The sequence below is a fragment of the Candidatus Parcubacteria bacterium genome, from assembly GCA_023131895.1.
In the GTDB taxonomy this organism is placed as follows: domain Bacteria; phylum Patescibacteriota; class Minisyncoccia; order Minisyncoccales; family JAGMDC01; genus JAGLYZ01.
Genome location: JAGLYZ010000004.1, coordinates 57240 through 114910, shown reverse-complemented (window position 1 = coordinate 114910; position 57671 = coordinate 57240). Strand labels below are relative to the sequence as shown.

The window sequence follows — 57671 nt, the reverse complement described above, 5'->3', positions numbered from 1 at the left end:
ATTTTTTAAAGTTTTATTGTCCATACTTTCATATTTTTATTTTATAAGATTATTTATATCTGACCTTTATATTTTTATAATATCATACTTTGATTATTTCAAAAAACCGAAACAACCGCTTGACTTGTCAAAAATAACGCGTATAATGAATTTAGATTTATAAGTCGAAGTATCTTAAAGTAAGTCTTTAATAATTTCAAAAAATTAACAAAGGCCTAAATAGGTGTAGAGGCTTAAGAGTCGGAAAGGTCGTTTTATAATCTTAATCAAAAAAATAATTCGTATGTTTGACAAATCTAACGACAGCCCAAACAGAGATTTCCCTCCTCGAAAAATGTATCAAGGACATTGGAAATGCTCTGAATGCGGCAAAGAAATCACTGAACTTCCGTTTGAACCATCTGGAGACAGGCCACTCTATTGCAGAGAGTGTCATGCTAAAAAAAGAAATCAAAGCTTCGGACGCTAAATTAGCATGAAAAAACCTCCCTCGATAATCGGGGGAGGTTTTTGTTTCAATGTTCACCAACTGAACGCCGCCTGGCCTAAAGGATTGAAGGATTAGAACCTGTTTAGTGTTTTTATAATTTTCTATATCTCGTGCTTCTGCCAAGCCCAATGCGTTCAACCTTCTTGAGACGTAGAAGTTTATCTAAAGCTTGTTTTACAGTAGGCCGCGCAATCTTTGTCTTTTTGATAATTTCGCCAGTAGTGGTTTCGTCTACTTCCTGAAGATATTGCCATACTGCCAACTGTTTTTTAGATAGAAGTTTTTCTATATTTTCTTTAGATAAAAGTTCAACAGCCATCTGTGACTGTTTAAGGAAAATAGACAAAAAGAAATCCAGCCACGGAATAATGTTCTCGTGCTTGGTCTTAAAGGTCTTCTGGCCTTTTCGCAATGCCATGTAATAGTCTGGTTTATTATCTTCAACTAACTTCTCATGAGAAATATAAGGCATATACAAATACCCTTCTTTGAGTAAAAGAAGATTTGTAAGGATGCGAGAAAGCCGACCATTGCCATCTTGAAACGGATGAATTTGCAAAAACTCAACTAGAAAACTACCCACAATAAAAAGCGGATGATATTTCTTCTTGGCAAGAGCTTGTTGGGTCCACTCAACTAATTCCTGCATTTCTTTAGGCGTTAAATAGGCTGGTGTAGTATCAAAAAGCACTCCAATTGACTTGCCAGCCGCATCTATCATTTCAACTTTATTCTCCCCTTTTTTATATTCGCCTCTGTGAAGCTCGTCTTTTTTGACATATTTAAGAAGCTCTTTGTGAAAATGCTTGATAGAATTTTCTGAAAACTTGAGTGATTTCCAGGAGTTAAAAATATTTTCAAGCAACTCAAAACAACCTTTCACTTCTTGCTTGTCACGATCAGTGAACTTTTGAATATCAATGCCGCGCATCAATTTTTCTACATCCTCGTCAGAAAGACGAGCGCCCTCAATACGAGTAGAGGCACCAGTGGAAGTAATTAAAACTGACCGCTTAAGACGGCCCAAAACTTGAGGGCTTAATCGCGCCCCGGCAATCCACTGTCCCTTTAATTCATCAATTTGTGCTATTTTTGACCAAATGTCAGCTGGAATTTGAGCAAGCCGCTGGTCAAATCGCTTGTTTTTTGTCATAAATTAATTGGATATAATAACTATATCCAATTATAGCCAATTACTAAAAAGAAATCAAATGAAAATATTTAAGAAACGCGGCTTAAGCAAATATCACAAGCGCCGCAATTTTCTTTGGAAAACTCCTCCCCAAAATATCCAAGTAAAAATCTTCTTCGGCAATCTCTGGATTCGCAATATTCTACAATCTGATTTATTTTTCCCTGAATATGATTCCGCTCATCAAGATTACTAATCTGTTCAAGAAAATATTCATGCTTCATTTTATCTCCATAAGAATAAAATAAAACGCATTCACTGGGAAGCCCGTCTCTTCCTGCCCGGCCAATCTGTTGATAATATTCCTCAAGCGTCTTGGGAAATGTATAGTGAACAACCAAACGGATATTCGGCTTGTCAATGCCCATACCAAAGGCAATGGTCGCAACCATTATAGAAACCTTGTCTTGGATAAACATTTCCTGGTTGCGTTTTCTAGTATCTTTATTAAGGCCGGCATGATATGGCAGAGCGTTAAACCCTTCTATATTTAGATTGGCCGCAATATTCTCTGTGTCTTTTCTGGAAAAACAATAAATAATTGCTGACTCATTTTTATGTTTCTCAAGGAGTTGTAGAAGCTTAGAAAAAGTGCTACTGCCTTTTTTTCTAAAAACAAAAAAACTTAGGTTTTTTCTGTCAAAACTGGAAACAGCTATTTTTGGCCTGTCCAAAGAAAGCTGTTTTATAATATCTTTCTGCACTTCCGGCGTGGCAGTTGCCGTGAGAGCAATAATAGGAACTCCTGAAAACTGTTTTTTAATAAATTTAAGATTCCGGTAATCCGGACGAAAATCATGGCCCCATTCAGAAATACAATGCGCCTCATCAACAGCAATAAGATCCATCTTCATGGTTTGTAAAAAACTGCGGAAACTTTTCAATGCCAACCGCTCCGGAGCCGCATAAAGAATTTTAATTTTTTTTTCTAATAATTGCTTTTGAATCTGGAAAATTTCTTTGGGAGAAAGCGATGAATTAATGTATTCTGCCGCAATACCATTGGACTTCAAAGCATCAACCTGATCCTTCATCAAGGAAATAAGTGGAGAAATTACCAATGTCAATCCCTTGAATTTCAAAGCCGGAAATTGATAGCAAAGAGATTTCCCTCCTCCGGTTGGCAGAATTATAAAGGAATCTTTCCGCTTTAAAACATTGTTTATAATTTCTTCCTGAAAAGGCCTGAATTTCTCGTGACCAAAATATCTCTTTAATAATTTTTTCATTATATTCCATCATACCAAAAAACCGCCTTCTTGGCGATTTTTTTTAGCTCTAAATCTTTATCACTTCGCGCTGTCTAATATCTCTTCAAGTTTTTTCATTTGTTCACCGTACAAAGCCCAATTGCCGCTGCGTTGAGCCTGCATAGCGCGGTTAAAATAATCTTTTGCCTGCTGGATTAAATCCAAACCCGCAGAAGGTTTTACTGGAGCGAATTTAACTGCTTCCTGGTCAGCAGAGATTGCGCCGCCAAACACGTCGGCTAAGGCAAAATCCAAGGTCTCTTCCATAGCAATGCGGTTTTCGTGAGCAACAATTACTCTTTTTAATTCTGGTATCTTGCCGCCTTCAGCCCGCAGGTAAATCGGCTGAACGTAAATAAGCGATTCTTCAATTGGGATAACAAGCAGATTGCCTTTGATAACTTCAGAACCCCTCTGGTCCCAAAGGGAAATTTGGCGTGAAATATCCGCGTCCTGGTTAATACGGTTGGTAATCTGCCTTGGACCAAAGACCAGTTTTTGCTTGGGAAAACGGTAGACCACCAATTGGCCGTAAAATTCCCCGTCATTGCGCGCTACCATCCATGCCGAGAGATTGTCTTTACCGCGCGGGGTAAAAGGAATCATTAAGATGAACTCTTCCTGCTCTTCGCCCGGCAGTTTCATAATCATATGTCTCATCATTGGGTCAGCCTGCGTTCCGCCTGTAATAATCGGAATCTGCCACTGATCTTCTTTGTTATAAAAAATCTGCGCCTCATCCATATGATAAATCGTGTAAAGTCCGGTCTGATAGGCGAATAAATCCTCTGGATATCTGATGTGAGTTCTCAAATCATCACTAAGTTCGTCAAGCGGCAAAAATGAATCTTTAAAAATCTTGGCATAGGTTTTAATAACTGGATCGTCTTTGTCCGCAATATAAAACGTCATTTTGCCGTCATAAGCGTCAATCACCACTTTAACTGAATTTCTGATATAATTGATGTTTTTTCCGGGAAAAGAACTAAACACGTCTTTGACCAATTCAGCGTACGGATAACGATCCGAAGTGACGTAAGCGTCATAAATCCATTTGAGTTCGCCTTCTTTGGTAACGACCATATAAGGATCGTGGTCCAGGCTCAAGAAAGGCAGAACCCGCCTAACTCTTTCTTCTATATTACGGTAATACATTATTCTTGAATCTTCAGTGATATCGTTGGATAAAAGAATTTTCAGAGACCCGAATTTTAGGGCAAACAGCGCTTTGCGGAAAATTGATTCAATTTTTACGCCGCCTGCTCCCTCATATTCTGTAAAGACATTTTCCTCGCCCGAGGGATAATTAAACTCTTTTGCTTTGGTGTTGACTACGACCCAGTCGTTGGTCAGCTCTCCATAATATATTTCCGGTCGGCTCACTGAAAGCGATTCTATGTCAGAAGAAGGCGGCAAATCTTTCAAAAACAGCACGGGCAAACCCGCTGGGGTCACCTCATTAACCGGGCTTAAAGTAAGTCCAAAACCGTGAGTAAAAGTAAGGCGCTCATTAATAAAAGTACGTTGAGGCAGGCTTGTGGAATTAAGCTCCCTAGGAGAGAGCAAAACTTGGCGAAAATCGCCATTTAACTGATAGCGGTCATTGTCAATGGAAACAAAATCATAGTAGGTACGGATTTCTTGAAGCTGGCCAAAAGTATCAAGCAAGGGTTCGCGGTCCCAAAGCCTTACATTTTTAATAGTGGAACGATTGTTGTTAATATCATCTATGGTAAGCAAGGCTTCGCCTGTTAAATCGCGCTCTGTTACCGTATCCAGGATAAAAGCTTTTTGCGTGGCCTCAATATTGTGTTTAATGTAAGGAGTTTCTTTAACCAGCTCGTTTGGCAAAACCACAAATCTCTGCAGAATTACTGGATACACCAAGCCGCCCAAAATTAAAGTTATGGCATAAATACTGACAGCTAAAACAATAAAGCGGTTGCCCTGTTTAAAAATATTGAGCACAACCAGTACAGCAGCGGCTGCGGCAACAAAAATGAGTATTTTCAAAAACGGCAAAACAGCATGGATGTCAGTAAAGCTGGCGCCTGTAAACGGTCCTGTAAAGCTATAAAGCAAAGAGGGTATTTTGACAGCATAAATTTTAAAACTTGTTAAAATAAACAAAAGAGCAACTAGGATTGATAAATGAATCTTGGCAGTTTTCTCTATTAATAAAAATCCTCTAAAGGTAATGGCGCCACGTAAAGCGTAAAGAACAGCAGCGCTGATTAAAGACATAATAATAATCCAAAACCCCAGCCCGAGTAAAAACTGAATAAACGGCAGATCAAAAAAATAAAAAGAAATATCGCGGCCAAATATTGGGTCAAACGTATTAAAAGGCACTGCGTTAAAATACTTAAGCACTGTTTCCCATTTGCCTGCCCCGACCAGGCCGGTCAAAAATCCGAATAACAGCGAAATCGGCAAAATAAATTTATTAACATATTTCTCTAAATTTAATTCTCTAATCTGACCGACTCCGCCCTGTATGCCTCCTTGATGCGAATGGATAACGAATGGCCTTGACACAACAAGCCGCTTAACTAACCAAAGATTACCGTAGATAATAAAAAAGCTCAAAATGCCTATTCCTAATCCAAGAAAGATTTTGGTTCCGAGAATGGTGGTAAAAATATTGCTAAAACCAATTTCCTCAAACCAGTACCAGTCAGTCATCAGCCGAAAAATGCTGGGCACTATAAAAATAGCCAGCAATATTAAGCCGTAAATAATATAAGAAATAATATGTTTTGAAATCATAATTGCGAGTGAGGGAGAAATACAAAAATTTTATTTTTGTATTTCAACCGAACGAAGGAATTATGTCTGAAAGTCATAATTTATATACTTGCTCTACTATAATAATATGCCGCATTGCCGCATTTGTCAAAATATTGGGGAAAAGGGTGAAAAGGGGGAAAAGGTGTCAGGGGGGAAAAGGTGTCAGGAACCTTTTTTATCAGGAACCTTTTTTATGTCCATTTTTATTATCCAGACTCTTTTCTTTTAATAAATAAAAGTGGGAATACTATATCACTCAAACAACAAGGTATTAAGACTGCAATAAATAAAAATGCAAATATAATTATAATCAATATAAAATTAACTGTTACTCCTAAAGCCATAATAATGTGAAAAAGCGACGCCCATGTGCTTAATAAAACATGGCCAGCATGAGGAAATTTAGTTTTTGGCTCGAAATAAGCAATTGCAATTCCTAAAAAAGCAAGAGGATTTACCAACCACCATTTCTCAATAAAACCTAAATGAATACCCCTATTTGGAAGGTTAAGAAAAACTTCTCCTAAATAAGGAATTAGTGAATCACTTAGAGTTGCTATTCCAATTGAACCAACATAACCAATCAAAATTAAAGAAATTGGGTTAGCTTTTTTATTATGAATTTTATATATGGCTGTTGTTACAATAGCACTTAGAAGAACATGGATTGGATGAAGAACATAAAAAATATTATATGAAAGCTCAGAAGGAATTTTATAAAAAAACAGCATAATAATTATTCCGGTTACTGCTCCAAAAATTGTGAATGGTATATGATCTTTTAATTCTTTAATTATGTATTTAATCATTTTTCATTTCTTACATTTTTTTATCTCCATATTTTTAATAAACAAAAGGGATTATTTTTCTAAACATTTTTATCGTGTTTGTGCTACTATATTCTTTAAATTAGTAAAACTTCCAATAACACAATTAAAGCACCGAAAAGAAGAGAAATTAAAATTACGATCCACCAATCTATTTTTTTATTTAAAAATGATAAAATTTTCTCTTTCATATTATCTAATTTTACCACAACAAAAGCCCGAGGCAACCGCCTCGGGCTAAAAAGCGAGCTCCGCTCCCAAGGTAGGATAATTTTTAGATTATATAATATAGAAAGATTTATTACTTGCGTATCTTTACTCGTTCCCTTTCGGTAGTTCTTGGTTTTTTTTCAGCCTGTTTTCTTGAAATAAATTTACCAGTTATTGAACTTCTATATATTATCCTTGTTTTTATTTTACTTTTTCCCATAATTTAAAGAGTTTTCAGGGTTTGACCTTTTTATTTATTATATTTTAACACATTAAAAACCTAGGGCAACAACTCTCGGGCGAAAAATTATAGGCGGCTCGGTCTCCCAAACTTCTCACTAGCCTGCTCCGTGGGACGGACGATGTTAGAACCTGTTTAACAAGATAAATCTGAAATACTTATGACTGTTTACTTTTTAAATTCTTAATTATATCAATTGAAGCAAGCAAGATTCCAGCTCCCATAAATGAATAACTTATTAAACGGCCCTGCTCTGTTGCTATAGAAATAATTCCGAAGACCACTAACAACATTGCAAACATTGCGAGCTTAGAAAGTCGCTTTGGTCTCTTGCTTTTCCCTGTATAAATTGCAAGTATCGCAATGATGGCTAATACAACAATCGATATTATAATGTAAAGTTCTGGCATAATTTTATTATAATTTTCTATTCTTAATTAACTCTCTTTTAATCTTTATCTGTATTCTTATCCTACCAAAAAACCGCATATTTGGCGATGTTCTACTTGGCAAGGTTTAGCCTCGACTAATTTATCTTTTCTTCTTTTTCTTTATATCTCTTTTTTTTAACTTTCTATCACGCCGTTTTTTGTTTGCCCACCCTATACCCATTTTTTTTCTTATCTTTTATTTTTTATTATAGTCGCGACCTTTTTAACTTAATTTGCTCCGAGGGACGGACTTTGTTAGAATCTGTTTAGTGAATAAATTATAATAATCTCTTTTCTTTAAATCTCTCTATGTCTTGTACTAATAAAAGAATAGATAAATCAGCAAATTTCTGCATACCTAAAGAAGGAGCATGAGAAAATCCAACATATTCCAGCTTCTTATCTTTATATTTTATATATTTCAGGGCAGGTATTAAATCTGTATCAGAACTGATTAATATAGCTGTATCATAAATATCATCCGCAGCGCCTATTACCAAATCTATTGCAATCTTTACATCTGTACCCTTTTCTCTTATTTTCCCCTTATCATAAATAACTCTGCCTCTTTTTATTGTAAAACCATCATTTTCAATCTTAGCTAAAAACTTTTGTTGACCTTTTACAATTTGTTTACTTTTCTCTGTGTTATCTAAATTTTTGGCAATACCCACATAATACCTTTTAGAAATACACTCTCTATCTTTAACAAGAAAATCAACAAATTTGTTAAAATCAAACTTTACACCTTTTGGAAAATTAATTTCTTTATCTTTCAGGTATTTATAAAAATTATTACCATCAATATAAATAGCAACTCTTTCTCTTTTATTGAATTGATTCATATAGTTTTATTATAAATCACTCCACAATAAAAAACTACCCTTGCCCGAAAGCAGGAGTAGTGATCATAGTAATTACATATTAACTCTATATTATTTTTTTGTCAATACCTAAACTGTGGAAAACTGTTCTAATTGGCTCCCCTTATTAGACGCATTTAGCCTCGCTCGTAAGCTACGGCTGAGAGAACGGTGGACTGGAGAAAAATTAGGGAAGAATTAGAAACTTTTAAGTTTGTAGCAGAACAAACAATAAATCTATTTGTAAAAATTTAAATAAAAAAAATAGTGGTTATTGGTTTATATACCTCACCACTTTTTCTATTTTATTTTGACGAAAGTTCCCGAAATTTTGTTCGTGCTTGTTTTATCACACTGGCCAGCTTAGCTCGCATCTTATCTTTGGTTTCGTTATCGCCAATCCAATGTTCCTCCGTCCTGAGCTCCCATTTTTGAAAGTCAGAGAGAATATCTTCAAACTCCACACTTGTAGGATTGTCACGGAGTTTGAACTCATTAGCGTTTGCGATAATTAAGCACTTCTGAAGCTCTAAAAGTGTTCTGGTAGACGAAATATGTACGCTTGTAGCTGTTAACGTCTTGAAAAAGAATTGCGTGTCTTCACCGACTACATCAGGCTCCTCCTTCTTTTGGATTGGAGAAGGCCAAGGTGCAAACGACCGCTCATACTTCCTTTGTTGTTCTTCAAGCGAAATACCGCCCCTGTTTTCAACTTCATCCAGACATCTCTGCCTTTTTGTCATTTTCTTCTTTTTTCCTCCTAAAACTAATAATAGTGTATCATACTATCTAAAAAAGTCAACACTAGAAACAAAAAACCGCTTCTATTGAAAGGCAGATTGGCGATTTTTTACGAGCTCGCTCTGGCGAACGATTTTAAAACTTTAGATTGTGGGAGTTGGACGTGCGACGTCCAACAGACAGTGGGATAAGAAAACAGGGCTGAAAGCCCTGTTTTCGCTACTCTGCTCGCCCTGGCGAACGATTTTAGAACTTTAAAATGGGAGGAAGCGTTCAAATATCCGGAAGTTACCTTATCACAGATGAAACAATTATTGTGCTCCAAATTGTAGTTTAAGCTTAACGCGTGGCTACGTCTCTTACCTGTTGGATATCTACTTTGAGCTGCGCAATGTCTGGCGATGCGTGCTGTATCATTTCATTAGACTGATTGTGCGGTTCAATATACCTACTGAACTCTTCGTGAAGTTGTTTTGCCTTATTCAATTTATCGCGACTCAAACTTGTCCGTGCAGGCGTGGCATTATGCATCTTAATTTGCTCACACCAACGCGTTATTACACCGCCGAAGATTCTTTCTTCAACAGCTTTTTCAATTGCCCTACGCAGTTTCCCGTAAGCGTTTCTAATACCATCTGCCTGTGCCTCGCCTGTAATAATTTCGAGCTCACCGATTTTCGCTTCTATTTCCTGCATATAAGCTTCGAACTTCACGGAGCCAGGATAATAGTTCTCGGCTACAATCCCTACTCGGCTTGTTTCTGAATAAAGATTGTGAAAGGAAGCCTTAAGCGGATCGATATTACCGTCGTTATTCTCAACCTGATCGTGAAGGTAGCTTGCAAACATAAGATCGTGGGTGAAAACGATAATTTGCCGTGCATCCGATTCGTGAACAATTCTTTTTGCAATCCGCTCTTTCCTGTCGTGGTCAAAACTAGTAGCGGGGTCATCAAAAATGACTGGCGCTTGCTCATTCCGTATCGAAAGTTCCGCGAAGAAATCAGCAAGAGCAACTGCTTTTTGTTCACCTTCGCTCAAAAACTGGTCGATTCCACCTAAACCTTCCAAACTTTTCTCACGCATTTGTGACACATATTCGCCACGAAATTCAAGATTCACTTCTGGTGCATCAAGTGAGGATACTTCATTTTGAAAATGTTCTTTGAAGAAATCGGAAACCAACTCACGCCAAGCTCTTTTACCTAAATCGGTGATTGGTTTAGTATTAAGTTTATTTGCCTGTAAGAAAGTTGCTCTTGCTGTCCACCATTCAATCTTTATATACTTTTCAAGTTGCGGTCGTCGCTTTGAAAACTTATGAATGTCTTGTAATTCGGCTATTTCACGTTCAAGTTCCTGGGATTTACGGAATAGATTTCGCTGTATTTCTTCGAGAATTTTTATGTCGGTTTCAACATTCACCCGTGCTTTGCGAATACTGGCAATAATACCAGAAGTTTTTATTGGTTGGAATTTCCACGGCTTCTTATTTTTCAAAGAAATTGCAAGTTTTTGTGCTAGGTTATCGGCAGAACTCAATGCGACGAATGCAGAAGCAATAGTTTTTTTCTGTAAAAATTTTTCAAACTCTTTTTGCCCGTATGGAAAATCATCAACAAAAGAGGAATCTTCCAAGTCACCCAAAACCTCATCTAATTCCGCTTCAATATCCTCAATGTTGGCAATTTCTTCTTCTTGAAAAAGTTTACGGTAAAGCTGAATAAGTTTTTGTGTCCCCTTGGATAATTTTTGCTGGCAATATATACAGTGGTCATTACCATCTGGATATTTTTCGTGTTCGGCGATAGTTATATAATCTTCACCAGCATCAATGAATCTTTCCCACTCGTCCGATTCCATTTCTGATATATCATAATCTTCAAGGGTCTTACCTTTTTTGGCTGTCATCTTTTTTTTAAACTGGTTGAATTTTTTAACCAAACCAAAATAAGTTTTGATAGTTTTTGTTGATAAGTCTGATTGTACTTGTACGAGTACATCTTCAAGTGTTTTGAGTTTCTGATACCGTGTATGCAGTAATTCAAACTGTTGATCAAGGTTTTGTAATCTTCTTCTATCTTTTATTTTCTCCTCAAGATTCTTCCGTGTATTTTGGTTCCACATAGGAATCTTATTTAAGTCTTCCAGTTTTGTGCTTGATGTTATCCCCGCAACAAACTTTCCAATAGAAGTTTCCTCGTCAAAAATATCATCAACCAGAGGTTTATCGTTCTCAAATTCTTGAACGTCGATCGCCAATCGTTCTTGTAGTTCCTGGAAGGAACTGGAAAGTGTTTGAAACAGTTCAAAATTATAAGGCTGGTAAGAAAAATTAAGACTCTTGTTCAAATAAAGTGGGATACACTTGCCATCGAAAACTGCCATCTGATCAAAAGGTGCAATTTTACCTTCGCCATTCCATTGATATAATTTATCTATTATACCATTTGTATATTTTATCTTTGCCTCGCAACAGTTTTGACTTTTTGTGCTGTGGATATTTTGCCAAACCGCCTCTTGTGTTCTGGAACCAGCAATTCTTTTGAGTATGCGTACAAACCCAGACTTGCCACTAGCGTTCTTACCATATATCACTGTCAATTTATGATGAAAAGGAATCATTGCGTTACGCTCAAGAGCATTCACACCACTTTCGTGTTCCAAACTTTGAAGGCTAAAACCTTTCATCGTTGTCTCTCGAGTAATCACGGGCTGCGGAGAAAAATCAGCATCTTCAGACTTCTTTTCTTTTAATTTATTCTCAATTAAGAACTGCTCGTATATGTTGTCTAAAAATGCTTTATCTGGAATTGTACGCAACAAAATAACTTTTCCAATAAGAAGTTTAAGCCACTCTTCGTTACATTGATTTGCAAACTCTTGCAAATAGTCATCAGCTTTTAATTTTTTCGTTGCGGTAGTTGGCATAGTGTTTATTCTCCCCAGATTTCGGAGATTTTATCTTTAATTTTTTGTTAATTTATCATATTTTTTAAAATTTCCTCATTGCAAATAAAATCATTATGATAACTAAAATAATGACAAGCACAAGATTTACTAACTGATAAATACCCGTTAACCATAAATTCATTTTTTTGAACTTTTCGGGTAGTTTTTCGTATGATTTTTGAATCCTTCCTCTAAAATCCTTTACGGCGTGTCGTAATACAATTCCGACTACTGAATATAGAAAAAATATAAAAAATAGTTCAAAATGCTTTTGCCAGATCAAAGTGATTATCAAAAATACAGGACTAACAAAAATGAATATCACATAAGGCGGTTTTTCAATAAGACTCCTTAAGCCAATCGGTCGTTGATTTTAATAATTCTCCCGATATTTTTTGTTTTGGGTCGACCATACTATTTATTTTCCAGTAAAAAATTACTGATTTTCTCTATTTCTTTTTCGGGATTTTTAATTATTTCTTTCTCCCAAACTCTCAAAATCTTCCATCCTGCTCTTTTTAATAATAACCCGTTTCTTCTATCGTTTTTCACATTTTTTTCTATTTTTGGCAACCAGTACTTCTTTGGCAATCTTTTCCTTTGCTTCAAGAGATTTCGTCCGTGCCAAAAATCTCCGTCAATGAATACAGCCTTCTTTTTTCTTGGTAAGGCTATATCCGGCTTTCCTTTCGCCTTCTTATAATGTTTTTGAAAATAAACTCCTCTCTTGCGAAGCTCGCAAAAAACTAGCCTTTCAACTTTTGTATTTTCGGAACGAATTTTCGACATTATTTCACTTCTTTTTTTTCTTGTGAAAACATCCATAATTTATTTTTATACCCTGTGGATAACTACCGCTTTGATTTTCGGTTTTTATTCGGTTATAATTAAATTGTAGCGCAAATAAATTTTAATGCAATATGCAAACACTAACAAAAAAGCAAAAACAAGTTTTTGAGTTCATTAATGCTTATAGGCAGGAAAACGGAATTTCCCCCACTATTGAAGAAATGAGGAAAAAATTGAAACTTAAGGCCGTATCGACAGTGCACGAACATATAAATACGCTAAAAGAAAAGGGCTATCTCTCAAAAAATGAAAATTCTGCCAGAGGGATTGTTCTAAAAAAAGCAATAAGGATAATTATTGATATTCCCATTATGGGCAGAATAGCTGCTGGACAACCCATAGAAGCTATCGAGGATTTTCAGGAAACTGTTCCAGTGCTGAATCCGGCTATCAAGAATTCAAAGAATTATTATGCCCTCCGCGTTATCGGAGACAGCATGATCAATGAGGGCATCTTTGACGGCGATATTGTGATAATTAAAAAACAATCTATTGCGGAAAACGGACAAACAGTTGTGGCGATTATTGATGACAATGAAGCAACTCTCAAAAAACTTTATAGAGAGAAAAATAGATTCCGGCTTGAGTCAAGAAATACCAGTATGCTTCCGCTTTTTAGAAAGGAGGTCGAAGTAAGAGGCGTAGTTGTCCAAGTGATAAGTAATATTTCCAGCAAGCCTGAAGGAAAAATTTTAAAAAAGACTAATCACAGATTTAGAACTATAGATCTTTTCGCGGGCATCGGAGGAATACGCATCGGCTTTGAAAAAGCCGGATTTAATACTGTTTTTGCAAATGATTTTGACAAACAGTGCAAGTTTACTTACGATTTGAACTTTTCAAAATCAAAACTCATAGTTGAAGACATAAAAAATATCGGTATAGATGATTTGCCAAGGTTTGACTTCTTGCTCGGCGGCTTCCCCTGCCAAGCGTTTTCTATTGCCGGATATAGGCAGGGATTTAATGATAAAAAGGGACGCGGAAATTTATTCTTTGATATTGCGCGAATTATTGACGTTCGCAAGCCAGAGGGTTTTCTTCTTGAAAATGTAAAAAATCTAAAAAGCCACGACGGAGGAAAAACTTTTAGAATAATCGAAGAAACCTTAAAGAGTTTTGGCTATTATATAAAGTCTAGGGTTTTAAACAGCATGAATTACGGAGATATTCCGCAGAATCGAGAACGAATCTATATTGTGGGTTTCAAAAATAAAGATTATGCCGATAAGTTTTCTTTTCCAGATCCAGTAAGGTTAACGAAAAAAATCACTGATTTGTTAGAGAAAAACGTCCCGGAAAAATATTACTATAATGGAAAACCTTTATATAAAAAGTTGGAAAAATTTGTGAAAGAAGAGGAAAAGGTATATCAATGGCGCAGGCAATATGTTCGTGAAAATAAGAGCGGTGTCTGCCCGACCCTCACGGCAAATATGGGCATGGGAGGGCACAATGTGCCTATTATCAAAGACAAGAAAGGTATTAGGAAGTTAACCCCTTTAGAATGCGCTCGGGTCCAAGGCTTCCCAGAAAACTATAAACTGCCCCAAATTTCAGATTCTGCCCTATATAAGCAATTTGGAAATTCGGTAAGCGTTCCAGTTATCGAAGCTGTAGCAAAACAAATAATGAAAGCAATGGAAAATTAAAAGTTACCAAACTTTTACGTCGGTTGCCATGGGCTTCAATTTTTTTGGTTTAATGATCCCTTTTGTAATGCTGAAGCGTGGCCTTCGATCTTGGGCTTGTTGCTGTTTAAATGTTTGATTCTTATTGACCTTCATATTGTAAATCAACTTCGACGGTATTTTATAAATATTGAAGGTTCCATCCAATTTGCCTTCGTTATAAAAATCCAAAAAATATAAATCATCCCAAGTAGATTTCGGACCGAAAGAAGTAAGGTCAGATTCAACGCTAGAAGCCTTTACTTGCTCTGCCTTGTTCGTACCTAAGTTAAAAGTGTCAAACGAAGCAGGAGAACTTCCCTGTAAAGAGATAAATCTCTTTGATCCCGAATAGATGCAAAAAGCGACTTCTGAAAGACCTTCTGGAAAGTTCGGCTCTCTCGACTTATAATCCCGCAAGCCCAGCTTCAGCTTTTTCCACATATCAAAAAGCTTTTTCCATTTTTGGCCATCCGCCTTTGTAAAACTCATTAGTTCTATTATACAATTTTTCCTGAAAACTTTCGTTTTGTATTTTTTAATTTTCATAAGTCTTTACTTAATGAAAAAATCTAAAGGTTTTTTATAGATCCTCGCAAATTCTTTCAACGCGACAATATCAATCCGCCTCTGTCCGGATTCAATTTTAGAAACATGCGATTGCGTCTTTCCAAGCAGTTTGGCGACTTGCACCTGATCTAAATCAGCCTCTTGGCGGGCTTTTTTCAGTTGTTCAACAATATATTTATGGGTTTTTGAGTAAATCGCTTTAGACATATTACTATCTACATATTATATTCCATTGCGTTATATTCCAAATTGTCATATAATATAAAAGAAAATTCCTATGCCTTGCCCGCGCATGGTAAGGGCAAGGCAATGATAATACATTTAAAATTTTTTCGGCGCGTCGCAAAACAAAAACCCAGCTCATTGCTGGGCAACTCGGTCACTCAAACCGAGCTCAAGTTTGCTCTGCGGGCACGACTCGAACGTGCAACCTAAGGCTTAACAGGCCCTCGCGCTACCATTGCGCCACCGCAGAATGTGTTTATGTTTTGAGTTTACCTAAAAATGAATAACTTTTCAAGTTTTAATAGCCTTTTAGCTTTTTTAGTTTTTCGTGTTCGCGAATTTTCTCAAGCGCTCGGGCTTCAATCTGGCGGATTCTTTCCCGAGTGACATCAAAAACCTCGCCTACTTCTTCAAGAGTATGCGTAACACCATCTCTTAAGCCAAATCTTAAAGATAAAATTTCCTGCTCTCTTGGGGTTAAATCTGTTAAAATTTCTTTTAGACGTTCTTGAAGAAGCTTCCGAGCTGCTTCCAAAGAAGGAGACGTAGTTTTTTCATCTTCAACAAATTCAGCCAGGATGCTGTTGTCCTCATCGTCTCCTATTGGTGTTTCTAAAGAAACTGTTTCCTGGGAAATCCTCATTATGTGATGAATCTTGGAAACTTCAACACCCATTTCCGCTGCCACTTCTTCTGGAAGCGGCTCTCTTCCTAAATCTTGCAAAAGCCGGCGCCTAATCTTTGTAAATTTGGAAAGCGTTTCTATCATATGCACTGGTATCCTAATCGTTCTTGCCTGGTCAGCTAAAGCCCTGGTGATCGCCTGCCTTATCCACCAAGTAGCGTAAGTTGAAAATTTATAACCTCTGCGCCAGTCAAATTTCTCAACTGCCTTGAACAAGCCCAGATTGCCTTCCTGAATTAAATCAAGCAAAGTTAAGTTAGGGCTCCTGCCAACATATCTTTTAGCAATAGAAACTACTAAACGGAGATTAGCTTTAGCTAATTTCTTTCTTGCTTCATCATTATCCTGTTCAATCTGACGAGCTAATTCTTTTTCTTCAGCCGCATTTAAAAAAGCTACTTTTCCTATTTCTTTTAAATACATCTGAATTGGATCAATAGGCGCTTGTAATACTTTTTTAGTTTTCTTTTTTTCTTCCGGACTAATCGGCTCTAAAAATTCTCTTACTTCCTTTACTTCAATTCCTTTATCGTCTAATGTTTGATAAAGTTCCTCTAAACCGTTTATATCATTTTCTATATTTGGAAAAGAATGCAAGATTTCAGAATAAGTAATAAATCCGCGAGAACTCCCTTGCTTAATCAACTCATTAATTTTTTCCGGAGTAATAATTTTGCGTTTTCTGACTATTTTCTTTACTTGCTTTACTTTCTTTATTTTCTTTGCCTTCTTTACTTTAATTAATATAGGCTTTTTCTTTTTCGCTTTGACCAGCTTCGGCTTTTTATCTAACTTAGTTTTCTTTTTAGTTTTTTTTGTTATCTCTTTTTTAATTTTTTTTGGCTGTTTAATCATTTTAGTTCTTATTATTTAATACTTGGGAAAGCTTATGAAACTGGTTTGTTAAAGACTTTACTTTTTCGAAATCCTTTTCCTGCTCTGCTTTTTTTATGGCTTTGGAGAGCTCATCTAGCTTTTTCTTTGACTCTAACAAAGAAATTTCCATTAAACAAGCATTAATTTCTTCTTTTGGTTCAACTTGTTCATCTCCTATTTCTGATTTGAAACAAAGATAATTCAAAAAATCTTTAAGTTCCGGAGAAACATCCTGCTCTTTAACAAAATCCGGCTTGGCCTTAAATCTCTTTAGAATTCCTTTTGTTTGGCTTGAAAAAAAAGAAGTATAATCTCCTTTGCAAACAAGAGAAAGATGCTCTGGCGATTTTAGAATCAAAGAGAGAATTCTTTCTTCTAAAAGCTGCTTTTTTGTTTTCAAAACAGGATTCTCTTTTTTTATTTCTCCTGAAAAATAATCCGGCCTTTCTTCTTTCTCCTTTTTTAATTCAACATGGATATCATCCTCTTTAATTTCTATACTTTTGGCTAATTGCTGAATCCAATGCGCTTGTTCAATTTTATTGGGAATTTTCTTAATTTTGGGCAAAAGAATCTTGGAAATTTCCTTCTTGCCTTCAGCTGTTTTAGAATCATGCCTGCTGAAAGTAGTGTCAAAATAGAATTCCATTATGGACTTTGTTTTGTTTGTTAATTCCTTCCATTTTTCCGGATTTCCAGAAACAATATCAGCCGGGTCTTTCCCTTCTGGCATTACTATTACTTTTATATTAAATCCTTGTCCCTGGGCTAAATCAATGCCCCTTTTAGTAGCTGAATCACCAGCAATATCCATGTCAAAAGCAGTAACTATGTTTTCAGAATATCTTTTTAAAATAGCTATTTGAAAAGGAGTCAGAGCTGTTCCAGAAGTAGCCACCACTCCTTCTACGCCTGCCTGATGGGACATAATCACATCTGTTTGCCCCTCAACTAAAATACATTTATCTTCTTTTCTGACAGCCATTTTTGCTTTATCTAATCCATAAAGAATCCGACTTTTATCATATAACAGAGTATTGGGGGTATTAACATATTTGGCAACTTCTTTTGAGCCACCGAATATTCTTCCTGTAAAGCCAACTGGTTGGGAACTTAGGTCAAAAATAGGAAACATTATTCTGCTCCTGAACCGATCATACGTTTTAGTATTATCTCCTTCTTTTGTGACAGCTAATCCTACTTTTAATATTTCTTCTCTTTTATAGCCGCGAGAGACCAAAAAATCAGAAAGCCCCTGCCAAACATCAGGCGCATAACCAATTCGCCATTTTTTTATTGATTCCTCTGAAATCCCTCTATTTAAAAGATATTTCTTTGCCTCATGGCCTGTTTTTGACTCTATCTGCTTGCTGAAAAAACTGGCTGCCAGCTCGCATATTTCATAAAGCCGCTGCCTCTCTGTTCTTGCTTTTGGACTTATTTTTTTTAATTCCACGCCTGCTCTTTTGGCTAAAATTTCAAGCGCTTCTGGAAATTCTACCCCTTCTATTTTCATTATGAATTTGAAAATATCTCCGCCTTCAGAACAGGACCCAAAACAATGCCACATTTGTCTTGAAGGAGAAACAAAAAAAGAAGGCCTTTTTTCCGAATGAAAAGGACAAATAGCTCGGTAGTTAATCCCGGTTTTTTGAAGCTTGATATAACTGCCGATTATTTCAACAATATCCAAACGATTTTTAATTTCTTCTATTGGAAAATTGAACATTTTTTATTCTTCTTTTCTTTGCCAGACAGAAACTTGCGGAAAAGGGATTTCAATGCCTTCCTTGTCAAAAGCAATCTTGATTCTTCTTCTTAATTCCCTGCCAATCTCCCACTGTTTCAAAGGCATTGTTTCACCTAAAACCTTTATAATAATGGCTGAATCAGCAAACTCGTCTATGCCAACCACCTCTGGATCTTTAATAATAGAATCCTTCCACTTTGTGTCTTCAGCAATCTCTTTACAAACCATGTTTAAAACCTGGGAAACATGATCAATATCCTCTTTATAAGCTACTCCAATTTTAAGATGAACTCTGGAAAATTCTTGTGATTTATTGGAAGCCACTTTAATTTCTCCGTTAGGAACATGGTGAACCACGCCGTCAATATCCCTAAGAACTGTTTTTCTCAAAGTAATATCCTCTACTTTTCCGCCAATACCCGCGATTTGTATTACATCTCCTACCCTATACTGATTTTCAAGCATAATAAAAAGACCTGCTAAAAAATCTCTAATAACATACTGCGCGCCAAAACCTACAGCCACGCCAATAATTCCAGCACCAAGGAATATTCCGCTGATATCTATGCCTAATTCAGGCAGGATCATTAAAACAGCTATTGCCCAAACCAGGACCTTAAAAGTGCTGTTAAAAATTTTAATCAAAGTATCTTCTCTTTTCTTTTCTGCGCCAGGATCTTTAGACACTTGTTCAGGTTTAATTAACTTTCTAATTGCCTTTTCAATAAAAATACTGCCAAAGCGGATAATAATAGAAGCAATAATCAGGATTATAACAATCTTTAAGCCATGAGAAAAAAACCAAGGAACTATATTATGAATAATGCTTTGAAAATCTATATTTTGAATATCCATAAATCTTTAGCGATTATATCCTGTGTATTACAGGATATATTCGCGGTTAATTGTTGTTTCTGTAATGGTATTGTAATTTATCCGGGTCTGCTCCTTTGAGAATTTTATCAACCATTTCTATTTCTTCCAAAAGACCCTCAACCAAATCATAATTTTTTGCTTCTTCATAATTTACCCATTTGTAATCAATATTCTCCTCATTCAATTTTACATCTCCAGATTTATAATCACAATAATAGCTCAAAATTATAACTGGCACAAGATTAGGCAAAATAACAGCCATATCTAAAAGATATTTTAGTATTCCAACTTCCAAATTTACCTCCTCTTTTATTTCTCTTCTTAAAGATTTCTCTATTGCGAAATACCAGTGGTCATGAGTTGTTTTAGGAGTGTTTATATAATCATCTACTTCTAACCCTCCGCCCGGTACCGCCCACTTACCCGGAAAAGCTTTCTTATCTAAACTCCGTTGCGCAATTAAATATTTGCCATCTTTGTGAATAATAGCTGTAGAAGTAATCCGATGTAATTCTCTGTTTTTAATTTCCATGCGGTAGGTGCAGGACTCGAACCTGCAAGGGTATAAATACCCGCCAGTTTTCAAAACTGGTGCCTTAGCCAATTCGGCGCAACCTACCAAATTGTAATTAGTGTGTGTAATTTATGCGGAGGGGCAGGGATTCGAACCCTGGCGGGCAAAAGCCCACGTGTTCTCCAAACACGCTCCTTAAACCACTCGGACACCCCTCCATAACTTAATCCCATAGTTTATAAATTGAATGGTTTCCAACAGAATGAAACCAAATGATATCAGCATCTACAAATTCAAAAATAATTCGGTATTTTTGATTTACAGAAAAAGACAAAAAACCCTTAAGCTCGCCTTTTAGTTTGTGGGTTTTAAGTCTTTGATTAAAAGGATTCTTTCGAAAAATTTTTTCTTTTTCTTCAGCTATTTTTTTAACATCTATGGGCAGTTTTTTGTACTCTCGAACAAACTTGCTGGAATAGTAAATTTTCATATCAAAACAAGGATTATCGTAAATCCTTTAATGATTTTAAAACTTTTCCTCTGCCAGAAGCAAGCTCTTTTCTGCTTTCTGCTAATTCCTGCAAAATTCTGCCCTCTATCCACATTCTTATCAAATCTCGAAAAAACTCACTTTTAGTAGCATACTTTTTTTGTTTTATTATATCTTCAACTGCCTGATTCATATCTTTTGGCAATGAGATATTAATTATACTTCTCATAACTTTGTAATAAATTGTATTACAATTTAATGATAGCATGCCTGAAAACGACGTCAAGACATTTTTTACAATCCTTGTTTTTTGCCTTTTACTTTGGCAATTATTTCCTCTCTTAACTGTTCGGCTCTTTCTCTTTCAATGCCAGGCAGGTTTCCTTCTGCCCAAGCGCCGTATCTGCCCTGCGCGCCTCCAAAACCAGCTGTTTGAATTCGTAAATCGCTTAAACCAAAAATGCGAGCCATTACTCCTCTATGAATATCAATATTTTGGACTCTTTCATAAGGAATGGAAACATATCTTTTCCAGATTACTCCATGCTCCATTTTAAACGTGTCTTCAGTAATATCGTAAAGCCAGAAACGATAAGTGAGCTTTGCCCAAGCATAGCAGAAAAGAACATAGAACATAAAAACAGCAACAGGAAAAAGAAAAACTTTACCGGATAGTATTCCCCCTGCCAATATCAATGGAATCCACATCCAGAAAAAAATAATAGCAATAAACAATCCTGCAAACAAAAATCGAACAAAGAATATCCAAACTACTTTAGGATTTAATTTTTCCATAATTCTTAATTTTATAATTTTAATTATCAAACGACCTTTATTTTATTTTCATTCCGCGGAGGTTTGCTATCCGTTCCTCCATAGGCGGATGGGTCATAAATAATTTAGTAAACCAGCTTTTTCTTTGCTCTCCCTTAAAAGGATTTGAGATAAAGAGATGAGCAGTAGAATTATTAGCTGTTCGCATAGGGTTTGAGTCAGCAGAAATCTTTTCCAAAGCACGCGCCAAACCTTCTGGATAACGGGTGAGCAAAGCGCCGCTGGCATCAGCCAAAAATTCCCTTTTTCTGGAAATTGACAGCCGTATTAAAGAAGCGGCAATAGGCGCTAAAATCGCTGCTAAAATTCCTAGGACTAATAGGATTGCGCCGCTAGAACCTTGGGAATCGCGCCGTCCGCCGCCCCAAAAAGTAATGCGCAAGAACATATTTGAAAGCATTGCAACAACACCAACTAAAACCACAATCACTGTTTGTAAAAGCATATCCTTATTTCCAATATGGGAAAGTTCATGCGCAATCACGCCTTCTAATTCTGCTCTTTCCAATTTTTCTAAAAGTCCTGCAGTTACTGCGACAACAGCATGTTCAGCATCCCTGCCAGTGGCAAAAGCATTTGGCTGGGATTCCTGAATTATAAAAATTTTAGGCAATGGAAGGCCGGCAGTAATGCAAAGATTTTCTACAAGGCGAAAAAGTTCAGGATTATCTCTTTTTTCAATCGGCTTGGCACGGCACATTCTTAAAACAAGCTTATCAGAATACCAATAGGACCCAAAACTCATTAAGACGCTTAAAGCAACAGCGATTATTAAAATGATGCTGGTATCCAGCAAAAAGCTAAAAAACCAGCCAACAGCTATGATAAAAATGAAAAATCCTGTCATTAACAGCCAAGTTTTCCGAGTATTTGATTCGGCTTGAGTATATAATGTTGGCATTAGAAATTCACTTTCACTGGTTCGCGAGCAGCAGCTTCCTCTATCTCAAAGAAATCCATTTTGATAAAACCGAACTTTTTAGCGATAAGATTAACAGGAAAACTTTGAATCTTAATATTCAAATCGCGGACATTGGTGTTGTAAAATCTTCTAGACGCCTGAATTTTGTCTTCAGTGTCGCGCAGTTCTCTTTGTAATTCCACAAAATTTTCTGAAGCGCGCAATTGCGGATAGTTTTCAGCCACAGCAAAAAGTGATTTCAGGGTATCGCTAAGCATATTTTCCGCTTGGCCTTTTTCTTTTATGCCAGTAGCGCCCATTGCTTGAGTTCTGGCTTCTGTAACCTTTTGAAAAAGTTCCCTTTCATGCGTTGCATATCCCTTAACTGTTTCAACTAAATTAGGAATTAAATTATATCTTCTTTTTAACTGAACATCAATGTCTGACCATGCCTCTTTTGACCTAGTTCTCAACTTAATCAAACCATTATAAGTGATAATCAGCCAAAGAGTAATTCCGACAGCGACTATTAAAATAATTATTTGAATAGTAGTCATTGTATTAAATTTTAGGTGTTAATTACGACCTTTCTTAGCTAATTATATTAAAATTTAACCCTTTTGTCAAAAAAAATCGCTCTGCGAGTTATCTTGCTAATAACATTACTAAAAACATAACACATATACAACGGCCGTGGTATATGTGTTATAACCCAAAAACTCGGCGATGCCGAGTTTTTTGAGTTTTTTTTGTAATTTGGGTTTTGTTTGGAATTTTAGAATTTGTTTAGAAATTATCTGGCCATGCCAAATTTGGCAAAGCCAGAGGATTTGTTTAGAAATTAGAAATTAGAAATTCCTGATTGAGGATTAATAATACTCAATCAGGTTATCTAGTATCCCATTCCAGGCATTCCTCCCATTCCGCCGGGCATAGTCGGACAAACACCTTCTTTTTTCTCTTCTGGTTTTTCAGCCACTACGCATTCAGTGGTTAAAAACATTGAAGCGGCAGAAGTCGCGTTCTGAAGAGCAGAACGAACAACCTTAGTTGGATCAACAATTCCTGTTTGCAGTAAATCTTCATATTTCATTGTTTGAGCATTGAATCCAAAACCGCCTTCTTTTTTTCTTACTTCTTCAGCCACCACAGAACCGTCTAAACCAGCATTTTGGGCAATCATTTTAATCGGCTCTTTTAATGCCCGCATTAAAATATCAACTCCTGTTTTTTCATCGCCTTGAATATCTGAATTCTTTAAAACTGCAGATGCCCTTAAAAGAGCTACTCCTCCACCAGGCACAATGCCTGCTTCAACTGCTGCCCGAGTAGCGGCTAAAGCGTCTTCTGCCTTATGCTGTCTGGCTTTTTGTTCAACTTCGGTAGCAGCACCGACTTTAATAACAGCCACGCCGCCAGAAAGCTTTGCCAAACGTTCTTCCAGCTTTTCTTTGTCAAAATCAGAACCAATATTTTTAAGTTCGTTTCTAATCTGATTAACCCTGGCATCAATTTCCTCTTTCTTGCCTCTGCCTTCAATAATAGTAGTATTCTCTTTACTGGCAACCACTTTCCTCGCCTGACCAAGCATATTAATGTCTGTTTTATCAAGTTTTAAGCCAATCTCTTCGGAAATCACACGTCCGCCAGTAACCACGGCAAGATCTTCAAGTATTTCTTTTCTCCTGTCTCCAAAGCCAGGCGCTTTCACAGCTAAAGTATTGAAAACGCCTCTTAATTTATTAACTACCAGAGTGGCCAATGCCTCGCCTTCAATTTCATCAGCAATAATCACTAATTCTTTTTTGCCTGCCTGGGCCAATTTCTCTAAAATTGGAACAATATCCTGCATAGCAGAAATCTTTCGGTCAGTAATCAGAATATATGGATCTTCATAGCTCGCCTCCATTCTTTCAGTATCAGTAATCATATAAGGAGAAACATATCCAGTATCAAATTGAAGTCCCTTAACAATTTCTTTTTGCAAACCAAAGGTTTTTGATTCCTCTACAGTAATAACACCGTCCTTGCCAACTTGCTCCACCACTTCAGCAATCAGGTTGCCCATTTCAGGATCTTCAGCAGAAATAGCAGCTACTTGCGCTATTTCCTGGCGATTAGTAATCGGCTTTGCCATCTTTTTTAATTCTTCTATTACTGCCTTAGTCCCCTTCTCAATTCCTCTTCTGACCGCCAATGGGTTGGCTCCAGCTGAAACATTTTTCAGGCCTTCAGAAACAACTGCTTGCGCAAGCAAAACAGCAGTAGTTGTTCCGTCACCAGCAACATCATTGGTTTTTTCTGCCACTTCCTTTACAATCTCTGCGCCTAAATTTTCAACTTTATCCTCTAATTCAATCTCTTTGGCAATAGTAACTCCGTCATTAGTAATAGTAGGAGCGCCAAAACCTTTATCTAAAACAACATTACGTCCTTTAGGTCCTAATGTTACTTTTACGGCATTGGCTAACTTGTCCACTCCGTTCTTTAACTTTTTGCGAGCATCCTCGCTGTAAAAAATTTGTTTACTCATATTTTTTTTTGCTAAGAAAACCAATTTTTTAAATTCTGATGTGCAGGAATAAGAATAAGGTGGCGAGGATTTTCTGCTTTCCGAAACGCGTCGGAGCCCTTTAGGGTAAAGCACGAGGAAAGAAGGAAATCCGAGCAAACCGTGAGAGTTTAAAAAATCTGGTTTTCGAAGCTATAAATTTATTCTAAAATTGCAAGTATGTCTTCTTCTTTAGCGATTAAATATTCTTTGTCATCTATTTTTATTTCATTTGGTCCGTATTTTGTAAACAAAACCCTGTCTCCTGGCTTAATCCCTGTTATGGGAACTATATTGCCAGAATTGTTTTTTTTGCCAGGACCAACAGCAATAACCTTTCCTTGTTCAGGACTTTCTTTATCTGCTGTTTCTGGAAGCAAAATACCGGCCTTGGTTTTTTCTTCCTTTTTCATCGGCTCAATAAGAATATGATCGGTTAATGGCTGGATAGTCATAAAATCATTTTAACATAATAACATTTAAGCATACTAACATGCTAACATATTAACAAAAGATAAAATCAGAAATGTTAAGATGTTTGAATGTTAAAATGTTAAGATGTTGTAATCACTTCTCTATCTTAAACAAAACAAAATTTTTGTCAACATTGCCAGAAAATAATTATTGTGATATTCTAATATAATATGGAAGGCAATAAATTAGAAAAAATAAAAAATTCCTCTTTGTTTGTTTTAATTTTCGCTTTTTTAGTAGCTTTTTCAGGCATTGCAATTCTAAGCTGGCAGTACCATAAAATATCAGAAAAAGAAATTCCTTCTCTTAAAGAAACAATAGAACAAGGCTCGGCAGAAAATTTAGTGGACCAGTTTATGCAGTATAGAATTGAAAAAAATGAAAATCAAGCCATGGTTTATCTTACAGAAAATGCAGTTGAGCAAAAAAACCAGGGAAAATTCCTGCTTATAAATAATTTCAAAAGTTTTGAAATATTAAAAACTGAAAAAATAAGCGACAAAGCCTACAGGTCTTCTGTAAAAATTCAAGAAGAAAACGAGGGCTATGAAATAGTTGAAATAATCACTATAACTAAAATTCTAACATTAGACAAATATTACATAGATTCAATAGAAATAGCCGGATAAATCCCGCACCTTTTCTTTGAAAAAGGTGCGGGATAAACTGATGATTAGTTCTAAACTGAAAAAAAACTGCATATCTATTATTTTTTTAGCCCTTTTAATCGGGCTTTTTGCTTTTTTAATTTTTATAATGCCTGGCAATGAAATTTTTGTAGAGACTAAAAGTAATCAGACTATTCTCAGCGCTGATACGCTTCAAGGACTCAAGCAAAAAGAAATAAAACTAAAACAATTAAAAGATTTTGGTTTTGAAAAAAGGCAGGAATTTATTTCTAAAAAAACAGATTTTTTAGAAATTAATCTTTCAGAAATGAAAGCTCAAATTTATAAAAATGGCGCATTAGAAAAAGAACTTCCTATTTTAGCCAAAGGAGATCCTGAATTTTGGGGAGGAGTTCCTTCGGGTCTTTATAAAGTGATTTCCGGACACAAAACTGCTTTTTCCAATATTGCTCATGTTTATATGCCATGGAGCATTAATTTTTACGGTAAATACTATATTCACGGAGAACCGTATTATTCCAATGGCCAATCAACTGAATTCAATTATACTGGCGGTTGTGTTAGATTCTCTAATGAAGATGCAGAATACATTTATAATGCTGCAGAGATAGAAATGCCTGTTTTAATAATTGACAAGCTAACGAAGGTCGGGCCTTCGTTAGCCAACGAAGGCCCGACCTTCGTTATTTCTGAAATATCTGCTGAATCTTATTTAATTGCCGACCTTGATAATTATTATATTTTGGCTGAAAAAAATCCTGAAAAAATAATGCCCATAGCTTCTTTAACTAAACTAATGACTGCCATAGCTGCTATTGAGAATAATGATTTAAGAAAATCAATCTGGGTTACAAAAGAAATGTTAAAAGCATATGGCTCTACGCCAGGATTAGAAGCTGGAAAAAAATACAATTTAGTTGAACTCCTTCATCCTCTTTTAACTCAATCATCTAATGACGCTGCTGAAATTTTAACCCGCTTTTCAGGAAGAGAAAAAACAATAAGATTAATGAATGAAAAAACAAAAATGATTGGCATGAAAAATACTTTTTACGACGACCCGAGCGGCTTAAGCGAAAAAAACGTTTCTACTGCACAAGATCTTTTCTATTTGAGCCAATATATTTTCAATACCAGGCCTCCTCTTTTGAAAATCAGCAAAGGAGAAACAATAGAGGATTTTGGAACAGTTCATTTTGAAGATTTGCATAACAAAAATATTTTTCCGGAAAGCAAGGACTTTTTAGGCGGCAAAACCGGATTTATTATAGAATCAAAATATACCGGCATATTTATATTTGAATTGCCATTGCCAGACAACACTTCGCACAATATTATAATTGTTCTTTTAAAATCCGACGACCTCAAAGATGATGTCCAAAAAATCCTAACCTGGTGGTTTGAAAAGAATTATCTTGAATAGCTACAAGGCTTTACTTTTATATTATTTTCTGATATTATAATTACAGTGTTTAAAGAACTCGTTCTGAAAATTATTGCCGGGATAATAGGAATTTGGCTGGCTGCGCAATTTGTTTCTGGCGTAGAAATTATAGATTCCTGGCAAATTTTTATTTTGGCTGGTTTAATCTTAGGTCTGATAAATTATTTTATTAAACCAATTTTAAATCTTATTGCTCTGCCTTTGCGGATACTCACCCTTGGATTATTTAGCTTGGTAATTAATATGGGTATTATCTGGGTAATAGATGTTTTGTTTGTAGAAATTGATATTCAAGGCATTGCGCCGCTTTTCTGGACAACGCTTATTGTCTGGACAATAAATATTATAATTCCTAAATTCTTTCCTAAAAAGAAAGTGATCATAGAATAATAAACATGCAAGAATTAATTTCTTATATACAAATCGCTGTTGCTGTCCTCTTGATTGTCCTTATCCTTTTCCAGCAAAGAGGCACTGCTCTTGGCTCTGCTTTTGGAGGCGGAGGCGGAGGAGGAGGCGAAGGCGGAGGATTCTACGCTACTAGACGAGGAATACAGCAAAAAATATTTTGGGCTACTATCATTTTAGGAATAGTTTTTATCGGGTTATCTCTTTTAACCCTTGGTCTTCAATAATAATGCATTTTCCAAAGCTCTCTAATCAAAAATGGCCTTCATTGGGCCAATGGAAACAATTGTTTAAAATCTTAAACAAAAAAGAGAAAAAATGGTTTCTTGTTTTTTTTGTTTTGTTCCTTTTCTCTTCTTTATTCCTTGCAACAAATTCGTATTACAAAAATACTGAAATCGTTCCTAAAAATGGAGGAACTTATATTGAAGGAATTGTCGGACAGCCAAGATATATTAATCCTATTTATGCTACTTCAAATGATGTGGACAGGGATTTAACAGAATTGTTGTTTTCTGGATTAATGAAATACAATAATAAAGGTGAAATTATTCCAGATTTTGCCAAAGATTACAAATCAGAAGACGAAGGCAGGACATATATTTTTTACTTAAAAGAAAACATTGTTTGGTCAGATGGAGAAAAATTTTCTGCTGATGATATTGTCTTTACTATCAAAACAATTCAAAACTCTGATTACAAAAGCGATCTCCGGACTAACTGGTTGGGCGTAGAAGTAGAAAAAATATCAGATAATGCCATTAAATTTAAACTTAACAAGCCATACAGCGGCTTTTTAGAACGGTTAACTTTAAAAATTCTGCCTGCGCATATCTGGCAGGATATTTCTCCTGAAAATTTCTCACAAACTTATTACAATCTTCATCCAATAAGCTGCGGTCCTTATGAACTAAAAAAGCTGGATCAAAAAGAAATAGACCCGTATAAAAAGCTAAGTATTGTAAAGTCATTAACATTGGAAAGAGATCCTGATTATTTTGATAACAAACCTTATATTTCTAAAATTATTTTTTATTTCTTTGAGAACGAAGAAGCGCTTATCAAAGCTGCCAAACAGAATAAAATCAAAGGATTTTCTTTAGCTTCTTTTGAAAATAAAAATCTTTTTGAGGGCTCTTTTTCTGAATACAACTTTGTTCTGCCAAGATATTTTGCTGTGTTCTTCAATCCTAATGAATCAGACATATTAGATGATAAAGATATAAGAAAAGCGCTGAATTACGGAACTAATAAGCAAGAAATCATTGAAAAAGCTTTATTGGGACAAGGACAGGTAATATCATCGCCTATTCTCTCTGAAATTTTTAATTATGAATTACCTGCTGAAATATACGAGTATGATTTGGAAAAAGCAAAGGAAATATTAGATAAAAACAGCTTTAAAGAAACAGAAAGCGGATTAAGAGAAAAAACTGTTAAAAAAGAACTGGCTTTCACATTTAAAAGCAGATTAACAACTGGCTCAAAAGGAAAAGAAGTAGAAGAGCTCCAGAAATGCCTGGCTGATCCCGATATTGTAGGACCGGAAATATATCCAGAAGGAAAAATAACTGGTTATTTCGGTTCAAAAACAAAAGCGGCAGTAATCAGATTTCAAGAAAAATATAAAGAAGAAATCCTTGATCCTTGGGGATATGCTAAAGGGACTGGAACAGTCGGGAAAACAACAAGAGACAAGCTTAATGAGCTTTGTTTTGGAGACCCTTATAAAAATATACAATTAAAATTTTCCTTATCAATAGTTGAAAACCCTGTTTTTAAAAAAGTGGCTGAATTATTAAAAGAACAGTGGAGAGAAATCGGAGTAGAGCTTGAAATTCAAAGCCATTCTATTTCTGATATTCAAAATAATTTTATAAAACCAAGAAAATATGATTCCTTGCTCTTTGGAGAAGTATTGGCTATTATTCCTGACCCTTATCCTTTCTGGCATTCTTTGCAAAAAATACATCCTGGATTAAATTTAGCTATGTATGAAAACAAAAAAACAGACAAGTTATTAGAAGATGCGAGACAAACTCAAGATTTTGAATTAAGAAAAGAAAAGTTAGAAAAATTTCAGGAAATTTTAATCAGCGACGCTCCATGCGTTTTCTTATACAGCCCGAATTATCTTTATTTTATTTCTAAAGAAATAAAAGGGGTTGAGCAAGGCATAATTGCCGAACCATCAAAAAGATTTAATGAAGTTGAAAACTGGTATATTAAGACAAAAAAAACATGGAAATAAGATATTTAAATGACATGAAAAAAGTTCTTTATGACCAGAAATGGGTAAAAACAGCACCAAATCTTGAGCTTTATTATATGCATCGCGGTATAAAACATAAAGGAGAATTTACCCTGTTAAATACCCAGCCTTTACATAAAAGGCGGGGTGCCGCAAAGCGGCATTTAACAGGGTTAAGATATGATATTACGATTATTCCTGCAAGAATGCTGGGCAAAGAGTTTGTAAGGACTAAAGGCAATATGAACTCAAAAAATTTCCAAGAGTTATATATTGTACTTGATGGAAAAGCAATTTTTTTAATGCAAAAAACAAAAGGAAAGATTATTGAAGACATTGTTGTTGTTGAAGCAAAAAAAGGAGAATGCGTAATTTTTCCGCCAAAATATGCTGCCATAACTATCAACCCATTAAAAAAAGAGTTGAAAATCGCGAATTGGGTTTCTATAAAAAATAAAAATATTTATGATGAATTAGGAAAAATGGGAGGCGCCGGTTATTTTTATACTAAAACCGGCTGGATAAAAAACAAAAACTATAAAAAAGTCCCAAAACTGCGCTTTGAAAAACCTTTAAAGAAAATGCCAAAAAATTTAGATTTTTTGAAAGAAGAATAAAAAAAATCCCTACATAGAAATGTTTATTTTCCTTTGTAGGAATATCAAAAAAATTGGGTTTGTGTATTCAATTTCACTGATTTGTATTATTTAGTTTTTTAATAAAAAATATCACCCCCATGAAACCTCCCATAAAGCCAGAGATAAGACCGGAAATTCCATTGTTAACTCCTGTGGCTAAAAGGTTCACTGGCATGCCAATCACGAAATAATTTATCATTCCGCTCAATGCAGCTCCTATTATCACTCCTATCAACCCAGCTTTTAATGGTTCTTTTATTTCCATTTTTTCTCTACTTTGCCTCCTAAATTTTTTTCTTTCTTAATTTTTCAATTTCAGTATTCAGCACATCCTCAATCTTCGCTAATGGATGAAGTATCTGATATCTTATGATTTCTTGTTTCCACTCAATAAATCCTTTCTCGTAATCTAAATCAGGATCGTGCTCTATCTTCTCTATTAAATCTCTGACGTCCTGATATATTCGCTGAAATGCTTCTTCATATTCCTCTTTTGTAACCTCTCTCCATATCATTTGATACCTCCTATATTCACTTTTACGCCGACAAGATTGTTTCCTTATCGGGAACTAATAATAGTTTAACATTAAAATAAAAAAAGTCAATTGGCGGGCGTGGCGGAACAGAAGACGCGCAACGTTCAGAACGTTGTATCCGAAAGGTTGTAGAGGTGCAAATCCTCTCGCCCGCACTAACAAACTAAATTTTAAGTATGTATAATTCTCAACAACAAAAATATAACAATCTTCGCATTATCCCCTTAGGGGGACTTGGCGAAGTTGGAAGAAATATGATGGTCATGGAATACAATGACCAGATTTTGATTATTGATATGGGTTTTAGAATGCCGGAAGAAGATATGCACGGCATTGATTATATTATTCCCAACATTGGCTATCTCAAGGGCAAAGAAAAAAATATCTTAGGAGTTGTCTTCACTCATGGTCATTATGACCATATTGGCGCTATCCCATATTTTATTGAAAAAATCGGAAATCCGCCAATGTTTGCCTCTGCTTTAACCAAAGGAATTATTTTAAAAAGACAGGATGATTTTCCAAGCCAGCCAAGATTAAATATACAAGAAGTAAAAAACGGTTCAAGAATAAGTCTTGGTGTTTTTAAAATTGAATTTTTTAGAATGAACCATAATATTCCAGACAACTTAGGATTATTTATTCAAACCCCAGTAGGAAATATCTTGCATACTTCTGATTTTAAATTTGATAATGCGCCAGTAAATGAGCTGCCTACTGATTTTAGAAAACTAAAAGAACTCTCTCAAAGAAAAATTTTATTATTAATGTCTGATTCAACTGGATCTGAAGAAGAAAACCATTCTCTTTCAGAGCAAGACATCCAAAGGAACTTAGAAAAAATCTTTATTAAGGTCAAAGGAAGAATTATTGTTGCTACTTTTGCGTCTTTAATCAACAGAATCCAGCAAATAATTACTTTGTCAGAAAAATACAATAGAAAAGTGGTCGTAGAAGGATATTCAATGAAAACTAATGTAGAAATTTGTAAAATATTAGGATATATTAAAGCAAAAAAAGGAACTCTTATATCTGCAAAAGAAATGAAAAACCTGCATGATTCTCAAATAACTTTTCTTTGTACCGGCGCCCAAGGCGAAGAATCCTCAATGTTAACAAGAATAAGCAATAATGACTATCAATTTTTAAGATTTAAAAAAGGAGATTCAGTAATCCTTTCATCTTCGGTTATACCTGGAAATGAGAGAACAGTTCAATTTATTAAAGACAATATTCTAAGGCAAGGAGTAAAGGTCTTTCATTATAAAATGATGGATATTCATGCAGGAGGCCATGCCCAGCAGGAAGAATTAAAAGAAATGATTGAAATTATGAGGCCAAAGTTTTTTATGCCTATCCACGGACAATACTCAATGCTGGTTAATCATGCTCAAATTGCTTATTCTTTGGGTATTCCAGAGAAAAACATAGTTATAGCTGAAAACGGCCAAATAATTAACCTAAGCAGGGAAAAAATTTATATTGAGAAAAAAACTGTTCCGTCAAATTACATAATGGTTGACGGTTTAGGCGTAGGCGACGTAGGTGAAATTGTTTTGAGAGACAGGCGGGTTTTAGCTGAAGACGGAATGTTTGTTATTGTGGCAATAGTTGATAAAAAGACCGGAAAAGTTAAAGGTTCTCCAGATATTATATCAAGAGGCTTTGTTTATTTAAGGGAATCAAAACCATTGCTCGCTGCGACCAGAAAGCAGGTCATAGGCATTATAAACAAAGCTATTGCTTCGGAAAAAACAATCAACTGGACCAACATTAAAGAAGAAGTTAGAAATAAAATCGGTAAATTTTTATTCCACAAAACTCAAAGACGTCCTATGGTTCTCCCTGTCATTATAGAAGTTGACTAATTCGCTCTGGAATGATATGATATGCCTGTTTTATAACTATGAAATTATACGAACTAACTTATTTAATAAAACCGGAAATTGACGAAAAAGAGCTGAACTTGCTGTCTGAAAAAATAAAATCCTTAATTAAAGAAAGAGAGGGGATTTTAGGAAAGGAAAATGAACCAATAAAGAAAAAACTCGGCTATCAAATTAAAAAAAAATCGCTTGCCTATCTCAGAACCTTAGAATTTCAATTAGAGCCTGAGAAACTGTTAGAAATTAAAAAAGAAATTGGATCTCAAAAAGATATTCTCAGGTTTCTCTTTGTTGTTAAAAAAATAGAAAGACACAAACCATTATTAAGAACTATTCCTAAAACGATTACAAAACCTCCTTTAGCTAAAAAAGAAGAAAAGAAAAAGGTTGAGCTAAAGGATATTGAAAAAAAGCTTGAAGAAATTTTAGATGAATAAAAATCATGAATTTGAATAAAGTTTTCCTCGTTGGCAATTTAACATCTGATCCTGAATTAAGAAACACGCCAACTGGACAGTCTGTCTGCAACTTTAGGATAGCTACTAATCGTATTTGGAATGACAAGGCAACCGGGCAGCAGCAGCAAAAAACAGAATACCATAGTATAGTTGCATGGCGCCGACTGGCTGAAATTGCTTCCCAATTTTTAAAAAAAGGAAGCTTAGTTCTTATTGAGGGAAGATTGGAAACAAGAAGCTGGGAGGATCCTGCCGGTAATAAACGTTATAGAACAGAAATTATTGCTGAAAGAATGCAATTAGGGCCAAAGGGTTTTTCTAAATCATCTAACCAAGAAGTTCCTTCAATAGAAGAAGAACAAAAACATTCTCAGCCGCAAGAAACAGAAATTCCAATTATAGAGGAAGACGCTGAACCGCAAGTAGATGAAACAAAGCCTAAAATGGAGCCTCAAAAACCTGACGAAATAGACGTCAAAGAAATACCATTCTAAAACATGGATTGTTATTTTTGTAAAAAAAACAGGAAAGAAATAGATTTTAAGGAGACAGAAATTCTCCGTAGGTTTATTTCTGGTTTGGGCAAAATAAGACCTCGAAAAAAAACAGGGCTTTGCGCCATGCATCAAAGAAAACTATCACGAGCAGTCAAAAGAGCCCGCCATTTGGGATTATTATCTGCTACTGAAAAATAATTGTTATATCGCCACGCAAAAAAAACTGCGGCTTAGCCGCAGTTTTTTTAGTTTATTGGTAAGATAAAATCACGCTAACAGCAATAAGAAAAACTAAAATAATAATTACAGACCCTGATCTTGTAGATATTGTTTTATTTAAGTTCATAGAAATAGAATATAGATTAGAATATAAATAATGTTGCTCCGACCTTTTTATTGATTTTTAATAATTGCTTTTTCTATTTTTGAGGCTACATCTGAATTTTCCTTTAAAAAATTTCTAACTGCTTCTGTGCCTACGCCAAGTTTAGTATTCTCAAAACTATAAGTATTTCCGCTTTTCTTAATAATTTCTTCTTTTAAGCCAGCGTTTATTAAATCTGATGCCCTGGAAATTCCTTCAGCATAATAAATGTCAAATTCAACTGTTTTAAATGGAGCGGCTACTTTATTTTTAACTATTTTCGCTCTAATTCGAGAGCCGACAATTTCATCTTTTTGTTTTATCTGGGCAATTCTTTTTAAGTTTATTCTTACAGAAGAATAAAACTTCAAAGCCAAACCGCCCGGCGTGGTTTCTGGGTTGCCCCAGCTGATACCGATTTTCATTCTGGTCTGGTTTAAGAAAATAACAACAGTTTTTGTTTTGGAAATAATCCCTGACAACTTTCGAAGCGCTTGCGACATCAGACGGGCTTGAAGACCAATCTGAAACTCACCCATTTCACCAGCAATTTCTGTTTTGGGAGTTAAAGCGGCAACTGAATCAATAACAATCACATCAACAGTTCCTGATCTCACTAATGTTTCTACAATTTGAAGCGCCTGCTCTCCAGAATCAGGCTGGGAAATTAAAAGTTCATCAATATTTACACCAATTTTTTTAGCATAATCAGGATCCATAGCATGTTCAGCATCAATAAAAGCGCCTATCCCTCCTTTTTTTTGAGCTTCAGCTAAAATATGCAACGCCAAAGTGGTTTTCCCAGTTGCCTCACCGCCATAAATTTCAATTACTCTTCCTCGCGGAACACCGCCTACACCTAAAGCCATATCTACAGAAATTGAACCAGTAGGGATAACATCTACATCTACTGCCTGCACATCTTTTAATTTCATAATAGCACCCTCGCCAAAGCGCTGTTTAATCTCATCAACTGCTTCAGTTAAATCAGTATTTGGTTTTTTTTCTTCTTTTTTCTTCATATTCTTTTATTCTATATCTTTTCTTCGTTTTCTTCAATAATATAAACTTCTCTTGGTTTTGCTCCGTCTGACGGACCAACTATTCCTCTTTCCTCTAATGTATCTATCAAACGGGCAGCCCGGGCATATCCAAGCCGCAATCTTCTTTGCAGCAGAGAAGCAGACGCTTTTTTTGATTCAATGATGATTCTTTTCGCTTCCTCGTAAAGCGGATCTTCATCATAAAAACTCTCTTCTTTTTCCAATGCTTCTTCTATGGAACTGACTGAATTTGAGATTTCTTTATCTATTTTTTCTTTTTCCTCTGAAATTTCTTTTGACGGAACTTCTGATTTTTTCAGCCAATTAGTTACATTCTTCATCTCTTTTTCTGAAACATAAGCGCATTGGATTCTTTTCGGTTTCGCAACTTCTGCAGAAATAAACAGCATATCTCCCAAACCTAAAAGCTTTTCTGCGCCAGCCATATCTAAAATAGTTCGAGAATCAATCTGAGAAGCAACCTGAAAAGCGATTCTGCTTGTAATATTTGCTTTGATAAGTCCTGTAATTACTTCTACTGAAGGCCTTTGAGTAGCTAGAATTAAATGAATTCCTACTGCGCGAGACATCTGCGCCAAGCGGACAATACCTGCCTCAACCTCTCTGCCGCGAGCAGCCATAACATCAGCTAATTCATCAATAATCAAAACAATATAAGGCAATGGCTCTAATGCTTCTCCATTTATTTTCTGAGTTCCAGCTGCAATCTCATTATAGCCGGCTATATTTTTTGTCTTGGCTTCAGATAGCACGTCAAATCTTCTTTCCATTTCTGTAATCAACCATTTTAAAACATTGATTGTTTTCTGCGGGGTTAGGATCACTGAAGACAGTAAATGCGGCAAACCATTGTAAATAGAAAATTCTACTCTTTTGGGATCAACTAAAATAAATCTTAAACTCTCTGAAGAATTTCTATAAAGCAAGCTTGCAATAATATTATTAAGACAAATGGTTTTCCCACTGCCAGTGCTTCCAGCCACTAAAAGATGCGGCATTTTGCTTAAATCGCCAAAAACAGGATTGCCGGCTACATCTCTTCCTAAAGGAAAAGTAAGTTTAGAAGGAGAATTCTGGAATTCCGGCTGCTCTAATAGGTTTCTTAAGCCAACCCTGGCTCTGCCTTTGTTAGGTATTTCAACTCCTACTAATGACCTGCCAGGAACAGGGGCTTCAATCCTAATAGGATGAGCGGCTAAAGCTAATGATAAATCATTATTCAAAGAAGTAATTTTTGAGAGTTTTACTCCTTCTGCGGGCTTAAAAGTATACTGTGTAACTGTTGGTCCAATATTTACTTCCGCCATTTCTACTGGAATATCAAAATTTTGAAGAGTTCTCTGAATTATAGCTGCATTTATTTTAGTATCTCCAGAAGTAGGAGAGCCCTGATCTTTTGCCAGCAAATCCAATGGCAACGGCTGATAGTCCTCTCCTGAAAAAATAGTAAGCGGTTTTGTTTTTAATTTAAAAATGGACGATGTCTCCTCTTTTTCTTTCTCTATCGCAGATTCAAGTTTAATTTCTTTTTTCTTTAAAATATCGCTAATTATCGGTTTTTCTTTTTCACTCACCGTAGCTTTAGCAAAGGTGGGCGCGAATGAAGGCTTTTCCTTGCCCGCCGGAGCTTTAGCAAAGGCGGGTTCTTCTTTTTTCAACGGCTTTGGGCTAATCTGCCAAAGAATTAAGCCGCCGATAATAATTACTGTTATAAACACAATACTAGCGCCCAAAGTCCCAAATGCCTTGATTAAAGGAAAAGATATTAAATAACCAAGCCATCCGCCCTGCTTTATTTCTTCATCTATGCTTGTAATGCCTAAAATTCCAGATACGCCTAAGACCAAAACAATAATTCCAAAAAATATAGCTAATTTATTCTTTTTTATTTCTGGCTCATATTTCTGGCTAAAGAAAACTACTCCTCCTAAAATAAAAAGCAAAGGCAGAATAAAAAGCGCCTTTCCAATCAACGAGTCAGAAAAATCCATAAAAATCTGGCCAGCTCTGCCAAATAAGTTAAAAAAAGAAAGAGAAATAATAATTGCGCCTAAAAACATTAAGACGCCATAAATTTTTCTCTTTGTGTCTTCTAACAAATCAAGGTGAAAAAGAGGTTTTCTCTCTTTTTTTCTGGTTATATTTTTTTTATTCTTCTTGTTTTTCTTTTTCTTAGCCACCAATATCATCTAAACATTCAAACATTTTAACATTTAAGCATTCGTTTATATGTTAGTATGTTTATATGTTAGTATGTTTATATGTTTTATTCTATCACAAAAACCCGATTTCTACAAAAAAACAGCCAGATCTATAGCCGTTTTTATCAAGAATAAAATCCATAACAAAGTAGTACTAAACAGTTACTTTTTGAAACCGGTGCCGGCTGGGATGAGTTTGCCGATAATGACATTTTCTTTCAATCCTCTTAATTTATCTTCTTTTCCTTCTAAAGATGCCTTAATCAAAATCCGTGATGTCTCCTGGAAAGAAGCGGCAGACAAGAAACTATCTGTTGTCAAAGATACCTTTGAAATTCCTAATAGGGTTTGCTCTGTCTTAATTAGTTTTTTTCCTTCTTTTTTAAGCCGGGCATTTTCTTCAGTTATCTTTGCCTGCTCTAAAATTTCTCCTTTAAATAAGAAACTGTCTCCCGCGTCCTTAATTTTTACCCTAGAAAACATCTGGCGAACAATTACCTCAATATGCTTATCATGAATAACCGCTCCTTGAGAAGCATAAATGTTTTGGATTTCTTTCACAATATAACGTTGGGTTTCTTCTGTTCCAATTAATTTAAATAATTCTTTTAAATCTAAATTCCCTTCGCAAAACTGCTGGCCCTTTTTAATCTCTTCTCCAGCCTTTACCCAGTATGCTCTTTTTTCAGGAACTTGAAATTCAACAATCTCTTTCTTCTTTGTTTTTACTTTTTCATTTTTACTTTTTACTTTTATTACTCCATCTTTAATTGCTTCTATTGTCCCATCTACTGAAGAGATTATTGCTTTTCCTGACGGAATCCTGCATTCAAAAATTTCTTCTACTCTTGGCAAACCTTGAGTGATATCACCAGCGCTTGCTACTCCGCCTGTATGGAAAGTTCTCAAAGTAAGCTGTGTTCCTGGTTCTCCAATGGCTTGCGCAGCTACAATGCCAACTGCCATACCTAATTGAACCAACTTATTTGAACCAAGCTCCCAACCATAACATTTCCTGCATATTCCTCTTTTAGTATTACAACTCATTGGAGAACGGACTCTCAACTCTTGAATGTCAGCATCAACAATCGCCCTTGCTTGTTCCTGGTTAATAATTTCTCCTGTTTTCACAAGAATTTTGTTTTTACTCTTAACATCTTCCAGGGCTACTTTGCTTACAAGTTTGAAATAGAAATCCTGGCTAGAATCATCAGCGTCTTTTTTATAAACCATAATTCCGGTCTTATCCTTGCAATCTTCCTCTGTAATAATCATTTCATGCGCCACATCAATTAATCTCCTTGTGAGATAACCAGCAGTAGAAGTCCGTAAAGCAGTATCTGTAGTTCCTTTTCTTGCTCCATGGGTAGAAATAAAATACTCTAAAGCATTAAGTCCTTCCTTATAAGAACCCTTTACCGGTAATTCAATAATTTGACCAACTGGATTAATAACCAATCCTATCATGCCAGACATTTGAACCGGCTGTGCCCAGGAACCTCTTGCTCCAGAATCAACAATAGAGAAAACCGAACCTAAAGGAGGCAAGGCATCTGGAACCAACTTTTCTATTTGAGATTTAATTTTCTGCCAAACCTCAATGGTCTTAGATATTTTTTCTTCCTTAGATAACAATCCTTTTTTATAATTTTTATATATTGCCTCAACATCTCTTTCCGCTTGTTCCATTAGCCTTGGCTTTTCTTTTGGAACAACTAAATCATCCATCCCCCAAGTAATACCAGATAAAGTTGAGTACTCAAAACCTAAATCCTTGATTTTATCAAGACAATGCCAAGCAACTTCATTATCGTAATCTTCAATAACTTCATTTACTATTTTTTCCAATTTCTTTGATTTTATTTGCTCATTAACAAAAGAATAACTGTTAGGAAGTGTTATATTAAAAAGAATTCTTCCTACTGATGTTTCAACTATTTTTCCTTCTTTGAATCTCACTTTAATCTTTGCCCTTAAGTCCACTAATCCTGTATCCTTAGCCAAAATTGCTTCATTCTTTGAACCAAATATTTTACCCTCGCCTAAAACGCCTTCTTTTATTCTAGTAATCCAGTAACATCCTAAAACAATATCCTTGCTTGGACTGACAACCGCAGTCCCAGTGGCTGGCTTTAATAAATTAACAGTGGAAAGCATTAACTGTTTTGCTTCTTTTTGAGCTTCATCTGAAAGCGGCAGATGAACAGCCATTTGATCACCGTCAAAATCAGCGTTAAAGGCAGAACAAACTAAAGGATGAACTCTAATTGCATCTCCTTCAATAAGAATTGGCTGAAACGCCTGAACGCCTAAACGGTGCAGAGTAGGCGCCCTGTTTAACAAAACCAACTTGCCCTTAACAACATCCTCTAAAATAGCCCAAATATCATCTATTTCATCTTCAATAAGCCGTGTAGCGCCTCTCACATTGTAAGCCAATTCCTTGTCTAAGATACCTTTGATAACAAATGGTTTAAAAAGCTCTAAAGCCATTTTTTTAGGAAGACCGCATTGATTAAGCTTTAAATCAGCTCCAACTACAATCACTGACCGGCCGGAATAATCCACTCTCTTACCTAAAAGATTCTGCCTAAATCTGCCCTGCTTTCCTTTAAGCATATCAGCTAATGATTTCAAAAGCCGCTGTCCGCCAGTAGTAGCTTGAGTCATTGTTCCTTTTCTCATAGTATTATCTATCAAAGCGTCTACTGCTTCTTGGAGCATTCTTTTTTCGTTCCTAACAATAACTTCCGGCGCGTTAATTTCTAAAAGATATTTTAACCGATTATTTCTATTGATTACTCTTCTGTAAAGGTCGTTTAAATCAGAAGAAGCGTATCTTCCTCCGTCTAATTGAACCATTGGCCTTAAATCAGGAGGCAAGACAGGAATAGTAGTCAGCAACATCCACTCTGGACGGACATCCGCCTCCGCCATTTTTTGGATTATTCTTAACCGCCTTAGAAATTTTCTCCGTATAACTAATGAACTTTCTGTTTTCTCTTTCGGATTATCCGTTTCTTCATTAGAACTGCTTGCTCCTGCTCTATATTCTTTCTCTAATTCTTTCACCATTTTCTTTAAATCAATCTTTTCAAAAATCTTTCTCAATGTTTCCGCGCCAGTGCCAGCCTTAAAAATCTCTCCGTATTTCAAAGAAAAGCTATGATAATCAAGTTCAGAGATAATTTTCAATGGTTTCAACCCTAAAACCTCCTCTCTCGCCTTGTTTCTTGACGCTTTCAATCCCTCTTTGTCAACTTTTAACTTTTCACTTTTCACTTTTAACTTTTGCTGGTATTCCTTGTCAATTTCTTCTAATATTTTCTTTTTGCCCTGCTCGTCAACTTCAGTAATAATATAAGAAGCGAAATAAATTACTTTTTCTAATTGCTGGACAGGAACATCTAAAACTGCCCCTATTCTAGAAGGAACTCCTCTTAAAAACCAAATATGGGAAACCGGGCAAGCTAAGCTTATATGCCCCATTCTCTCTCTTCTAACTGACGATTTTGTCACTTCTACCCCGCATTTATCACAAACCACCCCTTTATAGCGAATTCTTTTATACTTGCCGCAATAACATTCGTAATCTTTTTGCGGACCAAAAATCTTTTCGCAAAAAAGACCGTCTTTCTCAGCTCTTTGTGTCCGGTAATTAATAGTCTCCGGTTTAACTACTTCGCCATGCGACCAGCTCAAAATATCTTCTGGCGAAGCAAGTTTTATTATAATTGATTCAAGATCTGCAACTCTCATAGATAAAATGTTTAATTTTTATTTTCTTCCTGTGGTTTTTCTTTTTGTTCTATGTTAAGCCCTAATGATTTCAATTCTAAAACTAATAGATTAAAAGAAGCAGGAATATTAGGATTTCTAATTTTTTCTCCTTTTAAAATTGCTTCATAAGTAGTCGCCCTGCCAATAACATCATCTGATTTTATAGTCAACATCTCCTGCAGGGTATGCGCAGCGCCAAATCCTTCCAACGCCCAAACTTCCATTTCTCCAAATCTCTGTCCGCCAAACTGGGCCTTTCCCCCTAATGGCTGCTGTGTGATTAAAGAATAAGGACCGATAGAACGCATATGGATTTTATCTTCAACCATATGAATTAACTTCATTAAATATGAATATCCAACAGTAATATTTTCTGGAAAAGCAAGGCCTGTTCTTCCGTCAAACAACTCAACTTTTCCGTCTTCTGAAAGACCAGCGCTATTAAGCTCTCTCTTAATATCCTGTTCATTAGCTCCGCTTAAAGAAGGAGTAGCTGCTACATAACCCAGCTTCTTGGCGGCAAAACCCAAATGGGTTTCAAGAATCTGTCCGATGTTTTTTCTGGAAGCAACGCCCAAAGGGTTTAAAATTACATCAATAGGAGTCCCATCTTTTAAAAAAGGCATTTCTTCTTCCGGCAAAACTTTGGAAATCACTCCTTTGTTTCCATGCCTGCCGGAAAGCTTATCTCCTGCTCCAATCTTTCTAATTTCCGCAACCTCTACCTGAATTCTCCTTATCACTCCGGGCTCCAGCTTATCTCCTTTTTCCCTGTCAAAAATTTTCACTCCAACTACTCTCCCTTTCTTGCCATGCTCCATCCGCAAAGAACTATCTTTCACTTCTTTTGCTTTTTCTCCAAAAATTGCCCTCAGTAATCTTTCTTCCGGCGTTAAATCTGCTTCTCCTTTTGGAGAAATTTTTCCAACCAAAATATCATTAGGCGCTACATCAGCCCCGGTTCTAATAATTCCTTCTTCGTCTAAATCCTTTAATTTCTCCAAGCTGACATTAGGAATATCAGAAGTAGTAATTTCAGGGCCAAGCTTTGTTTCTCTTACATCACAAGTAAAGCTCTCAATATGAATAGAAGTATAACAATCATCTTTTACTAACTTTTCTGAAATAATAATAGCATCCTCATAATTACCTCCTCTCCATGGCATAAAAGCAACTAAAACATTTTGGCCTAATGCTAAATGGCCTCTATCAATAGATCCGCCGTCAGCTAAAACATCCCCTGCTTTTACTGTTTGGCCTTTTTTAACAATTGGTTTCTGATGCAAACAAGTATATTGATTAGTCCTGATAAATGTTCGCAGATTATATTCTTTTTTGGTTCTGTTTTTCTCTTTTACTATTATATGGTCAGAATCTACTTCTGTAACTACTCCTTTTTCATTGGTGACTACTGCCTGGCCGGAATCTTTAGCTATTTTCTCTTCAATACCAGTGGACACCAAAGGCACTTCCGGCTTGACTAAAGGGACTGACTGCCTCTGCATATTAGATCCCATTAAGGCTCGATTGGCATCATTATTTTGTAAAAAGGGAATAAGAGAAGTAGCAATAGAAATAGACTGCTGAGGAGAAACATCAATAAAGTCAATTCTCTCTCTTTGTATTTCGCCTGGAAGCCCGAGAATTCTTGCCTCAACCACTTGAGACGTAATCATAGCATTTTCGCCAATAGGCACTCCGGCATGAGCAATATTAAATTTTTCCTCTTCATAAGCCGTAAGATAATGAAGCTCTGAAGTAACCTTGCCTTTCTTTACTTTATAATAAGGGGTCTCAAGAAAACCATAAGGATTAATTCTAGCATAACTGGCCAAATGACTTACCAATCCAATGTTAGCGCCCTCTGGGGTCTGAATAGGGCAAATCCTTCCATAGTGGGACGGCTGAACATCCCGAACATCAAAACCAGCCCTTTCCCGAGTAAGCCCGCCCGGACCTGTGGCAGTTAAAGTCCGTTTATGTTCAAGTTCAGCTAAAGGATTTTCATTGTCCATAAATTGGGAAAATTGGCTGGAAGAGAAAAATTCTTTTACTACTGCGATAAAAGGCTTTGGATTTATAAGCTGTACAGGCATCATCTCAGAAATTTCCAAGGTTGACATCCTGTCTTTTATAATTCTTTCCATTCTCATCATGCCAACCCTTAAACGGTTTTGAAGCAATTCATTTATGGTTCGCACCCTCCTGTTCCCTAAATGATCAATTTGGTCTGGCTGAGCTTCTGGATCATTATTCAAACGGATAATTTCTCTTATTACTGCGATAATATCCTCAAGATGAAGAACTCTGTCTTCTATTTTAATATCCTGCTTGTTTTTCTCTTTTTTTAATTCTGGCAGACGCTCCAAGGTTTTCCAACGTCCTACCTTTGATAAATCATACCTATCAAAATTGAAAAACATATTTTCAATCAATTCTTTTGCTGAATCAGGGCTTGCTAAATCACCAGGCCTTAATCTTTGATAAACCTCAACTATTGCCTCTGTTTGGTTTTTAGCGCTGTCTTTAGCTAGAGTTTTTTCAATATACTTAATCTTGCCGTTATCAATATCTTTAAACGCCTTTATTATATCTTCATCTTCGCTCAAACCAAACGCTCTTAATAAAGTAGTGGCTGGCACTTTTCTTCTCCTGTCAATCTTGATGCCTATAAGGCCGGATGACTCTGTTTCAAACTCAAGCCAGGCTCCTCTATTAGGAATAATTTTTGCTCCAAAATAGTTTTTACTATTTACTATCTTACTGGTGAAAAAAGCGCCTGGGGACCGAATAAGCTGTGAAATAACTACTCTTTCAACCCCATTAACAATAAAAGTTCCTCTTTCTGACATTAATGGAAAATCAGCTAAAAAGACCTCTTGCTCCTTAGTTTCTTTTGTTTTAAGATTGACCAATCTTGTCTTTACCCTAAGAGAAACTTCATAAGAATCGTTATTCTGCTTTGCCTCTAAGTCATTTTTGTATTTGGATTTTGACAATTTATAATCTGAAAACCAAAGCTCCAATTCTTTGCCAGTATGGTCTTTAATCGGAGAAATCTCGGAAAACAGCTCTTTTAAATCATTATCCCAAAATTGCTGCCAATTTTCTTTTTGGACATTTAAGAGATAAAACAGAGGCAGATTAACTTTTGATTTTCCAAAATTTTTAATTTTTATCTCTTCCATAATAAATTATAAACAAAAATTACCCTAATCTTAGATTTTTAGGGTTGAGAATAATCTTGAAATTTTAAAAAAAAGAAGCAATCAAAGTAAAAAAGTTACTTCTAATAAAATATTATTAAACTGCGAATAATTGTAGTATATTACATCTCTGGAAATTTGTCAACAACATTTTGCAGGGATCCTTGATTTTTAAAACTTTCTATTCTTTGATCAGCAATCTTCAGCCATATGAAAAATAAACTTATAGCTAAAATCATTATCACAATCCAGAAGATAGCTTTCCTTACATATTCTGGTTGATCTTTGATTTTTTTAAAAACAGTCATTATATTTTTAAAAGCACTATTCCCCTTCCTTGTTTTGGCAAATCCTTTTTTTTGATAGACAGCTTAGCTTGCGGTTCAATTGATTTTCCACCCATTATTTTCAAAAAATCATCTATTTTATTATGATAACGCATAGGAATAATAATCTTCGGCTCTATCTGGCTGATAATTTTTGAAGCGGTTTGAACATCTTCACCGACTGAAACCATTAAAATATCAATGTCGCCAATTTTTTCTACTTGTCCGTTTTGCAGCTCTTTTTGCTGAACACATCCTAAATGGCAAAGCCGCATTCCTTCTATTTCAATAACAAAGATGTTTGATTCTATTTCTATTCCTTGGACAAAAACATCTTGGACATCATATTCTCCCGGCTCATTAATTAAAAAATAATCGCTGTTCTTAATCCTGCCTAAATCATAATCCTTGCTTGTAAGCAGCAAAATATCTGCCTCTAATTTAGGCATTGTCAAGCCAGTATCTTTTCCAAAAGGATCAATGACTATTTTCACAGAACTATCCTTATTCTTTTGAGTAATTATTTGGAAACAAGATTGTCCAAACCAAGTTATGTTCATATTTTCAGTTTAGCATAAACAAATTTGAAACTCAATATTAAGCCCATCTCTTGTAAAAAATAAAAAAATAATGTAATATTAAATTTGAAATATGAAAAATACTTTTTTAGCAACTAAAGATGATGAAATAAAACCTCCAAGAACTGGAGAAATTATTGATGGAAAAGTGGTCGGTATTGACCGTTCCAGTATTTTTATTGATTTAGGGCCAACTGGAACAGGAATAATTTTTGGCAAAGAATTCCAAGAAGCTAAAAATATTCTTAAAGATGCAAAAATCGGAGATAATATTTCTGCTAAGATAATTGGGTTAGAAAACGAAGACGGCTATATTGAACTTTCTGTCTCTGAAGCCAGCAGAGAAATAAATTGGAAAAAACTCAGAGACATAAAAGAAAAAGAAGAAATTATAAAAGTAAAAATTACCGGCGCTAATAAAGGAGGGTTATTAACAGATATCTTTGGCATACCTGCCTTTTTACCGGTCTCCCAGCTTTCTTCACAGCACTATCCGCATATAGAAGGAGAAGACAGGTCGCAAATAGTAAGGGAGCTTCAAAAATTTATCAGCCAAGAAATAGAAGTAAAAATAATTAATCTAGACCTAAGCGGAGAAAAATTAGTTCTTTCTGAAAAAGCCGGCGAAATAGAAAGTATTAAGGAATACTTAAAAAATTATAAGGCTGGAGATATCATTGAAGGAGAAATCACTAAAATTACTGATTTTGGAGCATTTATTAAATTCCCAGCCGTTGAAAATAAAACGGAAAAATATTTAGAAGGACTTTGCCATATTTCTGAACTTGACTGGCAAATAGTAAAACATCCTTCAGAAATAGTAAAAACAGGAGAAAAAATAAAAGCGAAAATTGTTAATATTGCTGATAATAAAATTTTTCTTTCTTTGAAAGCCCTAAAAAAAGATCCGTGGCAGGATATTGAAAAAGAATATAAAAAGGGCGATACGATAAAAGGAAAAGTGGCAAAGCTAAATGATTTTGGGGCCTTTGTCCAGATTGAAAAAACAAAAATTCAAGGTCTCTGTCATATCTCTGAATTCGGCACTAATGAAAAAATGGAAGAGAAAATAAAAATAGGAAAAGACTATGAATTTAAAATCCTGTCCCTGGATTCAAAAGAGCATAAAATGACATTAAGTTTAATTAAATAACATGGCAAAAGCTAAAAATATTAAAAATATATCTAAAAATATATTATTTATTTTCCTTATTTTTCTGACTATTTCCGCAATTTTTGCTTTGTTCTCCCAGCCGTTTGAAGAAAAAACAGAAATTTCTTTAACGCAATTAGTAAAAGACATAGGCGATGAAAAAATCGCAGAAATTATTGTTTCTGGAAACGAAATCTCTATCACTTATCTCGATAATGCAAAAGCAGAAACAAGAAAAGAAACTGAAATAGCTCTCAGCGATACTTTACTAAATTACGGATTAAGCGAAGAAAAAATTAATAAAGCAAATATTGCAGTAAAAAAAGAAGGAGGATTCTTATTTTGGCTTGGCCCGATTTCTATTCTTATTTTGCCTTTATTGTTTTTTCTTTTATTTTTTTGGTTGATTTTTCGCCAGGCAAAAACAGGAGCTATGCAGGCATTTGATTTTGGAAAAGCTAAAGCCCGGCTTTTCGGAGCTGAAGGCCATGGCAAAGAAAAAATTACTTTTAAAGATGTAGCTGGCTTAAAAGAAGCAAAGCAGGAACTGCAGGAAATTGTCGGTTTTTTAAAAAATCCAAAGAAATATTTAGATATGGGAGCAAGAATACCCAGAGGAGTCCTGCTTTTAGGTCCGGCTGGCGTAGGCAAAACCCTCTTGGCAAGAGCAGTGGCTGGAGAAGCTAATGTCCCGTTCTTTTCGGTCTCTGGCTCAGAATTTGTTGAAATGTTTGTCGGTGTTGGTTCAGCGCGAGTCAGGGATCTTTTTGCTACAGCTAAAAAAGCAGGTACATCCATTATTTTTATTGATGAACTTGATGCTATTGGCAGAGTAAGAGGAGCTGGAATTGGCGGCGGCCATGACGAAAGAGAACAAACCCTGAACCAAATTCTGGTAGAAATGGACGGATTTGAAAGAGATTCTAAAACTATAGTTCTGTCAGCTACAAATCGCGGGGATGTCCTTGATCCCGCTCTCTTACGGCCGGGTAGATTTGACAGAAAAGTGGTTTTAGATTTACCTGATATCAGTGACCGGGAAGAAATTCTAAAAATTCATTGTCGAGGCAAGCCATTAGCTTTGAATATAAACATGCGAGAAGTGGCAGAAAGAACACCAGGATTTTCTGGCGCTGATTTAGCTAATGTGGTTAATGAAGCAGCTATTTTGGCTGCTCGAAAAAACAAGCATCAGGTTTTCCAAGAAGAATTTTTGGACTCAATTGAAAAAGTTTTGTTAGGCCCGGAAAGAAAATCACATATTTTATCAGCAAAAGAAAAAAAGATGGCTGCTTATCACGAAGCCGGACACGCGCTTGTATCTGCTTTAATCCCTAACACTGAACCAGTGAGAAAGGTTTCTATTGTGGCTCGTGGAATGGCAGCTGGCTATACCCTAAAAGTTCCTGCTGAAGAGAAACGATTGAAAACTAAATCAGAATTCTTGGCTGAAATGGCGGTTTTGCTTGGCGGCTATTGCGCAGAAAAATTAAAATTCAAAGAAATGTCTACCGGCGCGGCAAATGACTTGGAGAGAGCATCAGATTTAGCCAGAAAGCTGGTAAAAGAATACGGAATGTCGCCTCTGGGACCTATTTCTTTTGGCGAAAAAGAAGAGTTGGTCTTTTTAGGAAGAGAAATTTCTGAACAAAGAAATTACTCTGAAAAGATAGCTGCTAAAATTGATAAAGAAATAGCAAAGTTTATTAAAGACGCAGAATCTACCGCAAAGAAGCTTTTAAGCAGAAACAAAAAACTTTTAGAAAAAATTGCTAAAACATTAATCAAAAAAGAAACAATTGAAAGAGAAGAATTTGAAAGTTTGGTCAAAATCAAGAAAGCAAAAACCAAAAAGAAGAAGTAACCGGGCGTATAGCTCAATAAAAAAGATATATTTACTATTTGCTCTTTAATAATATTTTTGTTAAAATGAACTAATGAATTAGTATTGATATTAAATAGTTTAATGGTTCGATTATGGCTAAGTTTAAAGATCATCAAATGGCCTTAACTCTAAGAAAACAAGGAATGAGTTATAGCCAAATCAAAAAGATATTAAAAGTAAGTAAAAGTACTTTGAGTGCTTGGCTTAAAGATTACCCTTTATCTAAAAAAAGAATAAGGGAACTTCGTGACTGGAATGAGCAGAGAATTGAAAAATGCCGAGAAACAAAAAGAAAAAAGAAAGAAGAAAGGTTAAATAAATTTTGTAAAGAACAAAAAAGAATTATTTTTCCCTTTGATAAACGAGAATTATATCTTGCCGGTTTATTTCTTTATTGGGGAGAAGGAGCAAAAGTTGGTATGTGTCGTCTTTCTGTATCAAATACAGATCCCTCAATTATAAAATTTTTTATGGATTGGCTAATAAAAAGTTTAAAGGTACCTAAGGAGAAACTTAAGGTTCATCTTCATTTATATAAAGATATGAATATTGCTAAAGAAATAAAATTTTGGTCAGAAATTTTAAATATTCCCATTTCCCAATTTAATAAACCCTATATCAAAAAAACAGATAAGGCGAGTATAAATCATAAAGGAAGTTTTGGTCATGGTACTTGTAATGTGAAAATTGGGGATGCGAGGCTGACGGAAAAAATACTTATGGGATTGAAATCTATCAGTGATTATTATTTAAGTAAAAATATATAATTAAATTGGGCGTGTAGCTCAGTGGTAGAGCAAACGTCTTATAAGCGTTAGGTTCGCAGGTTCGAGTCCTGCCACGCCCACCAATGGACGATTAGCTCAGTTGGCTAGAGCGTTTCGGTGACATCGAAAAGGCCGCAGGTTCGAGTCCTGCATCGTCCACAGAAAAGATGAAAAAAGAAAAGCTAAAAATTATTTATCAAGATGATGATTTATTAGTGATTGATAAGCCAGCAGGAATAAATTCTGACGATTTTGAAAAGAGAATCCACCGTTTAGATAAAGATACATCTGGAATTTTGTTAATAGCTAAGAACAGCAAAGCTCTTGATTTTTTTCAAAAACAGTTTAAGAATAGAACGGTAATTAAAAAATATCTTGCATTAGTCTCCGGAGGCCCGTCCTCCGTAAAAGGTAAAATCGAAACTTTAATAGGACGGTCTCTAAAAAATAGAAAAAAACAAAAAACATATTTACCAAATGAGCCAGATGCAAAAAGAAAAGGATTAAGAAAAGCAATAACAGAATATAGGATTTTAGAGAGATTTAAGGAGTATTCTTTAATAGAAGCAGAGCCAAAAACTGGCAGAAAACATCAAATCAGATGCCATTTTGCAGCTTTAGGACATCCTATTGCTGGAGATAAATTATACGGTTTTAAAAATCAGCCCTGTCCAAAAGGATTAAAACGACAATTTCTACACGCCCACGAACTAACCATAAAATTACCGAATGGAGAGAGAAAAAAGTTTAGTTCAGAATTGTCAGTGGACTTGAAAAAAGTAATAAAAACGTTAAAATAATTTTATTAGTATGTCAAATATCGTTGAACAATTTAATAAGTCGCAATTAAGAAAGGGCCTGCCAGATATCAGGCCTGGTGATACTGTTCGCATTCATCAGATAATTCCAGCAATATCTGGCGTGAAAAGCAAAAAGACAAAAAGTGCGGAAAAAGACAAAGAAAAAATTCAAGTATTTGAAGGCTTGGTCTTAGCTAGAAAACATGGAAAAGGGATAAATGCTACTATAACTGTAAGAAAAATTATTGCTGGTATTGGAGTAGAAAAAATTCTTCCTATCAATTCACCTCTTATTCAAAAAATAGAGATAACTAAAAGAGGAAAAGTAAGAAGAGCAAAACTATTTTATTTAAGAGAAGCAAAAGGTAGAAAGGCACGTTTAAAAAGAAAAGGCCTTCCTGATGTCACAGCAACTCCAGCTGCTCCCGAAGGGAGCGAGCCTCGCCCAGAAGAATCTGGGCTGGAACCTAAAATTGAACCAGAATCAAAACCGGAACCAGAACAAAAAGTAGAGGGGAAAGAAACAGAAAAAAAACCAGCTGTTGCTGAAACCACAGAAAGCAATGAAGAAAAAATAGAAGAAAAGAAATCCGTTTCTTCTGAAACTCCAACGGACAAAGAAAACAAATAAGCGGACGTGGCGCAATTGGCTAGACGCACAGGACTGAGGCTCCTGGGAGATTTTTCTCCATAAGGGTTCGAGTCCCTTCGTCCGCACCACCGAGAAAAAGTCAGAGCGGCTTCGCCGCGTTCTTTATTAAAAACTACTAAAGAACCTGTAAAAAATATCGGCTCGAACCACATTTTAATAAAAGAAAATTTACATAAGTTTTATTCATTTTAACTTTCAAAAATATGAAAAAAGTAATTCTAATTATTGGTGGAATAATTGTTCTAATCACCATTATCGTCATCGCTGGCGGTGGGGAAAAAAGAGAAACAGAACCAGAGGACATATCTAAATCTTCGCAAGTGGAAAAGTTAGATTGTCATAATATTTACTTTGGAATGGGTGCCGGTGATGAAGAAGGCCCTCCCGGCAACCAAGAAGAACAAAAGAAATTGTGCGGAAACAGATTGAAAGATTTCATTCAAATAATGATCTCAAAAGAGGTGAGAAAAGAAAATATTTGGTACAAGGAATGGCAAAAATATAAAGATTTTGATTTTACTAATTGCAATTGTAAATTTGTTAAGGCCTCCGCTGTAGAAGAAGGACTGAAAATAGAGAAATTTGTTTCACAATGGAACTGGACTTGTTATTTTGATTGTTGCGAGTTAAAAGGAAAGCCAGAAGCCATTATGGATAAGTGTAATGTGGGAAAGGATATTGTTTCAGCATCTGAACGCTCACATTTTCCCTGCGAAGAGACTCCAAATTGTGAATGGAGACCGCTTGGTTGCGAATTGGGACCAACTGCTGGAGAGAAAAAATGTTATTTTGCTTGTTGCCCCAAAAATTTAACATTTTCAGATGAAACTAGATCTATCTATGGTAGATGTTTTATATTAATTGATTGATTTGGTGCGATAACCTCGCCCGCTTTTTTCTTTTTTAGAATTTGCCGCCAAAGAAAAACTTGAAATTGTTAAAGAACGCGGCGAAGCCGCTCTGAATTTTTGGGGGCTTCATCGCCGCCGCAGACGGCCCGCTTCGCCGAGGCATCAGCGAAGCGAGCGAAAAATGTTCTAACTATCTTTAATATAGTGCACTAAAAAAATCGCCATAAGGCGATTTTTTGGTATGGTTGTTTAATTAAATCCGAACTTATTTTGAACGAAACTAACGACATGCTTCGCGCACCATTTCTTTTACCTTTTAAAAGGTAAAAGAAAACCTTTTTGCTATTCTCTCAATTATCAAAACTTTATGATATATAATGTATCAGCATATCTGATGTTTGCCTCCATTCCATATTATCATTTCAATCTATGGAGGCAAATATGGGTCGAGCAACGGCAGGAGCGAGCCAGATATACTTGTGTTATGTAGCGATAGCGGAAGAAAATCAAGTGCAACGACCCCGAAGCGTATTTTTTAAATATAATTAAATATATCTGATAATTTTTTGATCGTTCTTTTTATTCTTCTACTTTGAATAAACTTCTTCATATATTCTGATTCAATCAGCAATGCATCCACACCTACATTTCTTGCTGGTTCATAATCCCAATAATAATGATCACCAACCATTAGAGCTTTGCTTTTTGATATTCCGCGTTCTTTTAATATTTTTACAATAAATTCTCCTTTTGAACCATGATATTCTTTGGTCGCATGAATCTCATCAAAAAGTTCATCTAACTTGAAATGCTTTACCTTATGATTGATTATAGAATCAGCTTCTTTTGGTGGGTGTGGATGTGTTGAAAGTAATACGATAAGAATCCCCACTTTCTTTAGTTTTTTCAAAGTAGAAATCACTGTTGGTATCATAACTAAATATTTGTAATGATCATCTACATTTTTACTCTTCAAGTATATCCAATGTGGCTTTTCTATATACTTAGTTGATTCTGGATACTAGAGTGTGCCATCACCATCAAAAAAAATTATTTCTTTATTCATTTTAATTATATCTAAAAAATATGTCGCCTAACATATGTGCTTATCTGAAGTTTTTTCAAAAAAAAAGAATTTGGGAATTTTTCGCAGGAAAATTCCAGATTTTTGTAAATTTTTTCACAGTTTTGTTTATTTAAATATATTATATTTTTATGCCCTATTGAAGTCGTCTTCAAGACGTTCTATATCATCTTCTCCTAAATAATCTCCTATTTGAATTTCAATAACTTCAAGCACTGATTCTCCAGGATTTTCCAAACGATGTTTTTCTTTTATATCTATAAAGCAATGCTCGCCTTGCTTTAAAATAAATTCTTTTTCTCCAACAACAACCTTAGCTGTCCCCCTGACAACCACCCAATGTTCTTTTCTTTTATTGTGTTTTTGCAAGCTTAATCTTTTACCTGACAGGACCATCAATTTTTTAATTTTATAACCTTTGCCTTGTTTTATGATTTCAAAAGAACCCCAGGGTTTTCTATTGTTTTTATTTTCCATAATTTTTCTTAAAATAAAGTTATTTTTAAAGTGATAATTTCAAACGGCTTAATTTCAAGCTTGATATTGCCTTCGTTGAAAGTAATTTTTTTATTCAATTCTTTCTTCTCCTTTTCCATTAAATTAACTGCCTTCACATCTTTTATTTTTTTAAATATAGTTATTAATGCTTTTGTGTTTTTACCAGATACCTCATAAAACCGAACAATTATATCTTTATCATCTTCTGCTTTTTTCAAAGCGCTTACTATAATATTATCAGGTTTAATTTTTAAAAATGAATTTTTAGGCCTATATCTTTTCTTTCCTTCTGTTTGAAACGAAACTAAACAATTATTAAATTCATAACCATGCTTCCAAGATTTTGCTTTTTTCCAGTCTTGAGAATGAGGATAAATAGAATACTGAAAAGTATAATGTTTTAATTCTCTAGCGTCAGAAACCGGAATTATAGGGCCTGCCCTGCCATCGCAAGAAAGCATATCTATTGACCTTAATAATGTTAAATACATGCTTTTATCTCTTATCTCGCTTTCAGAATTACCTTTATTTATAATAGTTATACCTTTTTTGTTATTACTATAATCAAACCATCTCAAACAAGGGAACAAACCTGATGGATTTTCTGACCAGCCCTTTTTCTTTAAAAAATACTGGTTTGTCTTTCTCTTTACTATACCGAATTGGCTGTCGCAAGTATAATCTGATTTATTTATATCAGTGTCAAGCTTTACTCTTAATCTTATTTTTGGATGATTATTTTCAATCCTGATAGCAAAGTCAATTCTTGGAATGTCTTTATAGACAATTATCTGTTTTTTGAATTTTATAAAAGGATATCTCCAAATTATTGGCTTTAAGCTGTCTATTAATCTGTATGGCCATTTTAAAGAATAATAATCAGTCTCTATATTAATAATTTTTCTTAAACAAGAGCTGTCAACCCAAAGCTTTTTGAGCTTAAAAGCGCCGTATTTCAATCCTTGTCCGCTTTCTGTTTTTAGGGGGAAATCAAAACTTTCTTTATGGGTGTATAAATCCCCTGCTTCATCGTCAATAACTATTTCATTTCCTTGGCATATCTGCTTGCCTTGTTTAAAAACTTTTATAAGTCCGTTTTCTTTAGAAAACTGAAGTTTAAAAAACTTATTTTCAATTGAATCATCTTTCTGTTGTAAAAAAGAATCTTTAATTGTTTTTGGCTTGTTTGTGATAATCTTATATACTTTATACCCTGTTGCCGGAACATCAGCGATAAAGCCTATTTTCACTTTTTTAAAAGATCCATCTTGATGCTTTGATAATTCTATAATTTCAACTTCCTTTTCCTCTTTTCCGCTTCTTACTCCATTTATTTTCAAAACTTTTCCTTGTTTAAAATTTAAAATAACTTCTGCCCAGTTAGAAACATCCCAGGATAAAGAATTAAAAACTGCAATATCACCGTAATCCTCATTATTGGCATCTTTAGCAATAATTGAATCTAGAACATCAGAAATTAAATTAGGAAGTTTCTCATTTAAAAACTCAATATCATCTCTTGCCTCATTGTATCCAGCATCAATTCCTGTCCCAGGAACAACATCGTGAAAAGCTAAAAATAAAACCCTTTTCCAGCAACCATTGATTTCTTCAAAGTAATTATTTCTAAAAAGAGAATTAATTAAATCGAATTTCTCAAAGGCAATTAGTTTATTTTCACATTCTCTTAAATTTATTTTAAGCCATATCCTGCTTGACGAAGTGCTCGGGAAAACACGAGAATGCCTTCCTGAATACATTTCCCCTTTTCTAATTGGTAATTTTTTAATATCTTTATTTAAACTTTTGAAAAATTCTGATGGCAAGGCAATTATCATTTTAGAGTTATGGTCTTTGTTCCAACTCCTCACTGCCCTCATTGTTTTTTCTTGAGGCATTGTCACCCCGCTTCCAGAAGGCATTAATATATTGTTTGTAGCAGATAGTTTTTTAAGCTTTTCATAACTCTTATCAAGATTCACAAGATTCAGACCAGCCCTGTAACCTAATGGCATAAAATGAGAAATAATTCCTGTTCCATCTAATGCCTGCCAGATAAACTCTGACGGCTTGTTTTTGAAAGAACCGCGCCTGAAAGCTAAATATTTATAACCAGACTTTTTGTATATTTGAGGAAGCTGGGCATTCAAGCCAAAACTGTCTGCCTGCCACATTACTTCCACATCTTTATCAAATTCCTTTTTAACAAACTGTTTGCCAACCATTATTTCCCTAATCAATGTCTCTCCTTGGGGAAGCATTGTATCAGCCATTAAATATTCTCCGTCTGCAATTTCAATCTTTCCCTGCTGGACATATTTTCTAATCTCCCTAAAAAACTCTGGATAATGTTTTTTCACTTCTTCTAAAAGATATGTCTGCTCTATCAAAAACCTGTAATCTTTCTTTTTTTTGATTAGCTCAACAACTTTTTTAAGAATAATATCTATATTGATATGGAAATAATCCTCTCTGGTAAAAACCCAAACAGCATCGTAATGAGTATGAGGAACTAAAAAAATTTTATTATTCATATTTCAAAACAAAGTTTTTAATAAATTCAGCCCAGTCCTTAGGGCCATGTTTAACTAAAACAGGCGTATCTACATTTTTTAACATCGGCTTGTCGTTTTCTGAATTTCCAATGCCTATGGTTATCACATTATCAAACTCATCCTTATATAATTTAGTGAGCATTCTTACGGCTTTTCCTTTATCTGCTTTTTTGCCAAAAACCTGAATAAATCTGCCTCCGCTCACAACATTAAATTTCTTTTTTAATTCTTTTAAAGCTTGTTTATCTGCCTCAATTATTGTTTCTCCAAATTCCCTGATCTTTGCCAATTTTGCCAATTTTGCCTTTTTTAAATCAAGCCCTGTTATTTTGGAAATCTCTTCTTCAGTTATATCGTAAAAGGACTTTATCTGATATTTTTTTTGAAGCTTTTTAATCTCTTCTCTTATTTTATCAGACTTATTATCTAAAACAATCTTTGTTTTCTTAAATTTTTTAAAATATGCTTTAGGAATATAAATAGCTGAACCGTTTTCAACAATAAAGGGATGGCTTATTCCCATCTTTTTTTGAAAAAAAATCTGCTCTGCTTTTGTTTTAGCGGAACAAAAAATTATAGGCACTTTTCTTTTTTTCAAACTATTCAAAACCGTGAATGCTGGTTTATATGAATAATTATCATCAAGCAAAGTCCCGTCCAAATCAGTAAAAATTATAAACATATTTTTAAATAAAACTTTTATTGTTAATTACTTTATAATAATATAAGATGAAGACAATGGCAATGGCAATGGATTTATCAACTCCAATTGAACAAATTGCGCGGATTGGTGTGGTTTTTCAAAAAAAACTGAAGAAATTGGGGATTAAAACCGTCCGAGACATTTTATATCATTTTCCTCACCGTTATGAGGATTTTTCTAATATAATTCCTATCTCAAAAGTAAAGGCAAACGAAAACTGCTGCATCTTGGGCGAAATATTAGAAATAAAAGACAGTAGAACATGGAAAAGAAAAATGATTTTAACCAAAGCTGTTGTTCAAGACAAAACAGGAGCCATAAAAGTAGTTTGGTTCAACCAGCCATATTTAACAAAAACTTTAAAACCAAAAGACAATGTTTGTTTAGCTGGCAAAATAACAATTGGAGACGATGGGCTGCATCTTTCTAATCCTGCATATGAAAAAATCACAAATTACAAAACCCAAACGAATTTAATACATACTGGAAGAATTGTGCCTGTTTATCCGGAAACAGAAGGACTTTCTTCAAGATGGCTTCGCTATATTATAAAACCTCTTTTGATGAGCTTCAAAAACAGAATTCCAGAAATTATACCAAAAGAAATTATCCAGAAAGAAAAACTTTTATCAATAGAAAAAGCTATCTGGCAGATTCACTTTCCTGATTCAATAACATTGGCAGAAAAAGCTCAAAAGAGATTCTCATTTGAAGAATTATTCCTAATTGAATTAGCTGTCTTACGGGCAAGAATGAAATTAAACAAAGAAAAAGCTATTGCTATTCCAATGGATATTGAATTAGTGAAGAAATTTGTAAAAACTTTTTCTTTTAAACTAACTGATGCCCAAAAAAAATCTACTTGGCAGATTTTAAAAGATTTGGAAAAACCTCGGCCGATGAATCGACTTTTAGAAGGAGATGTTGGTTCTGGAAAAACAATCGTTGCTTTAATAGCTGGATTAGAAATTATCAAAGCCGGTTATCAAGTTGCTTTCATGGCTCCAACTGAAATTTTAGCCAAGCAGCATTTTAAAGAAGTGAGTTCACGATTTAAAGATTTCAATATCAATATAGGACTTTTAACAGGAAAAGAAGATAAGTTTATTTCCAAAAAACTAAAAGAAGAAACAATAGAAATTTCCCGCAATAAGCTTTTAGAAAAAACATCTATGGGTGAGATAAATATTCTTATTGGCACTCAT

General features: G+C 35.1%; 53 protein-coding genes, 7 tRNA genes and 1 pseudogene (2 of these 61 cut by a window edge). 23 read left to right on the top strand and 38 right to left on the bottom strand.

Features of this window, described 5'->3' with window-relative positions:
• Positions 1-24 carry the start of a hypothetical protein gene (locus KAT95_03680; GenBank protein ID MCK4520923.1) on the bottom strand. The gene continues 198 nt to the left of window position 1, outside the view, so 24 of the gene's 222 nt are visible here — the first part of the coding sequence; the start codon lies at positions 22-24; its stop codon lies off the left edge, out of view.
• Between the two features lie 259 nt (positions 25-283).
• On the opposite strand from KAT95_03680, the gene KAT95_03675 reads away from it, so the two are divergent.
• Positions 284-469, top strand: coding sequence for a hypothetical protein (locus KAT95_03675; protein ID MCK4520922.1), 186 nt, complete (start codon positions 284-286; stop codon positions 467-469).
• A gap of 112 nt (positions 470-581) precedes the next feature.
• On the opposite strand, the gene KAT95_03670 is transcribed toward KAT95_03675, so the two are convergent.
• The 9 genes from KAT95_03670 to KAT95_03630 all read right to left on the bottom strand — a co-directional run bounded on the left by KAT95_03670 (position 582) and on the right by KAT95_03630 (position 12815).
• Entirely contained in the window at positions 582-1643 is a 1062-nt protein-coding gene (locus tag KAT95_03670) for a Fic family protein (protein MCK4520921.1), read from the bottom strand.
• A gap of 68 nt (positions 1644-1711) precedes the next feature.
• A complete protein-coding gene (locus tag KAT95_03665) occupies positions 1712-2911 on the bottom strand; it encodes an ATP-dependent DNA helicase RecQ (GenBank protein ID MCK4520920.1) in 1200 nt (399 codons plus the stop codon).
• 60 nt (positions 2912-2971) lie between these two features.
• Entirely contained in the window at positions 2972-5701 is a 2730-nt protein-coding gene (locus KAT95_03660; GenBank protein MCK4520919.1) for a UPF0182 family protein, read from the bottom strand.
• A gap of 227 nt (positions 5702-5928) precedes the next feature.
• Positions 5929-6531, bottom strand: coding sequence for a hypothetical protein (locus tag KAT95_03655; GenBank protein MCK4520918.1), 603 nt, complete (start codon positions 6529-6531; stop codon positions 5929-5931).
• A gap of 627 nt (positions 6532-7158) precedes the next feature.
• Complete coding sequence (locus KAT95_03650; protein MCK4520917.1) at positions 7159-7410, bottom strand: hypothetical protein; 252 nt, start codon at positions 7408-7410, stop codon at positions 7159-7161.
• Positions 7411-7709: 299 nt separating this feature from the next.
• On the bottom strand, positions 7710-8276 hold the full coding sequence (locus KAT95_03645; GenBank protein MCK4520916.1) for an NYN domain-containing protein: 567 nt from the start codon (positions 8274-8276) through the stop codon (positions 7710-7712).
• A 323-nt stretch (positions 8277-8599) separates the two neighbouring features.
• Complete coding sequence (locus tag KAT95_03640; protein ID MCK4520915.1) at positions 8600-9037, bottom strand: hypothetical protein; 438 nt, start codon at positions 9035-9037, stop codon at positions 8600-8602.
• A gap of 337 nt (positions 9038-9374) precedes the next feature.
• On the bottom strand, positions 9375-11966 hold the full coding sequence (locus tag KAT95_03635; protein ID MCK4520914.1) for a hypothetical protein: 2592 nt from the start codon (positions 11964-11966) through the stop codon (positions 9375-9377).
• A gap of 435 nt (positions 11967-12401) precedes the next feature.
• Entirely contained in the window at positions 12402-12815 is a 414-nt protein-coding gene (locus tag KAT95_03630) for a very short patch repair endonuclease (GenBank protein ID MCK4520913.1), read from the bottom strand.
• Positions 12816-13438: 623 nt separating this feature from the next.
• Here KAT95_03630 and KAT95_03625 point away from each other — a divergent pair.
• Positions 13439-14488 carry a DNA cytosine methyltransferase gene (locus KAT95_03625; protein MCK4520912.1) on the top strand — a complete coding sequence of 350 codons (1050 nt, stop codon included), beginning with the start codon at positions 13439-13441 and terminating at the stop codon, positions 14486-14488.
• 3 nt (positions 14489-14491) lie between these two features.
• On the opposite strand, the gene KAT95_03620 is transcribed toward KAT95_03625, so the two are convergent.
• The 16 genes from KAT95_03620 to KAT95_03545 form a co-directional block, all read right to left on the bottom strand.
• On the bottom strand, positions 14492-15055 hold the full coding sequence (locus KAT95_03620) for a Bsp6I family type II restriction endonuclease (GenBank protein ID MCK4520911.1): 564 nt from the start codon (positions 15053-15055) through the stop codon (positions 14492-14494).
• 6 nt (positions 15056-15061) lie between these two features.
• Positions 15062-15283 carry a helix-turn-helix transcriptional regulator gene (locus KAT95_03615; GenBank protein ID MCK4520910.1) on the bottom strand — a complete coding sequence of 74 codons (222 nt, stop codon included), beginning with the start codon at positions 15281-15283 and terminating at the stop codon, positions 15062-15064.
• A 196-nt stretch (positions 15284-15479) separates the two neighbouring features.
• Positions 15480-15551: transfer RNA gene (locus tag KAT95_03610), tRNA-Asn, on the bottom strand.
• Between the two features lie 48 nt (positions 15552-15599).
• On the bottom strand, positions 15600-16841 hold the full coding sequence (locus KAT95_03605) for a sigma-70 family RNA polymerase sigma factor (protein MCK4520909.1): 1242 nt from the start codon (positions 16839-16841) through the stop codon (positions 15600-15602).
• A 1-nt stretch (position 16842) separates the two neighbouring features.
• On the bottom strand, positions 16843-18591 hold the full coding sequence (locus tag KAT95_03600; protein ID MCK4520908.1) for a DNA primase: 1749 nt from the start codon (positions 18589-18591) through the stop codon (positions 16843-16845).
• A gap of 3 nt (positions 18592-18594) precedes the next feature.
• Complete coding sequence (locus KAT95_03595) at positions 18595-19467, bottom strand: mechanosensitive ion channel family protein (protein MCK4520907.1); 873 nt, start codon at positions 19465-19467, stop codon at positions 18595-18597.
• Positions 19468-19513: 46 nt separating this feature from the next.
• Complete coding sequence (locus KAT95_03590) at positions 19514-20020, bottom strand: NUDIX domain-containing protein (protein ID MCK4520906.1); 507 nt, start codon at positions 20018-20020, stop codon at positions 19514-19516.
• Between the two features lies 1 nt (position 20021).
• A tRNA-Ser gene (locus tag KAT95_03585) sits at positions 20022-20108 on the bottom strand.
• 28 nt (positions 20109-20136) lie between these two features.
• Positions 20137-20220, bottom strand: a tRNA-Ser gene (locus tag KAT95_03580).
• A gap of 5 nt (positions 20221-20225) precedes the next feature.
• Positions 20226-20492: a type II toxin-antitoxin system mRNA interferase toxin, RelE/StbE family gene (locus KAT95_03575; protein MCK4520905.1), complete on the bottom strand. Its 267-nt coding sequence runs from the start codon at positions 20490-20492 to the stop codon at positions 20226-20228.
• Positions 20493-20505: 13 nt separating this feature from the next.
• Positions 20506-20721: a hypothetical protein gene (locus KAT95_03570; GenBank protein MCK4520904.1), complete on the bottom strand. Its 216-nt coding sequence runs from the start codon at positions 20719-20721 to the stop codon at positions 20506-20508.
• Positions 20722-20786: 65 nt separating this feature from the next.
• The gene (locus KAT95_03565) at positions 20787-21287 is read right to left on the bottom strand and encodes a PH domain-containing protein (protein MCK4520903.1); all 501 of its coding nucleotides are present in this window, start codon (positions 21285-21287) and stop codon (positions 20787-20789) included.
• A 37-nt stretch (positions 21288-21324) separates the two neighbouring features.
• Entirely contained in the window at positions 21325-22173 is an 849-nt protein-coding gene (locus tag KAT95_03560) for a M48 family metallopeptidase (GenBank protein ID MCK4520902.1), read from the bottom strand.
• 53 nt (positions 22174-22226) lie between these two features.
• Entirely contained in the window at positions 22227-22784 is a 558-nt protein-coding gene (locus KAT95_03555) for a LemA family protein (GenBank protein MCK4520901.1), read from the bottom strand.
• A gap of 335 nt (positions 22785-23119) precedes the next feature.
• Positions 23120-24760 carry a chaperonin GroEL gene (gene groL, locus KAT95_03550; GenBank protein MCK4520900.1) on the bottom strand — a complete coding sequence of 547 codons (1641 nt, stop codon included), beginning with the start codon at positions 24758-24760 and terminating at the stop codon, positions 23120-23122.
• Positions 24761-24939: 179 nt separating this feature from the next.
• Entirely contained in the window at positions 24940-25233 is a 294-nt protein-coding gene (locus KAT95_03545) for a co-chaperone GroES (protein ID MCK4520899.1), read from the bottom strand.
• Between the two features lie 189 nt (positions 25234-25422).
• Between KAT95_03545 and KAT95_03540 the strand changes: the two genes are divergently transcribed.
• The 6 genes from KAT95_03540 to KAT95_03515 are packed head-to-tail and all read left to right on the top strand — an operon-like array spanning position 25423 to position 30601.
• On the top strand, positions 25423-25881 hold the full coding sequence (locus tag KAT95_03540) for a hypothetical protein (protein MCK4520898.1): 459 nt from the start codon (positions 25423-25425) through the stop codon (positions 25879-25881).
• A gap of 40 nt (positions 25882-25921) precedes the next feature.
• The gene (locus tag KAT95_03535) at positions 25922-27304 is read left to right on the top strand and encodes a L,D-transpeptidase family protein (GenBank protein MCK4520897.1); all 1383 of its coding nucleotides are present in this window, start codon (positions 25922-25924) and stop codon (positions 27302-27304) included.
• Between the two features lie 45 nt (positions 27305-27349).
• Positions 27350-27715, top strand: a complete 366-nt coding sequence (locus KAT95_03530; protein ID MCK4520896.1) for a phage holin family protein — start codon at positions 27350-27352, stop codon at positions 27713-27715.
• A 5-nt stretch (positions 27716-27720) separates the two neighbouring features.
• Complete coding sequence (gene secG / locus KAT95_03525) at positions 27721-27960, top strand: preprotein translocase subunit SecG (GenBank protein ID MCK4520895.1); 240 nt, start codon at positions 27721-27723, stop codon at positions 27958-27960.
• A gap of 2 nt (positions 27961-27962) precedes the next feature.
• Positions 27963-29984 carry a peptidoglycan-binding protein gene (locus KAT95_03520; protein ID MCK4520894.1) on the top strand — a complete coding sequence of 674 codons (2022 nt, stop codon included), beginning with the start codon at positions 27963-27965 and terminating at the stop codon, positions 29982-29984.
• A gap of 14 nt (positions 29985-29998) precedes the next feature.
• Entirely contained in the window at positions 29999-30601 is a 603-nt protein-coding gene (locus KAT95_03515; protein ID MCK4520893.1) for a glucose-6-phosphate isomerase, read from the top strand.
• 73 nt (positions 30602-30674) lie between these two features.
• On the opposite strand, the gene KAT95_03510 is transcribed toward KAT95_03515, so the two are convergent.
• Both KAT95_03510 and KAT95_03505 read right to left on the bottom strand, forming a co-directional pair.
• Positions 30675-30887, bottom strand: a complete 213-nt coding sequence (locus tag KAT95_03510) for a hypothetical protein (GenBank protein ID MCK4520892.1) — start codon at positions 30885-30887, stop codon at positions 30675-30677.
• Between the two features lie 19 nt (positions 30888-30906).
• Positions 30907-31137: a hypothetical protein gene (locus KAT95_03505; GenBank protein ID MCK4520891.1), complete on the bottom strand. Its 231-nt coding sequence runs from the start codon at positions 31135-31137 to the stop codon at positions 30907-30909.
• A gap of 93 nt (positions 31138-31230) precedes the next feature.
• On the opposite strand from KAT95_03505, the gene KAT95_03500 reads away from it, so the two are divergent.
• The 5 genes from KAT95_03500 to KAT95_03480 all read left to right on the top strand — a co-directional run bounded on the left by KAT95_03500 (position 31231) and on the right by KAT95_03480 (position 34197).
• Positions 31231-31313: transfer RNA gene (locus KAT95_03500), tRNA-Leu, on the top strand.
• Between the two features lie 21 nt (positions 31314-31334).
• The gene (locus tag KAT95_03495; protein MCK4520890.1) at positions 31335-33026 is read left to right on the top strand and encodes a ribonuclease J; all 1692 of its coding nucleotides are present in this window, start codon (positions 31335-31337) and stop codon (positions 33024-33026) included.
• 38 nt (positions 33027-33064) lie between these two features.
• Entirely contained in the window at positions 33065-33481 is a 417-nt protein-coding gene (gene rpsF, locus KAT95_03490; GenBank protein MCK4520889.1) for a 30S ribosomal protein S6, read from the top strand.
• A gap of 5 nt (positions 33482-33486) precedes the next feature.
• Entirely contained in the window at positions 33487-33996 is a 510-nt protein-coding gene (locus KAT95_03485; GenBank protein ID MCK4520888.1) for a single-stranded DNA-binding protein, read from the top strand.
• 3 nt (positions 33997-33999) lie between these two features.
• Entirely contained in the window at positions 34000-34197 is a 198-nt protein-coding gene (locus KAT95_03480; GenBank protein ID MCK4520887.1) for a 30S ribosomal protein S18, read from the top strand.
• A gap of 195 nt (positions 34198-34392) precedes the next feature.
• Here KAT95_03480 and recA read toward each other — a convergent pair whose 3' ends face one another.
• The 6 genes from recA to KAT95_03450 form a co-directional block, all read right to left on the bottom strand.
• Positions 34393-35385 (bottom strand): recombinase RecA, encoded by a 993-nt coding sequence (gene recA, locus KAT95_03475; GenBank protein ID MCK4520886.1) that lies wholly within the window; start codon positions 35383-35385, stop codon positions 34393-34395.
• 11 nt (positions 35386-35396) lie between these two features.
• A complete protein-coding gene (locus KAT95_03470; GenBank protein ID MCK4520885.1) occupies positions 35397-37616 on the bottom strand; it encodes a DNA translocase FtsK 4TM domain-containing protein in 2220 nt (739 codons plus the stop codon).
• Positions 37617-37790: 174 nt separating this feature from the next.
• On the bottom strand, positions 37791-41387 hold the full coding sequence (gene rpoC / locus KAT95_03465) for a DNA-directed RNA polymerase subunit beta' (GenBank protein MCK4520884.1): 3597 nt from the start codon (positions 41385-41387) through the stop codon (positions 37791-37793).
• Between the two features lie 11 nt (positions 41388-41398).
• Positions 41399-44596: a DNA-directed RNA polymerase subunit beta gene (locus tag KAT95_03460; GenBank protein MCK4520883.1), complete on the bottom strand. Its 3198-nt coding sequence runs from the start codon at positions 44594-44596 to the stop codon at positions 41399-41401.
• A gap of 140 nt (positions 44597-44736) precedes the next feature.
• Positions 44737-44922 carry a hypothetical protein gene (locus tag KAT95_03455; GenBank protein ID MCK4520882.1) on the bottom strand — a complete coding sequence of 62 codons (186 nt, stop codon included), beginning with the start codon at positions 44920-44922 and terminating at the stop codon, positions 44737-44739.
• Positions 44922-45500, bottom strand: coding sequence for an MBL fold metallo-hydrolase (locus KAT95_03450; protein ID MCK4520881.1), 579 nt, complete (start codon positions 45498-45500; stop codon positions 44922-44924). The genes KAT95_03455 and KAT95_03450 overlap by 1 nt, the downstream gene beginning before the upstream one ends.
• Positions 45501-45591: 91 nt before the next feature.
• Between KAT95_03450 and KAT95_03445 the strand changes: the two genes are divergently transcribed.
• From KAT95_03445 to KAT95_03405, 9 genes and pseudogenes are all read left to right on the top strand, one after another.
• Positions 45592-46671 carry a S1 RNA-binding domain-containing protein gene (locus KAT95_03445; GenBank protein ID MCK4520880.1) on the top strand — a complete coding sequence of 360 codons (1080 nt, stop codon included), beginning with the start codon at positions 45592-45594 and terminating at the stop codon, positions 46669-46671.
• Between the two features lie 19 nt (positions 46672-46690).
• Positions 46691-48535: an ATP-dependent zinc metalloprotease FtsH gene (gene ftsH, locus KAT95_03440; GenBank protein ID MCK4520879.1), complete on the top strand. Its 1845-nt coding sequence runs from the start codon at positions 46691-46693 to the stop codon at positions 48533-48535.
• 113 nt (positions 48536-48648) lie between these two features.
• Positions 48649-49323, top strand: a complete 675-nt coding sequence (locus KAT95_03435; protein ID MCK4520878.1) for a helix-turn-helix domain-containing protein — start codon at positions 48649-48651, stop codon at positions 49321-49323.
• A 7-nt stretch (positions 49324-49330) separates the two neighbouring features.
• Positions 49331-49406: transfer RNA gene (locus KAT95_03430), tRNA-Ile, on the top strand.
• Between the two features lie 2 nt (positions 49407-49408).
• Positions 49409-49482 (top strand) — tRNA-Val (locus KAT95_03425).
• An 8-nt stretch (positions 49483-49490) separates the two neighbouring features.
• On the top strand, positions 49491-50123 hold the full coding sequence (locus KAT95_03420; GenBank protein MCK4520877.1) for an RluA family pseudouridine synthase: 633 nt from the start codon (positions 49491-49493) through the stop codon (positions 50121-50123).
• Positions 50124-50133: 10 nt separating this feature from the next.
• A pseudogene (rplS, locus tag KAT95_03415) lies at positions 50134-50514 on the top strand (50S ribosomal protein L19).
• 240 nt (positions 50515-50754) lie between these two features.
• Positions 50755-50843, top strand: a tRNA-Leu gene (locus KAT95_03410).
• A 135-nt stretch (positions 50844-50978) separates the two neighbouring features.
• Positions 50979-51644: a hypothetical protein gene (locus KAT95_03405; protein MCK4520876.1), complete on the top strand. Its 666-nt coding sequence runs from the start codon at positions 50979-50981 to the stop codon at positions 51642-51644.
• Between the two features lie 517 nt (positions 51645-52161).
• Here KAT95_03405 and KAT95_03400 read toward each other — a convergent pair.
• The 4 genes from KAT95_03400 to KAT95_03385 all read right to left on the bottom strand — a co-directional run bounded on the left by KAT95_03400 (position 52162) and on the right by KAT95_03385 (position 56445).
• Positions 52162-52560, bottom strand: a complete 399-nt coding sequence (locus tag KAT95_03400) for an HAD hydrolase-like protein (GenBank protein MCK4520875.1) — start codon at positions 52558-52560, stop codon at positions 52162-52164.
• A 279-nt stretch (positions 52561-52839) separates the two neighbouring features.
• Positions 52840-53187 carry a phosphomannose isomerase type II C-terminal cupin domain gene (locus KAT95_03395; GenBank protein MCK4520874.1) on the bottom strand — a complete coding sequence of 116 codons (348 nt, stop codon included), beginning with the start codon at positions 53185-53187 and terminating at the stop codon, positions 52840-52842.
• An 8-nt stretch (positions 53188-53195) separates the two neighbouring features.
• Positions 53196-55742 (bottom strand): glycoside hydrolase, encoded by a 2547-nt coding sequence (locus KAT95_03390; protein MCK4520873.1) that lies wholly within the window; start codon positions 55740-55742, stop codon positions 53196-53198.
• Positions 55735-56445, bottom strand: a complete 711-nt coding sequence (locus tag KAT95_03385) for an HAD-IIB family hydrolase (protein MCK4520872.1) — start codon at positions 56443-56445, stop codon at positions 55735-55737. The genes KAT95_03390 and KAT95_03385 overlap by 8 nt, the downstream gene beginning before the upstream one ends.
• A 68-nt stretch (positions 56446-56513) precedes the next feature.
• Here KAT95_03385 and recG point away from each other — a divergent pair, with 68 nt between their 5' ends.
• Positions 56514-57671 carry the 5' portion of an ATP-dependent DNA helicase RecG gene (gene recG / locus KAT95_03380; protein ID MCK4520871.1) on the top strand. It continues 999 nt past the right edge of the window, so only the first 1158 of its 2157 coding nucleotides appear in the window; it begins with the start codon at positions 56514-56516; its stop codon lies beyond the right edge, outside the window.

What these genes read in the sequence shown, in the direction of transcription:
- KAT95_03650 (MCK4520917.1), bottom strand. Translation starts at nt 7,410, where the DNA reads ATGCCAGAACTTTACATTATAATATCGATTGTTGTATTAGCCATCATT.
- KAT95_03385 (MCK4520872.1), bottom strand. Translation starts at nt 56,445, where the DNA reads ATGTTTATAATTTTTACTGATTTGGACGGGACTTTGCTTGATGATAAT.
- KAT95_03590 (MCK4520906.1), bottom strand. Translation starts at nt 20,020, where the DNA reads ATGGAAATTAAAAACAGAGAATTACATCGGATTACTTCTACAGCTATT.
- KAT95_03450 (MCK4520881.1), bottom strand. Translation starts at nt 45,500, where the DNA reads ATGAACATAACTTGGTTTGGACAATCTTGTTTCCAAATAATTACTCAA.
- rpsF (MCK4520889.1), top strand. Translation starts at nt 33,065, where the DNA reads ATGAAATTATACGAACTAACTTATTTAATAAAACCGGAAATTGACGAA.
- KAT95_03455 (MCK4520882.1), bottom strand. Translation starts at nt 44,922, where the DNA reads ATGACTGTTTTTAAAAAAATCAAAGATCAACCAGAATATGTAAGGAAA.
- KAT95_03540 (MCK4520898.1), top strand. Translation starts at nt 25,423, where the DNA reads ATGGAAGGCAATAAATTAGAAAAAATAAAAAATTCCTCTTTGTTTGTT.
- KAT95_03390 (MCK4520873.1), bottom strand. Translation starts at nt 55,742, where the DNA reads ATGAATAATAAAATTTTTTTAGTTCCTCATACTCATTACGATGCTGTT.
- KAT95_03620 (MCK4520911.1), bottom strand. Translation starts at nt 15,055, where the DNA reads ATGAAAATTAAAAAATACAAAACGAAAGTTTTCAGGAAAAATTGTATA.
- KAT95_03595 (MCK4520907.1), bottom strand. Translation starts at nt 19,467, where the DNA reads ATGGATATTCAAAATATAGATTTTCAAAGCATTATTCATAATATAGTT.
- KAT95_03460 (MCK4520883.1), bottom strand. Translation starts at nt 44,596, where the DNA reads ATGGAAGAGATAAAAATTAAAAATTTTGGAAAATCAAAAGTTAATCTG.
- KAT95_03480 (MCK4520887.1), top strand. Translation starts at nt 34,000, where the DNA reads ATGGATTGTTATTTTTGTAAAAAAAACAGGAAAGAAATAGATTTTAAG.
- KAT95_03555 (MCK4520901.1), bottom strand. Translation starts at nt 22,784, where the DNA reads ATGACTACTATTCAAATAATTATTTTAATAGTCGCTGTCGGAATTACT.
- KAT95_03615 (MCK4520910.1), bottom strand. Translation starts at nt 15,283, where the DNA reads ATGTCTAAAGCGATTTACTCAAAAACCCATAAATATATTGTTGAACAA.
- KAT95_03510 (MCK4520892.1), bottom strand. Translation starts at nt 30,887, where the DNA reads ATGGAAATAAAAGAACCATTAAAAGCTGGGTTGATAGGAGTGATAATA.
- KAT95_03515 (MCK4520893.1), top strand. Translation starts at nt 29,999, where the DNA reads ATGAAAAAAGTTCTTTATGACCAGAAATGGGTAAAAACAGCACCAAAT.
- KAT95_03535 (MCK4520897.1), top strand. Translation starts at nt 25,922, where the DNA reads ATGATTAGTTCTAAACTGAAAAAAAACTGCATATCTATTATTTTTTTA.
- KAT95_03520 (MCK4520894.1), top strand. Translation starts at nt 27,963, where the DNA reads ATGCATTTTCCAAAGCTCTCTAATCAAAAATGGCCTTCATTGGGCCAA.
- KAT95_03655 (MCK4520918.1), bottom strand. Translation starts at nt 6,531, where the DNA reads ATGATTAAATACATAATTAAAGAATTAAAAGATCATATACCATTCACA.
- KAT95_03560 (MCK4520902.1), bottom strand. Translation starts at nt 22,173, where the DNA reads ATGACAGGATTTTTCATTTTTATCATAGCTGTTGGCTGGTTTTTTAGC.
- groL (MCK4520900.1), bottom strand. Translation starts at nt 24,760, where the DNA reads ATGAGTAAACAAATTTTTTACAGCGAGGATGCTCGCAAAAAGTTAAAG.
- KAT95_03600 (MCK4520908.1), bottom strand. Translation starts at nt 18,591, where the DNA reads ATGTTCAATTTTCCAATAGAAGAAATTAAAAATCGTTTGGATATTGTT.
- KAT95_03495 (MCK4520890.1), top strand. Translation starts at nt 31,335, where the DNA reads ATGTATAATTCTCAACAACAAAAATATAACAATCTTCGCATTATCCCC.
- KAT95_03420 (MCK4520877.1), top strand. Translation starts at nt 49,491, where the DNA reads ATGAAAAAAGAAAAGCTAAAAATTATTTATCAAGATGATGATTTATTA.
- KAT95_03665 (MCK4520920.1), bottom strand. Translation starts at nt 2,911, where the DNA reads ATGAAAAAATTATTAAAGAGATATTTTGGTCACGAGAAATTCAGGCCT.
- KAT95_03640 (MCK4520915.1), bottom strand. Translation starts at nt 9,037, where the DNA reads ATGACAAAAAGGCAGAGATGTCTGGATGAAGTTGAAAACAGGGGCGGT.
- KAT95_03395 (MCK4520874.1), bottom strand. Translation starts at nt 53,187, where the DNA reads ATGGAAAATAAAAACAATAGAAAACCCTGGGGTTCTTTTGAAATCATA.
- KAT95_03400 (MCK4520875.1), bottom strand. Translation starts at nt 52,560, where the DNA reads ATGATACCAACAGTGATTTCTACTTTGAAAAAACTAAAGAAAGTGGGG.
- KAT95_03445 (MCK4520880.1), top strand. Translation starts at nt 45,592, where the DNA reads ATGAAAAATACTTTTTTAGCAACTAAAGATGATGAAATAAAACCTCCA.
- recA (MCK4520886.1), bottom strand. Translation starts at nt 35,385, where the DNA reads ATGAAGAAAAAAGAAGAAAAAAAACCAAATACTGATTTAACTGAAGCA.
- KAT95_03675 (MCK4520922.1), top strand. Translation starts at nt 284, where the DNA reads ATGTTTGACAAATCTAACGACAGCCCAAACAGAGATTTCCCTCCTCGA.
- rpoC (MCK4520884.1), bottom strand. Translation starts at nt 41,387, where the DNA reads ATGAGAGTTGCAGATCTTGAATCAATTATAATAAAACTTGCTTCGCCA.
- KAT95_03635 (MCK4520914.1), bottom strand. Translation starts at nt 11,966, where the DNA reads ATGCCAACTACCGCAACGAAAAAATTAAAAGCTGATGACTATTTGCAA.
- secG (MCK4520895.1), top strand. Translation starts at nt 27,721, where the DNA reads ATGCAAGAATTAATTTCTTATATACAAATCGCTGTTGCTGTCCTCTTG.
- KAT95_03505 (MCK4520891.1), bottom strand. Translation starts at nt 31,137, where the DNA reads ATGATATGGAGAGAGGTTACAAAAGAGGAATATGAAGAAGCATTTCAG.
- KAT95_03575 (MCK4520905.1), bottom strand. Translation starts at nt 20,492, where the DNA reads ATGAAAATTTACTATTCCAGCAAGTTTGTTCGAGAGTACAAAAAACTG.
- KAT95_03485 (MCK4520888.1), top strand. Translation starts at nt 33,487, where the DNA reads ATGAATTTGAATAAAGTTTTCCTCGTTGGCAATTTAACATCTGATCCT.
- KAT95_03645 (MCK4520916.1), bottom strand. Translation starts at nt 8,276, where the DNA reads ATGAATCAATTCAATAAAAGAGAAAGAGTTGCTATTTATATTGATGGT.
- KAT95_03625 (MCK4520912.1), top strand. Translation starts at nt 13,439, where the DNA reads ATGCTTCCGCTTTTTAGAAAGGAGGTCGAAGTAAGAGGCGTAGTTGTC.
- KAT95_03570 (MCK4520904.1), bottom strand. Translation starts at nt 20,721, where the DNA reads ATGAGAAGTATAATTAATATCTCATTGCCAAAAGATATGAATCAGGCA.
- KAT95_03660 (MCK4520919.1), bottom strand. Translation starts at nt 5,701, where the DNA reads ATGATTTCAAAACATATTATTTCTTATATTATTTACGGCTTAATATTG.
- KAT95_03565 (MCK4520903.1), bottom strand. Translation starts at nt 21,287, where the DNA reads ATGGAAAAATTAAATCCTAAAGTAGTTTGGATATTCTTTGTTCGATTT.
- KAT95_03470 (MCK4520885.1), bottom strand. Translation starts at nt 37,616, where the DNA reads ATGATATTGGTGGCTAAGAAAAAGAAAAACAAGAAGAATAAAAAAAAT.
- KAT95_03670 (MCK4520921.1), bottom strand. Translation starts at nt 1,643, where the DNA reads ATGACAAAAAACAAGCGATTTGACCAGCGGCTTGCTCAAATTCCAGCT.
- KAT95_03545 (MCK4520899.1), bottom strand. Translation starts at nt 25,233, where the DNA reads ATGACTATCCAGCCATTAACCGATCATATTCTTATTGAGCCGATGAAA.
- KAT95_03605 (MCK4520909.1), bottom strand. Translation starts at nt 16,841, where the DNA reads ATGATTAAACAGCCAAAAAAAATTAAAAAAGAGATAACAAAAAAAACT.
- KAT95_03435 (MCK4520878.1), top strand. Translation starts at nt 48,649, where the DNA reads ATGGCTAAGTTTAAAGATCATCAAATGGCCTTAACTCTAAGAAAACAA.
- KAT95_03405 (MCK4520876.1), top strand. Translation starts at nt 50,979, where the DNA reads ATGAAAAAAGTAATTCTAATTATTGGTGGAATAATTGTTCTAATCACC.